At 67.9% G+C, this 57,671-nt stretch carries 45 protein-coding genes (1 of these 45 running past the window's edge); 20 read left to right on the top strand and 25 right to left on the bottom strand.

What is annotated here, in order from left to right; genetic code table 11:
- From B3Z70_RS00230 to B3Z70_RS00210, 5 genes are all read left to right on the top strand, one after another.
- Nucleotides 1-4,067, top strand: partial view of a filamentous hemagglutinin family protein gene (locus B3Z70_RS00230; RefSeq protein ID WP_292044340.1) — the final stretch only. Its footprint begins 8,521 nt before the window's first position; only the last 4,067 of its 12,588 coding nucleotides appear in the window; its start codon lies off the left edge, out of view; it ends in the stop codon at nucleotides 4,065-4,067.
- 59 nt (nucleotides 4,068-4,126) lie between these two features.
- Entirely contained in the window at nucleotides 4,127-4,930 is an 804-nt protein-coding gene (locus B3Z70_RS00225) for a SapC family protein (RefSeq protein ID WP_292020610.1), read from the top strand.
- Between the two features lie 4 nt (nucleotides 4,931-4,934).
- A complete protein-coding gene (locus B3Z70_RS00220; protein ID WP_292020612.1) occupies nucleotides 4,935-5,552 on the top strand; it encodes an OmpH family outer membrane protein in 618 nt (205 codons plus the stop codon).
- Nucleotides 5,553-5,695: 143 nt separating this feature from the next.
- A complete protein-coding gene (locus tag B3Z70_RS00215) occupies nucleotides 5,696-6,142 on the top strand; it encodes a hypothetical protein (RefSeq protein ID WP_292020614.1) in 447 nt (148 codons plus the stop codon).
- A gap of 83 nt (nucleotides 6,143-6,225) precedes the next feature.
- Complete coding sequence (locus tag B3Z70_RS00210; RefSeq protein ID WP_292020616.1) at nucleotides 6,226-6,624, top strand: hypothetical protein; 399 nt, start codon at nucleotides 6,226-6,228, stop codon at nucleotides 6,622-6,624.
- On the opposite strand, the gene B3Z70_RS00205 is transcribed toward B3Z70_RS00210, so the two are convergent.
- The 5 genes from B3Z70_RS00205 to B3Z70_RS00185 form a co-directional block, all read right to left on the bottom strand.
- Nucleotides 6,621-8,027, bottom strand: a complete 1,407-nt coding sequence (locus B3Z70_RS00205; RefSeq protein ID WP_292044338.1) for an alkaline phosphatase — start codon at nucleotides 8,025-8,027, stop codon at nucleotides 6,621-6,623. The genes B3Z70_RS00210 and B3Z70_RS00205 overlap by 4 nt on opposite strands.
- A gap of 65 nt (nucleotides 8,028-8,092) precedes the next feature.
- Nucleotides 8,093-10,978, bottom strand: coding sequence for a TonB-dependent receptor (locus B3Z70_RS00200; protein WP_292044336.1), 2,886 nt, complete (start codon nucleotides 10,976-10,978; stop codon nucleotides 8,093-8,095).
- Between the two features lie 192 nt (nucleotides 10,979-11,170).
- Nucleotides 11,171-11,902, bottom strand: coding sequence for a FecR family protein (locus tag B3Z70_RS00195; RefSeq protein WP_292019491.1), 732 nt, complete (start codon nucleotides 11,900-11,902; stop codon nucleotides 11,171-11,173).
- A 233-nt stretch (nucleotides 11,903-12,135) separates the two neighbouring features.
- Nucleotides 12,136-12,669, bottom strand: coding sequence for an RNA polymerase sigma factor (locus B3Z70_RS00190; RefSeq protein WP_292019493.1), 534 nt, complete (start codon nucleotides 12,667-12,669; stop codon nucleotides 12,136-12,138).
- 330 nt (nucleotides 12,670-12,999) lie between these two features.
- Entirely contained in the window at nucleotides 13,000-13,878 is an 879-nt protein-coding gene (locus tag B3Z70_RS00185) for an SDR family NAD(P)-dependent oxidoreductase (RefSeq protein ID WP_292019495.1), read from the bottom strand.
- Nucleotides 13,879-14,056: 178 nt separating this feature from the next.
- On the opposite strand from B3Z70_RS00185, the gene B3Z70_RS00180 reads away from it, so the two are divergent.
- From B3Z70_RS00180 to B3Z70_RS00155, 6 genes are all read left to right on the top strand, one after another.
- A complete protein-coding gene (locus tag B3Z70_RS00180) occupies nucleotides 14,057-16,231 on the top strand; it encodes a TonB-dependent receptor (RefSeq protein WP_292019497.1) in 2,175 nt (724 codons plus the stop codon).
- A 72-nt stretch (nucleotides 16,232-16,303) separates the two neighbouring features.
- Complete coding sequence (locus B3Z70_RS00175; RefSeq protein WP_292019499.1) at nucleotides 16,304-17,893, top strand: AMP-binding protein; 1,590 nt, start codon at nucleotides 16,304-16,306, stop codon at nucleotides 17,891-17,893.
- Between the two features lie 73 nt (nucleotides 17,894-17,966).
- A complete protein-coding gene (locus B3Z70_RS00170; RefSeq protein WP_292019511.1) occupies nucleotides 17,967-18,668 on the top strand; it encodes a TetR/AcrR family transcriptional regulator in 702 nt (233 codons plus the stop codon).
- Nucleotides 18,661-19,911 (top strand): serine hydrolase domain-containing protein, encoded by a 1,251-nt coding sequence (locus tag B3Z70_RS00165; protein WP_292044335.1) that lies wholly within the window; start codon nucleotides 18,661-18,663, stop codon nucleotides 19,909-19,911. The genes B3Z70_RS00170 and B3Z70_RS00165 overlap by 8 nt, the downstream gene beginning before the upstream one ends.
- Nucleotides 19,912-19,982: 71 nt before the next feature.
- On the top strand, nucleotides 19,983-21,272 hold the full coding sequence (locus B3Z70_RS00160) for a spinster family MFS transporter (RefSeq protein ID WP_292019513.1): 1,290 nt from the start codon (nucleotides 19,983-19,985) through the stop codon (nucleotides 21,270-21,272).
- A 116-nt stretch (nucleotides 21,273-21,388) separates the two neighbouring features.
- Complete coding sequence (locus tag B3Z70_RS00155; protein WP_312082937.1) at nucleotides 21,389-22,954, top strand: carboxylesterase/lipase family protein; 1,566 nt, start codon at nucleotides 21,389-21,391, stop codon at nucleotides 22,952-22,954.
- A gap of 233 nt (nucleotides 22,955-23,187) precedes the next feature.
- Here the strand turns inward: B3Z70_RS00155 and B3Z70_RS00150 are convergent, their stop codons facing one another.
- Nucleotides 23,188-23,937 carry a sulfite exporter TauE/SafE family protein gene (locus B3Z70_RS00150; protein WP_292019506.1) on the bottom strand — a complete coding sequence of 250 codons (750 nt, stop codon included), beginning with the start codon at nucleotides 23,935-23,937 and terminating at the stop codon, nucleotides 23,188-23,190.
- 98 nt (nucleotides 23,938-24,035) lie between these two features.
- Between B3Z70_RS00150 and B3Z70_RS00140 the strand changes: the two genes are divergently transcribed.
- Both B3Z70_RS00140 and B3Z70_RS00135 read left to right on the top strand, forming a co-directional pair.
- The gene (locus tag B3Z70_RS00140; RefSeq protein WP_409410520.1) at nucleotides 24,036-24,926 is read left to right on the top strand and encodes a LysR family transcriptional regulator; all 891 of its coding nucleotides are present in this window, start codon (nucleotides 24,036-24,038) and stop codon (nucleotides 24,924-24,926) included.
- Between the two features lie 314 nt (nucleotides 24,927-25,240).
- Nucleotides 25,241-28,543 carry a S8 family serine peptidase gene (locus tag B3Z70_RS00135; RefSeq protein ID WP_292044333.1) on the top strand — a complete coding sequence of 1,101 codons (3,303 nt, stop codon included), beginning with the start codon at nucleotides 25,241-25,243 and terminating at the stop codon, nucleotides 28,541-28,543.
- Nucleotides 28,544-28,615: 72 nt separating this feature from the next.
- Here the strand turns inward: B3Z70_RS00135 and B3Z70_RS00130 are convergent, their stop codons facing one another.
- The 6 genes from B3Z70_RS00130 to B3Z70_RS00105 all read right to left on the bottom strand — a co-directional run bounded on the left by B3Z70_RS00130 (nucleotide 28,616) and on the right by B3Z70_RS00105 (nucleotide 36,083).
- A complete protein-coding gene (locus B3Z70_RS00130) occupies nucleotides 28,616-29,266 on the bottom strand; it encodes a hypothetical protein (RefSeq protein ID WP_292044331.1) in 651 nt (216 codons plus the stop codon).
- 50 nt (nucleotides 29,267-29,316) lie between these two features.
- Nucleotides 29,317-31,515 carry a GumC family protein gene (locus B3Z70_RS00125; protein WP_292044329.1) on the bottom strand — a complete coding sequence of 733 codons (2,199 nt, stop codon included), beginning with the start codon at nucleotides 31,513-31,515 and terminating at the stop codon, nucleotides 29,317-29,319.
- Between the two features lie 72 nt (nucleotides 31,516-31,587).
- Nucleotides 31,588-32,856: an outer membrane beta-barrel protein gene (locus tag B3Z70_RS00120; RefSeq protein ID WP_292044328.1), complete on the bottom strand. Its 1,269-nt coding sequence runs from the start codon at nucleotides 32,854-32,856 to the stop codon at nucleotides 31,588-31,590.
- Between the two features lie 11 nt (nucleotides 32,857-32,867).
- Entirely contained in the window at nucleotides 32,868-33,842 is a 975-nt protein-coding gene (locus tag B3Z70_RS00115) for an SDR family NAD(P)-dependent oxidoreductase (protein WP_409410521.1), read from the bottom strand.
- The gene (locus tag B3Z70_RS00110; protein WP_292021548.1) at nucleotides 33,842-35,164 is read right to left on the bottom strand and encodes a UDP-glucose dehydrogenase family protein; all 1,323 of its coding nucleotides are present in this window, start codon (nucleotides 35,162-35,164) and stop codon (nucleotides 33,842-33,844) included. Before B3Z70_RS00110 ends, B3Z70_RS00115 begins: the two co-directional genes overlap by 1 nt.
- A 127-nt stretch (nucleotides 35,165-35,291) precedes the next feature.
- Entirely contained in the window at nucleotides 35,292-36,083 is a 792-nt protein-coding gene (locus B3Z70_RS00105; RefSeq protein ID WP_292021552.1) for a PhoH family protein, read from the bottom strand.
- A gap of 309 nt (nucleotides 36,084-36,392) precedes the next feature.
- Here B3Z70_RS00105 and B3Z70_RS00100 point away from each other — a divergent pair, with 309 nt between their 5' ends.
- The gene (locus B3Z70_RS00100) at nucleotides 36,393-36,920 is read left to right on the top strand and encodes a gamma carbonic anhydrase family protein (RefSeq protein WP_292021546.1); all 528 of its coding nucleotides are present in this window, start codon (nucleotides 36,393-36,395) and stop codon (nucleotides 36,918-36,920) included.
- On the opposite strand, the gene B3Z70_RS00095 is transcribed toward B3Z70_RS00100, so the two are convergent.
- From B3Z70_RS00095 to B3Z70_RS00080, 4 genes are all read right to left on the bottom strand, one after another.
- Nucleotides 36,915-37,847 (bottom strand): bifunctional riboflavin kinase/FAD synthetase, encoded by a 933-nt coding sequence (locus B3Z70_RS00095; protein WP_292021543.1) that lies wholly within the window; start codon nucleotides 37,845-37,847, stop codon nucleotides 36,915-36,917. The genes B3Z70_RS00100 and B3Z70_RS00095 overlap by 6 nt on opposite strands.
- Entirely contained in the window at nucleotides 37,847-38,308 is a 462-nt protein-coding gene (locus B3Z70_RS00090; RefSeq protein WP_292021541.1) for a MaoC family dehydratase, read from the bottom strand. The genes B3Z70_RS00095 and B3Z70_RS00090 overlap by 1 nt, the downstream gene beginning before the upstream one ends.
- Nucleotides 38,309-38,347: 39 nt before the next feature.
- Complete coding sequence (locus tag B3Z70_RS00085; protein WP_292021540.1) at nucleotides 38,348-39,217, bottom strand: TIGR01459 family HAD-type hydrolase; 870 nt, start codon at nucleotides 39,215-39,217, stop codon at nucleotides 38,348-38,350.
- 184 nt (nucleotides 39,218-39,401) lie between these two features.
- Complete coding sequence (locus tag B3Z70_RS00080) at nucleotides 39,402-40,676, bottom strand: EAL domain-containing protein (RefSeq protein ID WP_292021538.1); 1,275 nt, start codon at nucleotides 40,674-40,676, stop codon at nucleotides 39,402-39,404.
- Nucleotides 40,677-40,786: 110 nt separating this feature from the next.
- On the opposite strand from B3Z70_RS00080, the gene B3Z70_RS00075 reads away from it, so the two are divergent.
- The gene (locus B3Z70_RS00075) at nucleotides 40,787-41,557 is read left to right on the top strand and encodes an SDR family NAD(P)-dependent oxidoreductase (RefSeq protein ID WP_292021535.1); all 771 of its coding nucleotides are present in this window, start codon (nucleotides 40,787-40,789) and stop codon (nucleotides 41,555-41,557) included.
- Nucleotides 41,547-42,473 carry a lysophospholipid acyltransferase family protein gene (locus tag B3Z70_RS00070; protein WP_292021533.1) on the top strand — a complete coding sequence of 309 codons (927 nt, stop codon included), beginning with the start codon at nucleotides 41,547-41,549 and terminating at the stop codon, nucleotides 42,471-42,473. Before B3Z70_RS00075 ends, B3Z70_RS00070 begins: the two co-directional genes overlap by 11 nt.
- Here B3Z70_RS00070 and B3Z70_RS00065 read toward each other — a convergent pair.
- The 5 genes from B3Z70_RS00065 to ileS form a co-directional block, all read right to left on the bottom strand.
- Nucleotides 42,440-42,946, bottom strand: coding sequence for a response regulator (locus B3Z70_RS00065; protein ID WP_292021532.1), 507 nt, complete (start codon nucleotides 42,944-42,946; stop codon nucleotides 42,440-42,442). The two genes, B3Z70_RS00070 and B3Z70_RS00065, sit on opposite strands and share 34 nt — an antisense overlap.
- 12 nt (nucleotides 42,947-42,958) lie before the next feature.
- Nucleotides 42,959-43,822, bottom strand: coding sequence for a M23 family metallopeptidase (locus B3Z70_RS00060; RefSeq protein WP_292021530.1), 864 nt, complete (start codon nucleotides 43,820-43,822; stop codon nucleotides 42,959-42,961).
- Entirely contained in the window at nucleotides 43,819-44,031 is a 213-nt protein-coding gene (locus B3Z70_RS00055; protein WP_292021527.1) for a DUF2093 domain-containing protein, read from the bottom strand. The genes B3Z70_RS00060 and B3Z70_RS00055 overlap by 4 nt, the downstream gene beginning before the upstream one ends.
- Nucleotides 44,032-44,071: 40 nt before the next feature.
- Entirely contained in the window at nucleotides 44,072-45,325 is a 1,254-nt protein-coding gene (locus tag B3Z70_RS00050; protein ID WP_292021524.1) for a cation:proton antiporter, read from the bottom strand.
- Nucleotides 45,326-45,526: 201 nt separating this feature from the next.
- Nucleotides 45,527-48,442, bottom strand: a complete 2,916-nt coding sequence (gene ileS, locus B3Z70_RS00045; protein WP_292021521.1) for an isoleucine--tRNA ligase — start codon at nucleotides 48,440-48,442, stop codon at nucleotides 45,527-45,529.
- A gap of 315 nt (nucleotides 48,443-48,757) precedes the next feature.
- On the opposite strand from ileS, the gene B3Z70_RS00040 reads away from it, so the two are divergent.
- A complete protein-coding gene (locus B3Z70_RS00040) occupies nucleotides 48,758-49,651 on the top strand; it encodes a hypothetical protein (protein ID WP_292021520.1) in 894 nt (297 codons plus the stop codon).
- 135 nt (nucleotides 49,652-49,786) lie between these two features.
- On the opposite strand, the gene B3Z70_RS00035 is transcribed toward B3Z70_RS00040, so the two are convergent.
- On the bottom strand, nucleotides 49,787-52,666 hold the full coding sequence (locus B3Z70_RS00035) for a M16 family metallopeptidase (RefSeq protein WP_292044326.1): 2,880 nt from the start codon (nucleotides 52,664-52,666) through the stop codon (nucleotides 49,787-49,789).
- A 192-nt stretch (nucleotides 52,667-52,858) separates the two neighbouring features.
- Here B3Z70_RS00035 and B3Z70_RS00030 point away from each other — a divergent pair, with 192 nt between their 5' ends.
- Complete coding sequence (locus tag B3Z70_RS00030; protein ID WP_292021614.1) at nucleotides 52,859-53,488, top strand: DJ-1/PfpI family protein; 630 nt, start codon at nucleotides 52,859-52,861, stop codon at nucleotides 53,486-53,488.
- Here B3Z70_RS00030 and hfaD read toward each other — a convergent pair.
- From hfaD to hfaA, 3 genes are read right to left on the bottom strand one after another with little or no spacing between them, the layout of a single operon-like run.
- The gene (gene hfaD, locus B3Z70_RS00025; RefSeq protein WP_292021616.1) at nucleotides 53,485-54,744 is read right to left on the bottom strand and encodes a holdfast anchor protein HfaD; all 1,260 of its coding nucleotides are present in this window, start codon (nucleotides 54,742-54,744) and stop codon (nucleotides 53,485-53,487) included. The two genes, B3Z70_RS00030 and hfaD, sit on opposite strands and share 4 nt — an antisense overlap.
- Nucleotides 54,671-55,687 (bottom strand): holdfast anchoring protein HfaB, encoded by a 1,017-nt coding sequence (hfaB, locus tag B3Z70_RS00020; RefSeq protein WP_292021618.1) that lies wholly within the window; start codon nucleotides 55,685-55,687, stop codon nucleotides 54,671-54,673. The genes hfaD and hfaB overlap by 74 nt, the downstream gene beginning before the upstream one ends.
- Complete coding sequence (hfaA, locus tag B3Z70_RS00015) at nucleotides 55,684-56,124, bottom strand: holdfast anchoring protein HfaA (protein WP_292021619.1); 441 nt, start codon at nucleotides 56,122-56,124, stop codon at nucleotides 55,684-55,686. The genes hfaB and hfaA overlap by 4 nt, the downstream gene beginning before the upstream one ends.
- A gap of 119 nt (nucleotides 56,125-56,243) precedes the next feature.
- On the opposite strand from hfaA, the gene B3Z70_RS00010 reads away from it, so the two are divergent.
- Nucleotides 56,244-56,933: a rhomboid family intramembrane serine protease gene (locus B3Z70_RS00010; protein ID WP_292044325.1), complete on the top strand. Its 690-nt coding sequence runs from the start codon at nucleotides 56,244-56,246 to the stop codon at nucleotides 56,931-56,933.
- A gap of 108 nt (nucleotides 56,934-57,041) precedes the next feature.
- On the top strand, nucleotides 57,042-57,467 hold the full coding sequence (locus tag B3Z70_RS00005) for a CBS domain-containing protein (RefSeq protein ID WP_292021622.1): 426 nt from the start codon (nucleotides 57,042-57,044) through the stop codon (nucleotides 57,465-57,467).
- The last annotated feature ends 204 nt before the right edge of the window (nucleotides 57,468-57,671 follow it).

The following is a 57,671-nucleotide window of genomic DNA, read 5'->3' as shown; positions in this document are numbered from 1 at the left end:
TGGGCGCCGGATTCCTGCTGCGCAATGCGGTCGGCGTCGCCTCGTTCACGCTGCCCAAGGGCGTGAAACTGCCGGCCGATCTGACGACGAACCAGCCCATCGCTCTGGCGCGCGGCGCGCTTATCCCCTCCATGACCAAGGTGGAGCTGGTCGGCGATCAGCCGATCAATCTGCGTCCCGTCGATGCGGACGGACGGCAGGGCCGCAACTGGGCGCTGGCGCCGATGCTGCCTGAAGGCGCGACAAGCTGGGATATGACGCTGGTGGCCGGGGCGGATCTCGGTTCGTCGGATGTGCGGGCCCGCAATGTGCTGGGTCAAGGCGACATCGTGCTGGCGGACACGCACTATGGCTCCATCGGCAAGGTGACCATCCGCTACGAGGGCGGCAACACCGGCGGGGGGGGCTTTGCGTTGACGCCCGACGGCGCGCTGGCGGCGATCGGCGACGCCCGTTTCGCCGATCTCACCGCCGAAGAGCTGAACGCGAAGTTGATGGCCGAGTGGGGCATAACCTTCGAAGACTTCTGGGGCATGTCGCTTGCGGACTATTGCGCCGGCAATCCCGGTCAATGCGCCGTCAAGGAAACGGGCGACGGCAGAACCTGGTTCTTCAACGAACAGGGGGCGACCGACTATTTCGGCGACGCTTCGCTGGCGGGAAAGACGCAGCAGGAGATCGACATTTGGATGCAGGACAATTGGGGCATGTCCTGGGACTATGTGTTCAGCGGTCAATCGCTGGCGGACGTCTGCAAGTCGAGCGGCAACGAAGCCTATTGCACCGGCAAGCTGGACAATCCGGCGCTCAACGTCGAGGGCGCATTGAACTGGATCGGCGAGGAGCGTTTCGCCGGTCTGGCGGCGGATGCGCTGGATGCCGCATTGAAGGACGCCTATGGCGCAACCTTCGCGGAGATGTTCGGAAGTTCTCTGCCGGATTTCTGCGACGTCAACACAACCTTGTGCCAGCCCGCCGGATTTGAACCGCCGCGCGAGGTGCGTGAATATACATACGCCTTCGGTTCGCCGGCCTTCAGCGTACTGCGCACGGGCGTCGGCGACCTGAACCTTGTCGCCGGGCGCGACGTCAGCATGATGTCGCTGTACGGCATCTATACCGCCGGGGCGCAGACCAGCGTCTCAGGCATCGATAACAGCCGGTTCAACCTGGCGCGCACGGGCGAGAACGGCGCGGTGTTGGGCGATCTTCAGGGCAGCGGCGATTACGACGCCGCGCTGGCGTCATGGCGGGCCTGGTATCCTGACCATGGCGGCGATCTCAGAATTTCCGCCGGGCGCAACATCCTGGGCGACAGCATGGGCGCCGTCGCCGGTTCGGCCAACCCGGATGACCGCTATACCGCGCTGGTCTCCAGCGTCGGTGTAGGCAACTGGCTGTGGCGTCAGGGCACAGGCGACACGAAGGGCGTGGACGCCGTCGATACCAGCTGGTGGATCAACTTCGGCGCCTATGTGGCGGCCTCCACCACAGACAAATCGGCTCGAATGGTCGGCTTCACCGGCTTTGGCGCGCTGGGCGGCGGAAACGTCAAGATTTCGGCCGGCGGCGACGCCGGGATCGTGTCGGGACGTGGCGAAGGCATGCGCCGCACCACCCAGAGGGCCGAACGCTCGCAAGGGCTGGTGGCCGCGGTTGGGGCTACAGGCCGCGTCATCGGCGATGATCTGGTGCTGACCGGCGGCGGCGATCTCGACATTCGGATCGGGGGGCGGCTCAACCCCGACGCCGCCGCCAGCCAGCAGGCCGAGTCCAGCAGCGTCGGGGGGCGGACGAAGGACAACCTGGACCTGAACGGCGTGTTCACCAGCCTGCGCGGCGCCTTCACGATGGCGAGCGGCGGCATGGGCGGCATGACCCCCACCTTCGGCGACGGCGCTGGTCTGAGGCCCGGCAATCCCTTTGCGATGGGTGGGGCCTATACGATCGCCGGGCCGGTTCTGATGCTGGGCGATTCTACAGCCTGGCTCGATACGCGCGGCGATCTGGTGCTGTCCGGGGCGGGCGATCCCGGGCTGGCGGGCCAGTATGGCTCCGCCGCCTACACCAATGGCGGCGCGGCGCTGGACGGACAGGGACAGGCGAACTTCTCGCTCTGGACAAACTCCACCGCGATCAACCTGTTCTCCGCGGGCGGCGATCTGGCTCCGGCGTCCTTCGGCGAAGGCAATGTGCTTGGCAGCAATCTGATTGCGCCTCAACTGGCGTCACGGACCGGCACGCGCACGTATCATTATTATCCGTCGATCCTGAAGGCCGCCGCGCCGGGGGGCGATATCCGCATCGCCAGCACCCCGCTGGTGTATGGGCAGCGTTACGACGCCACCCTGTTGCTGGCCCCTTCGCCCAACGGCGCGCTTGAGCTGCTGGCGGGCGGATCCGTCTATGGCAGCCCCGAGGCTATCCGGATCAGCATGTCGGGCGCTTCGCCTGAAGTGATGGCGACGCCGTTCAGGCCGAGCTTCACCTTCAGCAACTGGAGAGGAGAGATCGGCTTCACCAATCAGGCGAATAACGGCATCGACGGCCTGTTCGCCTTTGGCCCGGGCATGGTGACGACCGCGCTGCACGGCGCGGATGCCGATCCGATCCGGATCTATGCCGTAAAGGGCGACATCAGCGATCTGCGCATTGGCGATGTGTTGAAAGACTTCGTCGGCATGGGAACGGACGGCAAGAACCGTCAGCCTGACGGCGTCTGGTACGAAATGGCCAAGGCCGTAAAGCTGCGCGCCGGCACGGATATCCTGGCCGTGGACGTAAAGGCCATGAACTCCAGCGGCGATGATGTGTCCCTGGTGCAGGCCGGCCGCGATATCGTCCATGCCTCGGTCATCCTCGCGGGGCCGGGCAATCTGGAGATGCTCGCAGGCGGCCAGATCCGCCAGGAAGACGCCGCCAGCGTCCAGTCCATCGGCAGCGTCGTGCCCGGCGACAGCCGCCCGGGCGCCAGCATCGCCCTGATGGCGGGCATGACCGACGTGAACTGGGATGCGGTTCGCGCGCGGTATCTCGACAAGGCCAATCTCGCCGATCCGGGCCGTCCGCTGGTCGACCCGGAGAACGCGGGCAAGGTGGTGAAGGTCTATGACGAGGAACTGGCCGAATGGCTGGATCGACGTTTCGGCTTCACCGGCACAGGCGAGCAGGCGCTGGCCTATTTCGACGCGCTGGCGCCGGAACAGCAGCGCATCTTCCTGCGGCAGGTCTATTACGCCGAAACCCGCGAGGGGGGCCGCGAATACAACGACGCGAACAGCAGCCGTTTCGGCTCCTATCTGCGCGGCCGCCAGATGATCGCAACCCTGTTCCCGGACAAGGCTGCGGACGGCAAGGACATTGTCCGTGCTGGCGATATCCTGATGTATGGCGGCTCGGGGGTTCGCACGGACTTCGGCGGCGACATCGAAATGATGGCGCCGGGCGGCCAGATCGTGGTCGGCGTTCAGGGGATCGTTCCGCCCGCCACGGCCGGGATCGTGACCCAGGGAGCGGGCGACATCCGTCTGTTCAGCGAGGGCAGCCTGCTGATGGGTCTGTCGCGGATCATGACAACCTTCGGCGGCGACATCTTCGCCTGGTCGGAGCAGGGCGACATCAACGCCGGACGCGGGTCCAAGTCGACCATTCTCTACACCCCGCCGCGCCGCATCTACGACAACTACGGCAATGTGCGTCTGGCGCCTCAGGTGCCGTCCTCGGGGGCGGGCATCGCCACTCTGGACCCCATCCCCGAGGTTCCAGCCGGCGACATCGATCTGATCGCGCCGCTGGGCACGATCGATGCGGGCGAAGCGGGCATCCGGGTGTCGGGCAATGTCAACCTGGCCGCGCTTCAGGTGCTGAACGCCGCAAACATCCAGGTGAAGGGCGAGAGCAAGGGGATCCCCTTGCCGCCGGTGGTCAATACCGGCGCTCTGACTGCGGCGTCGTCGGCGACAAACGCTGTGGTCGCCGAGGCTGCGCGCGTCGCCGAACGAGCACGCCCGACGCGCGTCGAAACCCCGGCCATCATCACCAGCCGCTTCCTCGGCTTCGGGGAGTGAGTCTGATCCGGAGGCGGTGCGTGTCGCGGCCTCTCGTCCTTCTTCAAGTGGAGTAGCCCATGTCTTCCGACCCATCGCCGGTTCCGGCCCTGCCTCTGTTCTACCGCGACCCCCAGCCGCTCAACGCCGCAGACCATGCTTCCTGGCGTCTTCTGGCCGGGAACGCCGGCTTCACCGCCGAAACTCCCTTCGTTCCTCTGGTGATCGGGGAGATGGCGGCGGCGGCGCGGACCTATCCGGTGGTGTTCGCGGGCGGCGACGCCCAGCCCCTGGCCATTCTCGGCCTGGAGCGCCGCAACCTGTTCGTCGAAGACGACGTCTGGGCCACGGACGCCTATGTCCCGGCCTATGTCCGCCGCTATCCCTTCGGCTTCATCGCCACGGTCAATCCCGAGGGTTTCGCCCTGGCCATAGACGCCGCCTCCGAGCGGATCGCGTGCGATGGGCAGGAGGGCGCCCCCCTGTTCGAGGACGGCAAGCCGTCCGAGGCGACCCGACAGGCCATGACATTCTGCAACGCCTTCCAGTCCGAAGCCGCCGCGACGCGAGCCTTCGCCGAGGGCCTGGCCGCCGAGGGTCTGCTGATCGACCGTCGCGCCGACGCCACCCTGCCAGACGGCCGCACCCTGGGGCTGGACGGTTTCCAGATCGTCGACGCCGAGAAGTTCGCCGCCCTGCCGGACGCCGTCGTGGTCGACTGGCACCGCAAGGGCTGGCTCGCTCTGGTCCAGACGCACCTGACCTCGCTTGAGCGGTTCTCGGTTTTGCTGGATCGACAGCAGCGCGTCGCCGCAGCGTCGCAGGCGAATGATTCAGAGGCGCCCGAAGCCTCGCCCCAAACTCGTAAGACCAAGAAGGCCTGATCCAATGATGATCCGCACCCTGACATTCGCCGCCCTGGTCGCGGCGACGGCCCTGCCGGCCGCGGCCCAGACCATCGGCGGTTCCGGCCAGTCTCAGTCGCAACAGTCCCAGCCTCAATCCCAGTCTCTGGGAGGGCCGTTGATCCCCGGCGTCTGCCTGCTGTCACGCGAAGCGGTGTTCGCCAACGCCGCCGTCGGCCGCGCCGCCTCGGCCCGGCTGCAGGAGCTGACCCAAGCCGCTCAAACCGAGGTCGACAGCCAGCGCGCGCCGATAGAGGCGGACGCTCAGGCGTTCGAGCGCGAAGCCGCCGGTCTGTCCGAGGCCCGTCGCGACGAACGTCGTCAGGCCCTGGCTCAACGCATCCAGGTCCTGCAACAGCAGGCCGCTCACAATAGTCGTGAGATCGAGGCCACGCGCGCCAAGGTTCTGGAGCAGATCGCCAATGCGGCCCAGCCGGTGATCGCCCAGGTCTATGCGTCGAAAGCCTGTGGGCTGCTGTTCGACCGCGCCACGGCGCTGGGCGGCAATTTCGGCAACGATCTGACGGCCGAGGTGGTCGCCGCTCTTGACGCCCGCATGTCCACGATCGCCTTCGACCGCGAACGCCTGCCGCAATCGTGACGATCGCTCTATAACCGCCGTCGCCCGAGCTTCGGTTCCCGGTCCGTGCGTTGCGGCGGACGGACAGGGACCATGGCCCGGACGGCTCGTGCGGCGGCCTGACCTTATTTTCACGGCGGTTCGGTCGTGCGGAGTGCAAGAAAATGACCAAGTCGCTGATGAAGTCTCGCGGGCGCCGGACGGGGCTGGGCGGATGGGCGGTCGCTCTGGCGGGGATGCTGGGTCTGTCCTTTGGTCCCGCCCAGGCGCAAAGCGTCGCGCCGAACCCGGCGCCGGCCGAGTGGATGGACTACGCCCACAAGGTTTCGGACGCGGTCTCGATCTGGTTGGAGGAAGAGGATGGCCCGGCTCTGGTCGTGCGCCGTTATCTGGGCACGGCCCGGACCGAGGCGCTCGCCGAGCCTGAACCGCTGACGCTCAAGGTCTGGATCGACGCGCGGGGTCGTGTCGAACGGCTCGACTTCGCACCTTTCGCCGATGCGGAGGTCAATCAGGCCGTGCGCGACGCCCTGCTGGGCCGCACCCTCGCCGCCGCCCCGCCCAAGGACATGATCCAGCCGCTCAGGATCGCGGTGCAGCCGGGGGAATGATCGCTGCTTGGAACACCAATACTGTCCCGCCGCCCGGACCAGGGCGGAGACAAGTCGGCCCTAGACTGACGGCGCCCAAGCCGTTGCCGCGCGGCGAACAGGTCGGACAGGAGAATGCCGTTGCCGATGGAATACAGCGAACAGTCGGCGAGCTTGGTTATGAATGCGTCGCAGATCGGGATCTGAATGAAACAGTGTCCGTCGCGCCGCACCGCGAAACAGTCGTTATCGGCTGCGGACGTTTAGATGCGGTTGAACAGTTGCGGATTGTCGAAGGTCGCCCGGGAATAGCCGAAGCGGTTGTGCAGCCTGTCGCTGAAATCCTGCGTCGAGGCGCCATTGACCCGCCTGATCTCCCGCTCGAACCCGGCCTGAAGACGCTGGACGAACGGCCCCTTCGCCGCACGGGCGGCGAAGGGGCAGGAAATTCACGTCTTGGAGCGCTTAAGCTGGCCGCGTCGTCGTCACGCAGACCGGCCTAGAGCGACAGCGCCCGCCGGATCAGTTGAAAGACGTAGGTCGGTTCGATCACGCCGCGCACCAGATAGGCCTGGGGGCCGTCGGCGTAAACCGGGACATCCTCCCCGGCGTGTCCCGCGCTGGATAAGGGCACGGCGACCGAGCGCAGAGCGTCGGCGTCTGAAGATCCGTCTGCGCGGGCGACGGCTTGCGGTCGCGTCGGCGACGGGCCGGTGCCGTAGATCAGGGTCGGATAGGGCGCGTCGTCCAGCGCCTTGTTCGGCGCGCCGTCCGCGCCGGCCAAGCCCAGCAGCGGCGCCTTGCGATCCGACCCGGCGGTGAGGACCAGGCTGTGGCTATGGTCCGCCGTGACGATGATCAACGTATCGGCTGGATCGGTCAGTCGACGCGCGGCGTCCACGGCCTGGGAGAACTCGGCCACGGCGGCCAGAGCGCGACGCGGATCATTGGCGTGGTGATAGCTGTCGATCTGGGCGCCCTCGACCACCAGCAGATAGCCCTCGGGGTTCTGCGACAGGGCGCGGATCGCCGCCGCCGTCATGTCCGGCAGTCGCGCCGTGGCGCTGTCGGGCGCCCGATCGGCGTCCGCCGGCAGGGCGCCGTTGGAGAAGAGGCCCATCAGGCGCGGCGTGGTGCTGGCCGTCAGTTCCGGAAGGTCGCTGACCACGGTCGAGGCGCCGCCGCGTCGACGCCAGGCCTCGACCAGATCTCGACCGTCCTTGCGGCGTCCTCCGTCCGCCTCGGGTTTCAGATAGGCCAGGCCGGCGCCCAGAACGACCTCGGGCGTGGCTTCGCCTTCGACCAGTTGTCGCGCGATGTCGATACAGCCCTGGGCCACAGCCTGGGCCGGCATGTCGATGTCGCTCTGCCACCCGCGGAAGGGGGTGTGGGCATAGGTGGCCGCCGGGGTCGCGTCCGTGATCGGCGCGGTCGTTACGACCCCGATCGCCAGTCCCTTGGCCCGCGCCAGTTCCGACAGCGTCGGCACGCGAGCCGCCGTGGCGGAGGCGCAATCACGAGCCCGCACCTGATCGTCGACGCCGATGGCGCCGTTGATGGTCTTGTATCCGGTCATCAAGGCCGAGGCGCCGTTCGCGGAATCCGTGACGAAACGATCGGCCGAATAGGTTCGCGACAGGGCCGTGTAGGGAAAACGATCGAAGGACAGCCGATGGCTGGCGCCGTCCTCGCCCAGGGCTTGGCCCTCGTAGATGCGACCGGCGGTGACGCTGTTGATCCCCATGCCGTCGCCGATCATCAGGATGACGTTCTTCGGCCGCCCCGTGTCGGGCCTCAACGCCGTCGCCGCATCGAGTGCGGCGATGTCGGCCTGAACCTGGGCCTGAGCCTGGATCGGCGGGAAAGACAGAGCGGCGCCGAGCAGAATGGGCAGGAAGGGTTTCATGACGATCTCCTAAAGACGGAAAACCCCGCGCGTCGCCGGCGACGCGCGGGGTTGGCAGGTAGGGATTAGAAGCGGGCGCTCATTCCGACGGAGATGGTGCGTCCATAGTCGGTGTAGCCGACGAACCGGTTGTCAGCGACGAACTGCTCTTGCGGCTGGTCGGTCAGATTGATGGCCTCCACGGAGACCGTCAGTCGATCGGTGAGCTTGTAGCTCAGGCTGCCGTCCAGCGAGCCGAAGGCCCGATCATTCGCCGATTCCAGACCGTTGGTTCCGACCTCCTGCAGCACGTCGCCCCGCCAGGAATAGCTGAGACGCGCCGCCAGCGGCCCCTTCTCGTAGAAGCCGGTCAGGTTGATGCTCTGCTTGGCGACGTTTTCGAGGTCGTCCTTGAACTCGCGCGTGCCGTCGTAATAGGTCGCGTCAGTCGTGGTCAGGGTCAGGTTGGCCGTCATCCCCAGACCGTCGAACGGCGCCGGCAGGAACGGGAACAGCTGCTGGTAGGCCAGTTCGATTCCCGCGATCGAAGCCGTGCCGCCGTTGACCGGCGCGGTCAGTTCATAGGTCACGTCGTCGATGACGATATTGGACCGGCGACGGGTCGAGAAGGTGGTGATGTCCTTGTAGAAGGCCCCGCCGATCAGGGCGCTGGACGGCGAGAAATACCATTCCGCCACCGCATCGTATTGCCAGGCCTCGAACGGCCTAAGCTCGGGGTTCCCGCCGACGGCGGTGAAGAGTGCGCCCGATGAGTTCAGCGTCAGTCTGGGGGCCAGGTCCGACAGGGACGGGCGGGTGATCACCTTGGCCGCCGCAATGCGGAACTGGAAGTCGTCGCGCGCTTCCCACACCAGGTTCAGAGAGGGCAGGACGTCATTGTAGGTCTTGTCGAACGACACGGGCAGGGCGGCCCGGCCGTTGTCGGCGTGACCCGAAGACGTCTGCTCGGTCTGGGCCACCCGCAGGCCGAAATTGCCGCGCAAGGGCGCCCCGAACAGCATGGTCTCGACGTCGGCCATGCCGTAACCGGCCAGAATGGTCTCGTCGATCTGGTAGGAGTTGCGCAGATCGCCCCGCGACAGCGGCGCGTCCAGATCGGCCTGGGTGATCTGGCGCAGGAACCGCGTCGGGTTCGGCACGACCCAGCTGCGCGGCAGTTCGGCCCCGACCTTGGACAGGAAATCCTTCTGCGAGAAGGGCTGGAAGAAGTCCTGAGCCAGGGTCAGGCCCGAAATGCCGCGCGTGATGTTGAAATCGCGACGATTGTAGTCGCGCGCACGATCGCGATATTTGGCGCCGAAGGCGATCTTGGCGATGGGCCCGAAGGAGAGGGGACGGACGAAGTCCAGCTGGATGGCGGTCTCCTCGTCCAGGGTGTCGTTGACCCGGTATTCCAGACGCCGGCCCGGCAGCGTCGAGATATTGTTCATGTCCACGTCGAGAAAGCGGATCGAAGGGACGCCGCCGCCCGACTTGGGCATGTCGATCTGAATCCGCCCGACCGACCCCTGCACCCGCGACCGTGTGATCGGGTCGGGGGTGTCGCTTGCGGCGCGGGCATAGGCCACGTCTCCCGACACGGTCCAGGCGCCGATCTGCTGACGCAGGTTCAGACCGACCGACAGGTTGTCGTGATGCAGGCGCGAGACTTCGTGACCGATCTGGCTGGTGCCGCCGCCGAAGGTTCCCCCCGCCAAGGCGCCGTTCTCGACCCGCGCGGAGCCGCGCACCGCATTCGCGACATTGGCGTCGGCCGAATAGGTCAGTTCGTCGTAATCGACCATCAGATCGGTGTAGGTGATGTCCAGATTGACGTCGGTCGTCGAGGTGGGCCGCCATTGCAGGGCGGCGTTCAGGCCGTAGCGCTCGCGATCCTCCATCTCCAGCGTAGGGCGCAGCGCCTGCGGATAGATGATGGGGCCGCTGTCGGACACGCCGTCGCCGTTCGTGTCAACGCCCGCCGCATAGGTGCCCCAGGTGACGCCGGTGATGCGGTCCTGTCGCAGGGAGCGCTGGTCGTAGACGGCGGCCAGCAGGGCGCCGAAGGTGCGGTCTTCGTTGACCCAGGACCCCAGGGCGGACAGGCGCGGGTTCAGATCCCCGGCGTTCTCGGCGTAGTTGACGTCGCCGGACAGGGCCAGGCGCGAAGTCTTCAGGTCCAGCGGACGGAAGGTGCGTACATTGACCACGCCCCCGATCGCCCCTTCGTCCAGCGAAGCGAGCGGGCTCTTGATCACATCCACCCCGGCGACCAGTTCGGACGGCAGGGTGTCGAAACGGAACTGACGCCCGCTCTGACCGCTGTCGCGGACATTCTCGTTCACGGCGGCGCTGCGGCCGTTCAGGGTCGTGATCTGGAAGTTGGCGCCCAGGCCCCGTACGCGCACGAACAAGCCCTCGCCCCGGTCGCGGACGATGGAGACGCCTGGCACACGCTGCAGCGCTTCGGCGATGTTCTGGCTGGGAAAGTCGCCGATGTCCTCGGCGGTGATGACGTCCACGACATTGTCGGCGCGGCGCTTGACGTCCAGGGCCTGGGTCAGGCTGGAGGAGAAGCTGCCGGTGACCACGACCTCTTCAAGCTCGGCGAAGGTTTCAGCCCGATCCTCGGTCGAAAGCACGCGCGCCGCCGCCGGCGCCGGCGCGGCAGGCCGGGCTTGCGCGGCGCGGGTGATGACGACAGCGTCTCCGTTCAGACGCCAGACCAGTCCCGTGCCGCTCAAAAGACGATCCAGCGCCTGGGCGGTCGTCAGGGTCCCCGACACCCCCTGAGTGCGCCGACCGCGCAACAGGGCCGGATCGGCGATGACCTGAAGTCCCGAAGCCCGCGAATATTGCGCCAATGCGGCCGACAGGTCGCCGGCGGACGCGGACACCGCGACCGGCGCACGCCCTCGGGCGGACGTCTGAGCCGAGACGGAGCCGGCCGCCGCCAGTATGGCGAAGGCCATGACGGATGTCGTCGCCTTGAGGCGAGTAAGAGTTTTTGAGGTGCCCATCGAGCCTTGATCCCTTGAACCCGCCAGCCCCCTGCGGGCGGTCAGAAGGCTAGGACGCAGGCAGGCCGAATACCGGACAGGGATTTTTGCAAATCTTTCGCAACCGTCGCATGGCGGACTCGCTAAGATTCATCCTCGTCCTGATCAGGATTTCGCGGCTGAAACGACGATCGAGTCCGGGCCGGACCTCACCTGGAAACCATGCACCACGGCGAGGTTCCGCAACTGCCCCTCGGCGTCGTCGAGACGGAAACGCCCCGCCGCCTCAAGGCTTTTCAGCTTCTCGTCCTGAATGATTATGGGCCGCGTCGAACGCCGCGACAGGCGCTGGACCAACTCTGCCAGGGTGATGGCGTCGGTCTCGATCCACCCGTCGCTCCAGACGGTTTCGTCCGGCGCGAACACCGCCCCGGCCCTGACATGGCCGTCCCGCGCCGAGGCTCGCTGCCCCACGCCCACTTCTCTGCGCGCCCCGGCGTCGGTCGAGACCGCGACGCGACCGCGATAGACGTCCACGTCCAGTCGTCCATTGGTCAGGCTCATCGTGAACCGCGTGCCGAGAACGCGAACCTGGCCTTGGTCCGTACGGACCTCGAAGACGCGGGAGGGATCGTGCGCCACGTCGAACATGGCCTCGCCGCCGGTCAGCGACACTTCTCGTTTTCGCCCGGCCATCCTCACTTTCAGATGGGTGTCGCCTGTCATCAGCACATGGGAGCCGTCTTCAAGCACAAGCCGCCGGGTCTGGCCGCGCGACGTGTCGTAGGCCGTCTCCGTCGCGGTGGCCACGGCGACGAGATCGGCGAGATGGGGACCGGCCAGAACGCCACCCAGCACCAGGGCCAAGGCCGTCGGCGCCCAAACCACGGGCCGCATCAACCTTGCGGTCCGACCCGCCCGCTTCGTTCGGACGGTCCTGCGAACAGCGTAGGGCGCGGCCCCCCGCAAGGCCTCCGACAGCGCCGGGTCGTCGAACGTCTGTCGCATGGCCTCGACCAGCGAGGGATCCGGGGCCGGCGCGCCTGCGCTCGGGAGGCCGTCGAGCAGAACTTGGCGCGCCGCCCGCCGATGCGCTGCGCGGCGCGTCGTCCAGTAAGAGAAGAAGCGGTTCACCGCGTCCCTCCTTCCATGGCCGAGGCCGACCTCGAGGCAGGGCGCGGTCGTTCGGCTCTGCCGACTTCGCGATGAAGCTGTTCCAGCGCGCGGGTCAGGTGTTTCTCCACGGCCGCCTCGCTCAGGTTCAGCGCGGCGGAGATTTCCCTCGGCGTCTCGCCGTGCAGACGCAATCGGGTGAAGACCTCCCGACGCAGCGGCGGCATGGTTTCCAGCACCTGTCCGAAGGCCCGTACGCGCTCGCGGTGCATGACGATCTCCTCGGCGTTCGCGGCGGACGTAGGCACTTCCTCTGACAGGTTGTCCGTGGGGTGTCGTATCCGGTCGCGGAAATGGTCGGTGATCAGGTTCATGGCGATCCGCCGCGCGAGAGCGGCGGCGTCCTTGACCTCGTGAAGACGGCTGTAGGCCAGCAGGCGTGCAAGGGTCTCCTGCACCATGTCTTCACGCAGCGCACGGTCGCTCAGTCGCCGGCCGACGAACCGCGACAATGAGGCGGCGATGTCGTCGATCGAGGAGGTTAGAGGCATGATCTCGCACACATGAGCCGGAGCGCTACCGTGGAACCACGACACCGCGATGACGACGAACGCACGACGGTGGGCGCGAAGGGTTCGAACCGTCCGCCGCGAGTTCATGCCGTCCGGCTGACGGGGAGCGAGGGCCTGAGCAATAAGAGCCCGCTAGACGTTGTCCCCCCGGGGTAAGGACCTGCTGATTTGCTCGCACGATCGGCGGCGCTCTGAATTCCAGGTTGGGATCAGGGGGCGTTGATTGGCGATCTCTGGCGCTTGTCGGATAGGAGTCTGGCGTCGATCAAGCCGTTCTCGCCTTTGGCGCACGGGGTGCGACCTCGTGTGTCAAACCGTGCGGTCAGGGTGATTGACCTCATGATTGTATTGCACGGCGCCAGAGGCGGGGACGTGTTCGTCGGTGCGGTCGGTGATGCGGGGCCAGGAGGCCTGGATCCGTTCGGCGGCGTCGGGGGCTGCGCCGATGTGCACGCCGCGGGTCATGGTGATATTGGCCTGTTCGAAGGCGCCGGCGCCGGCCAGAAGGATCATGCGTGTGGGGGCGTCGGCGGCGGCCAGCGCGACTACGCCCGGGCTGACCAGGTCGGACGACAGGCCCTTGAGGTCCTCGGCCGAATAGAGGTTTTCGGTCATCTGGGTCGCGGCGCTGGGCGCCAGGCAGTTGACGCGGATGCCGTGACGCTCGCCCTCCAGCGCCAGGGTCTGCATCAGCCCGACCAGCGCCATCTTGGCCGCCCCGTAGTTGGCCTGGCCGAAGTTGCCGTACAGACCTGAAGACGAGGTGGTGAAGATCACCCGGCCGTAGTTCCGCTCGCGCATGTGGGGCCACGCCGCCTTGGTGACGTTGACCGATCCCATCAGGTGGACGTCGACGACGGCGGCGAAGTCGTCCAGGTCCATCTTGGCGAAGGTCTTGTCGCGCAGGATGCCGGCGTTGTTCACCAGAATATCGACCGCGCCCCAGTGATCGACGGTCGAGGCGATCATCGACTGGACGGCGGTGCGATCGGTCACGCTGCAAACGTGGGGCAGGGCCTCGCCGCCAAGCCGAATGATCTCCTCGACCACGGCGTGAGCGCCATCCGGCGACAGATCGTTGACCACCACCTTGGCGCCGTAGCGGGCCAGGGCCAGGGCGTGGCTGCGACCCAGGCCGCCGCCGGCGCCGGTGACGATGGCCGTGCCGCCGCTCAGGTCGATAGTCATGGTCTTCCTCCAGAGACGATCACCGGACGAGCGCCGATGTTGATCGCATCCTGACCCGGCATTGGGCGAAAGGTCAATATTCACCCGCCGACTAGTGAAGTTGACAAGCCGCGCGATCGGTGTGAACGTCGGGGCATGGCGACGAAGAGCGCCGAGGAAACATCGGGAAGGATCGATCATGGGCCGCAGGCTCTGGATTACGGCGTCCGCCGTCGCGCTGCTGTGGAACGGAGCGGCGCAGGCCCAAGAGGCCGACCCTGCTGAAACCAAGGCGGACAAGGATCAGGCCGCCGTCCTGGGCGACGTGGTCGTCACCGCCGAACGCCGCACCAGCAATCTTCAGACGACGGCCGTCGCCGCCACGGTGCTGAGCGGGGAAGACCTGGCCGCCAAGGGCGTGCTGTCCCTGGATCAACTGCAGTTCGCGGCGCCCTCCACCACGGTCCAGAACTTCGGCCAGGGCAATTTCTTCAATGTGCGCGGCATCGGCAAGTCCGAGGCGACGACCGCCGTAGGCGTGGGCGTCATCACCTATCGCGACGGCGTGGCGGCGTTTCCGGCCTATTTCCAGACCGAACCCTATTACGACATCGGCAGCCTGGAGCTGCTGCGGGGGCCGCAGGGCACCTTTGCGGGGGCCAATGCGACCGGCGGCGCCGTCTTCATCACCGCGCGCAATCCCGACTTCTCGGGCATCAACGGCTATGTCTTCGGCCAGGCCGGAAACTATAACGACATCAAGCTGCAAGGCGCGATCAACCTGCCGCTCACCGAGACCCTGGCGGCGCGCCTGGCCTTCAATCACGAGACGCGCGACAGCTTCTACACCATCGCCGGACCCTATCGCGGGCATCCCGGCGTGGTGGATTCCAACAGCGTGCGCGCCAGCCTGTTGTGGCAGCCGACCGACGCGCTGAAGGTGTTGTGGAAGACCGATTACAACAACATCGATCTTGGCGGCTATCCGGCCGATCCGGCGCTAGCGACCAACGATCCGTTCCACATCACCTCGAACGGTCCGAACGAGGCGCATGACGAGTTCGTGCGCTCGTCGCTGAACGTCAGCTATGTGTTCGACAGCGGCATGACGTTGAAGTCGATCACCGGCTATCAGGCTGGCCGCTCGCGCTTCGCCACCGATCTGGACGGCACATCGGCGTTGAACAACACTTTCGTCGATCAGCTGGACGAGGAGGTCTGGTCGCAAGAGTTCAACCTGATCTCGCCGGATCAGCAGCGCCTGACATGGCTGCTGGGCCTCTATTATCAGTACGATATGGCCCGTTTCCCGGCCAAGGCCTTCCCCACCGCCGAATACCGGATCGGTTTCCCGGAAAACGTCCTGGACATCTATCTGTGGGGCGACACGCCCAAGGAAACCGCCGCCGTCTTCGGTCAGGTCAGCTATGACATCACCGACCGGCTGCAGTTGCAGGTGGGCGCGCGCTACGCCCATTCCGTATCGACCAACGACGACGTCTATACGACCTATCCGCAGTTCGGGATCGTTCTGTTCCAGGACGACAAGGTCAAGGACGACAAGGTGACCGGCAAGGTCACGCTGAACTGGAAGCTGGACGACGCCAACTTCGTTTATGGCTTCGTGGCGACGGGCCACAAGATGGGCGGTCTGAACGCGCCGAACCTGTACCGTCCGGCCCAGACCTTCGGCGCCGAAGACCTGGTCGATTACGAGCTGGGGTGGAAGTCGACGATGCTGGACGGCCGGTTGCGCAGCCAGATCGGCGCCTATTACACCGTCTATCAGGACTACCAGGTCAACATCGGCGACCCGCAGTATCCCCAGATCAGCCGTATCCAGAACGTCCAGGGCGACACCAAGATCATGGGGCTGGAAGCCTCTGCTCAAGGACGGTTCGGCCCGCTGTCGTTCGACGTCGCCGGATCGGTGTCCAACTCGGAAATGGGCGACTTCTTCGGGGCCGATCCGCGCCTGGGACGCACGGGCCTGTGCGATCCGTCGACGGGGCCGGCCAGCGCCAACTGCGTCAACATCGCGGGCAACACCAAGAGCTATGCGCCGGAGTTCACCTTCAACGCGGGGATCGAATACGCCTTCCCGCTGGGGTCGAACATGACGCTGACGCCGCGAGTGGACTACGCCCATATCGGCGAAAGCTGGACCACGATCTTCAACAATGCGGCGCTGGGCGACCGGCTGGGCGCGCGCGATATCGTCAACGCCTCGGTTCGGCTGAACACCGGCCCCTGGACGTGGGCGGTCTATGCGCTGAACGCCACGGACGAGACCTGTATCGCCGCCATCAACTCCGGGCTCCGCTACGCCGGGCCGCCCCGGCAGTACGGGATCAACCTGACCCGCACCTTCTGATCCCTGCGCCGAGGCGGGCGGCGCACGTCGTCGTCCCGCCGCCCTGCCTGACCTCTCGGAATCCCGTCGCGTATGCCGCCTGCCGCCTTCCAACCCATGCAAGACTACGCCCTGACCGTGGATCGTTTTCTGGATCACGGCGCGAAATGGCATGGGCGCAAGACGGTCGTGACGGCTGGCGGGGCGGGGGACGCGGTGATCGGCTATGCCGACCTGCGTCGGCGCGCCAACCGCCTTTCGGGCGCGCTGCTGGACCTGGGCCTTAGGCCCGGCGATCGGATCGCGACCCTGGCCTGGAACACCCAGCATCATCTGGAGGTCTGGTACGGAGCCATGGGCGTGGGCCTGACGTGCCACACCCTCAATCCGCGCCTGACCGTCGCGCATCTGGCCGCCATGATCACCGAGGTCGGCGACCGGGTGCTGGCGGTCGGCGCGGGTCTGTCCGACCTGGCGTGGGATCTGGCGGCGGCGTGCCCGTCGCTGGAACGGCTGATCCTGCTGGATGGCGATACGGAAGAGGGTGAAGGCGGTCTGCCCGTCGATGCGCTGGAGACGCTGTTGGTCGAGCGCGGCCGGACAGTCACATGGGGCGCGTTCGACGAGCGCACGCTGGCGGGCCTGTGCTTCACCTCGGGCACGACGGGTGCGCCCAAGGGCGTCGGATACACCCACCGTTCCAACTATCTACATACCTTGCGCGCGCTTCAGGCGGACGCCATGGCGCTGACGGCGCGCGACCGGGTGCTGGTGGCCGTGCCGATGTTCCACGCCAACGCCTGGGGCCTGCCGTTCGCCGCGCCGGCGGTGGGGGCGGGGCTGATCCTGCCGGGCAGGGCGACGGATGGGGCGTCCCTGGCGCGGCTGATCCAGCAACACGAAGCGACCGTCGCCGTGGGGGTGCCGACGGTATGGCTGGGTCTGCTTGATCATCTGGATGCGGTCGGCGACGAAACCCCGAGCCTGAAACGGATCATCATCGGCGGCTCCAGCTGTCCCGACGCTCTGCTGCGGCGGATGGAGAGCCGGCTGGGCGTGGTGGTTCAGACCAGCTGGGGCATGACCGAACTGTCGCCGCTGGGCGCCATCTCGCCGCCCGTAGCCGATATCGGCGGGCCGCATGGATCGGGGCGGCCGGCGATGGGGCTGGACCTGCTGTTGACCGACGAGGAGGGCGCGCCGCTGGCGGAGCAGCGCAACAGGGTCGGGCGGCTGAAGGTGCGGGGCGACAGCGTCACGCGCCGCTATTTCGGGGCGGCCGCCGATGCCGTGGACGCCCAGGGCTGGTTCGACACCGGCGATCTGGCCAGTCTGGACGACGAGGGCAATCTGATCCTGGCGGGACGGTCCAAGGACCTGATCAAGTCGGGCGGTGAGTGGATCAACCCGGTCGAGATCGAGGACATCGTCGGCGCCCTGCCGGCGGTGGGTCTGGTGGCGGTGATCGGCCGGGTGGACGGCAAATGGGGCGAGCGCCCCCTGATGGTGGTCGAACCGGCGCAGGGCGAGGCGCTGGACGACCATGCGCTGACGGCCAGTCTGAAGGGGCGGGTGGCCGATTGGTGGATCCCCGACCGGATCGTGCGGGTCGAGGCCATGCCCCTGGCCGCGACCGGAAAGATCGACAAGACGCAGCTTCGCGCCATCTACGGAGGCGCATAGGATGGGCGACGTTTCCGTCATGGAGCCGGTGCGTCGTCCAGGGACCGCGCCGGACCGTCTTGAGGTTCTGGTCATGTCCAAGTCGCCCCGCAAGCCGCGCAGCAAGGCCGAGCAACGCGCCGAAACCCTGGAGCAACTGCTGGACGCGGCCGAGGCCCTGTTTTCGCAGAACGGGTTTTCCGCCGTCACCATCAAGGACATCGCCGACAAGGTCGGGGTCCATAAGTCGCTGGTCCACTACTATTTCACCGACAAGCAGGACGTGTTCGACAAGGTTCTGGCGCGCCGGGCGCCGGTGACCAGCGGCCGCCGCATGGAGGCGCTGGACGCCTATGAACGGTCGGTGGACGGCAGGCCGACGGTGGAGGGCGCGCTGCGGGCGTTCCTGGACACCGACCTGGACACCTATTCGACCGGCGGGGAGGGGTGGCGCAACTTCGGTTCGCTCAGCGCCCAGATCAACAACACGCCGGCCTGGGGCGCCGAGATCATGGACCGGCTGTACGACCCGGTGGTGCTTCGCCTGATCGGCCTGCTCAAGAAGGCCATGCCCGACGCATCGGACGAGGACGTCTTCTGGGGCTATCATTTCGTTTCGGGCGCCCTGACCCTGACCCTGGCGCGCACCGGGCGGATCGACCGGCTGTCGGACGGCCTGTGCCGATCCGACGACTTCGAGGCGGTCAAGGCGCGCATGGCCGAGTTCATGGCGCACGGCTTCATCGGCATCTGCCGCAGCCGGGCGGACGCGAGAGAAGGACCGGGGCATGGCTGACGCAGGCGGCCTGGCCTTCGCCTCCAGCCCGGAGGCGGTCGGCTTCGATCCCGAACGGCTGGGGCGTCTGGACGCCTATACGGCCGGAATGGTCGAGGCAGGTCATGTGGCGGGCGCCGCCACCCTGTTGATGCGGCACGGCCAGATCGTGGCCTTCGACACCCATGGCAAGGCCGATCTGACAGCTGAGGCGCCGTTGGGGCGCGACGCCGTCTTTCGCATCTACTCCATGACCAAGCCGGTCGCGGGCGTGGCCTTGATGATCCTGTTCGAGGAGGGGCGCTGGAGCCTGGACGATCCGGTGACGCGCTTCCTGCCCGAACTGGCCGATCTGAAGGTCTTCGCCGGGCGCGACGCCAGCGGCGCGATCCAGACGACGCCCGTCCACCGCCCGCCCACCATGCGCGAACTGCTCAGCCATACGGCGGGCTTCGGCTACGGACTGTTCGACATCCACCCGGTGGAGCGCGCCTATCGCGAGGCGGGCGTACTGCGCGCCGACAGTCTGGAGCAGATGGTCCAGCGCGTCGCCGACCTGCCCCTGATGTTCCAGCCGGGGACCGAGTGGTTCTATTCCATCGCCGCCGACCTGCAGGGGCTGATCGTCCAGCGGCTGTCGGGCCAGAGTTTCGGCGGTTTTCTGCAGAACCGCATCTTCGGCCCGCTTGGCATGGCGGACACCGGGTTCCAGACGCGGCCGGACAATGCGCATCGGCTGGCGGCCATGTACTGCGACGACGGGGCAGGGGGGCTGAAGCCTGCGACCGAAGCCTTCGACATGCCGATCAACGACTTCACCCGGGCTCCACGGTTCGAGGGCGGGGGCGGGGGGCTGGTGTCCACCGCCGCGGACTACGCCCGCTTCTGCCAGATGATCCTGAACGGCGGCGAACTGGACGGGGTGCGCGTGCTGTCGCCCGTGTCCGTCGCCCTGATGTCGACCAACGTCGTGCCGGATGCGGTTCTGGCCGTCTCCAATCCGCTGCGGCTGCTGCCCTTCAATCCCGCCTTCGGATTCGGCCTGGATTTCGCCGTGGCCCTGGATCCGCGCCGGATCGGCATGGTCGAGGGGCGCGGCACGCTGAGCTGGGGCGGCGGCGGCGGGACCTGGTTCTGGATCGACCCGGAGAACGACATCGTCTTCGTCGGCATGATCCAGCGCATGGCGGACCCCGTCAGCAGCGAGTTCCGAAACCGGGCGCGCACCTTCGTCTACCAGGCGCTGACCCACCCCGAAAAATAGACGGGCCATCAGGTCCGCATCACGAGGAAACGACTATGAGCCAGCCCGAAGCGATCGTTCCCGATGGGCCGATGACGGCCGCGCCGCCGGGACAGGGCGTCGGCGCCCGGGCCTGGGTCGCCTTGGGCGCGCTGTGGTTCATCTATGTGCTGAACTTCCTGGACCGGCAGCTGCTGTCCATCCTGGCCAAGCCGATTCAGGACAGTCTGCAGATCACCGACAGTCAGCTGGGCCTGCTCGGCGGGCTCTATTTCGCGATGTTCTACTGCTTCATCGCCATTCCGGTCGGATGGCTGGCCGACCGGACCAACCGCGTGCGGGTGCTGGCCATCGCCTGCGGCATCTGGAGCGCGGCGACGGTGGCGTGCGGCCTGTCGCGAACCTATACCCAGCTGGCCCTGGCGCGCATGACCGTGGGGTTCGGCGAGGCGGGCGGCGTGCCGCCGTCCTACGCCATCATCGCCGACTATTTCCCGCCGCATCGGCGCGGGATGGCGCTGGGTCTCTATAATCTGGGGCCGCCCATCGGCGCGGCCTTGGGCATCGCTTTCGGCGCCTCGATCGCCGCCGCCTTCAGCTGGCGCGACGCCTTCCTGGCGGTGGGCGCGGTCGGGATCGTGGCGGCGATCGCGGTGGTCTTCGTGGTGCGCGAACCCCGACGCGGCGGGCTGGACGGTGTGGCCGTGGGCGCCGTGCAGCAGAAGGCCGGTTTCCTGCAGACGCTGAAGATGTTCTTCACCAGCCCGGCCCTGCTCCTGGCCTCCTTCGGCAGCGGCGCGACCCAGTTCATCACCTATGGGCTGGGCAACTTCGCCACCCTGTTCCTGATGCGGGAAAAGGGCATGGCGCTGGCCGACGTGGCCGTCTGGTACGCCCTGGTCGTGGGCGTGGGGATGAGCGCGGGCATCTTCTGTTCGGGCTGGGCCATCGATCGGTTCACCCGCCGGTCAAAGCGCGCCTACGGGCTCGTGCCGGCCCTGTCGCTGGTCCTGGCCATTCCCTTCTATTGCGCCTTCGTCTGGGCGCCGACCTGGCCCCTGGCCCTGGTCTTCCTGACCGGACCGACCTTCCTGAACTATTTCTACCTGTCGTCGTCCGTCGCCCTGGTCCAGGCCGAGGTCCGGCCCAATCAGCGCGTGATGTCGGGCGCCCTTCTGCTGCTGGTGATGAACTTCATCGGCCTGGGCCTGGGGCCCACCTATGTCGGGGCGGCCAGCGACTTTTTCCGCGCCAGCCACCCGGACCATTCGTTGCAGATGGCGCTCTATACGCTGGTGCCCTTCTATCTTCTGGCTATCGGCCTGTTCCTCTGGCTCGCGCGTGTGCTGGGCCGCCGCACCCACACGGAGGTTTCCCAATGAGCCGCAGGATCGCAACGCTGGCGCGACGCGCCGCCCTCGGCCTGGCAGCCGCGCTCGGTCTTTACGCGCCTTGCGCGTTCGCATCGCCGCTCGCCGCAAGCCCGCCAGAGCGCGCGGTGGTGCAATCCCCGGCCGGCGACCTGTCCGGCGTCACGGCGGACGGAATTCGCGCCTTCAAGGGCGTGCCCTACGCCGTGCCGCCGGTCGGGCAGGGACGATGGCGGCCGCCCGTCGCCCCGCCGCGCTGGAACGGCGTGCGCGACGCCAGCGACTTCGGCCCGGCCTGCGTCCAGCCGACGCCGCGCGTGCAGACGATCTATTCCTCGGACCTGGGCCGAACCAACGAGGACTGCCTGACGCTGAACATCTGGGCGCCGGCCGATGCGCAAAAGGCGCCGGTCATCGTCTGGATCCACGGCGGCGCCCTGGTCGCAGGGTCCAGTCGAGAGACCCTGTATGACGGCGCGCGCCTGGCGTCAGAAGGCGTGGTGGTGGTGTCGATCAACTATCGGCTCGGCGTGCTGGGCTATCTGGCCCATCCGGCGCTCAGCGCGGAATCGCCCGAGGGGTTGTCCGGCAACTATGGGCTGATGGACCAGATCGAGGCCCTGCGGTGGGTCCGGCGCAACATCGCGGCCTTTGGCGGCGACCCGCAGAACGTCACCATCGCCGGTGAATCCGCCGGCGGCCTCAGCGTCGTCTATCTGATGGCGTCACCGCCCGCGCGCGGCCTCTTCGCCAAGGCCATCGCCCAGAGCGCCTATATGATCTCGACGCCCGAGCTGAAGACGGCCCGATATGGCGCGCCGTCGGCCGAGGACGCGGGCGCGCGTCTGGCCCGAACCCTTCAGGCCCCCAGCGCCCGCGTGTTGCGGTCCATGGACGCCCAGACCCTGACCGACGCCGCCGCGCTCGCGGGCTTCTCGCCCTTCGCCGTCGTGGACGGCCAGATTCTGCCGCGTCAGCTTGTCGATGTCTTCGATCACGGCGAACAGGCGCCGGTCCCGATCCTGGCCGGGTTCAACAGCGGCGAAATCCGCTCGCTGAAGATGCTGGCCCCGCCGACGCCGTCCTGGCCTGCCGAGTACGAACGGATCATACGCGACCGTTACGGCGATCTGGCCGAGGCCTTCCTGGCCCTCTATCCCGCGTCCGACATGGCCGAGAGCATTCTGGCGACGACCCGCGACGCCCTCTACGGCTGGACATCGGAACGACTTGTCCGGTCGCAGACCGCGCTCGGCCGCCCCTCCTTCCTCTACTACTTCGACCACGGCTATCCGGCGGCCGATGCGGCGGGCCTGCATGGGTTCCACGCCAGCGAACTGCCCTACATGTTCGGACGACTGAACCGCACGCCGCCGCTGTGGCCCAAGATTCCCGACACGGCCCAGGAGACGGCCCTCTCCGACGCCATGGTCGCCTACTGGACCACGTTCGCCCGCTCGGGCGCGCCGGGGCAGGCCGCCGGCGTGACCTGGCCATCCTATGGCGAAGGTCGAAGATTTATGACGTTCGAGACGACGCCGAGCGCATCCGAACGGCTCCTTCCGGGCATGTTCGAACTGCATGAACAAGCGATGTGCCGACGACGGGAGGGCGGAGCTGCGCCCTGGAACTGGAATGCGGGTTTGGCGTCGCCGGTGCTTGGCAGCGTCCAATGCCGACGGCTGCCAGGGTGAGCGAAGCGCAAGCGGCCGGGGCGGGGCGGCTGACGTGCGCTTGCCTCGATCGAGCAGACAACACAGTCGAGACGCCAGGGTGGAGAAGGGGAGGGCGCAGTCTCCTCGGCCGCCGGGCGATCTGCGCTCGAACGTGATCGTTCAGCAGCGGTGGTCTTCAACCGACCTCGACGCAGACGCCGTCGCGAGAGATGGGCCACGCGAACAGGCGAATGCGCGAGAAGCGAGGCGGATCACAGCAGGGGCCGGCTCGCCATTTCGCCTCCGAGCAGAAGCAGGCAGACCAGAAATCCCCGGCGGAAGGCGACCGGACTGATCCGGTCACGAACGCTGCGCCCCGCCCACATTCCGGCGAGCGACGGAATCACGGCGAACACCGACAGTTGGAAGTAATCGTTCTGGAACGCGCCGTGCGCCCCAAGCCCGATCGCCAAAGCCGCCGTCGACACCGTGAAGGACAGGCCGAGGGCTTGCACAAGATCGTCCTTCGACAACCCGAGCGCCTGAAGATAGGGCACGGCCGGTATCACAAAGACCCCGGTCGCGCCGGTAAGGGCGCCCGTGATCGCGCCGACAAGCGGCGACAGCCACGTCTCGGCGCGTCCTGGAACGCTGAGTTGTCCCGCAAAGAGCGTGTAGGCGGAATAGATGATGAGCAGGACGCCGAGCATTGTCGTCGTCACCCCCGTATCGCCCCTGGAGATCCATCTCGACCCGAGCAGGGCGCCGACAAAGACGGCCGACATCATGGGCCAGAGCCTACGCAGCAGCGAGCCGAAGTGCGGACCCGCAAAGAGTTGCCAGACATTGGTGACAAGGGACGGCACGATCAGCAGGCTCGCGGCCGCCAGCGGAGAGATGGCCGCGCCGAGCACGCCCATCGCGACGGTGGGAAGACCCATGCCGGTGACGCCCTTGACCAGGCCAGCGGCGAAAAAGGTCGTGAAGGCGAGGACGAGCATCGCAATCGAAAGATCAATCATTCTTGGATGACTATACCCGCGCCCGTCACGGACAATGCGGAAGAGCCGATGTCCGCCTTCGGCTATGCCGAAGTCGCATTGGCGACTAATCGTGCCTCATGCGCTTTGATCTCACCGACCTTCGCCTCTTTGTCGCAGTTGTCGACGCGGGCAGCATCACCCATGGCGCCGTCGAGGTCGGTCTTTCGCTGCCCGCCGCCAGTGAAAGACTCCGGGCCATGGAGGCTGCGGGCGAAGTCGTGTTGCTCCATCGCGGCGGACGCGGCGTGGCGCTCACAGAGGCCGGCGAGGCGCTTGCCCATCATGCCCGCACGATCCTTCACCAGATGGCCCAGATGCGTGGCGAGCTTGGGCGCCATGCGAAAGGGTTGCGGGCGAATGTGCGTATTCTCGCCAATACGGCGGCCATCTCCGAGTTCCTGCCCGCGCGGCTTTCATCGTGGATGACGGCCCATCCCCAGGTCGATGTCGAACTCAAGGAAAGGCAGAGCAGCGACATTGCACGAAGCATTCTCGCGGGCTTCGCCGAGATCGGCGTCCTGTCGAACGCCGGCGGGGCCGAGGGGCTGACTTTGGGGGCGTTCGCCGTTGATCGGCTTGTGGTCGTGGTTCCGGCCGATCACGATCTGGCGGGACAGCGGCTGCTTCGCTTCGCCGATCTGCTGGACTATCATTTCGTCGGACTGATGGACGGCGCCCTGCAGAAGCATATCGAGATGCAGGCGGCGCGACTGGGCGGTAGAATCAAGCTGCGCGTGGCGGTTCGCGATTTTGAAGGCGTGTGCCGTATGGCGGGCGAAGGTGTCGGCATCGGGATCGTGCCGGAAACCGCAGCGCGCCGGGCGAAGCGAACAGCGCGGGTGGAGTTCGCACGGATTTCGGAGACCTGGGCGACACGCCAGTTGTCGGTCTGCGCCCGCAGCGACGCCGAGTTGACGCCCGCCGCGCAAAGCCTGTTCGATCATCTCACGTCCAGCCGCCGCGCCTGAAGCCAGACATCGGCCTTCAGACGACGCCTGACGTGCTGCGCGCTGAACGGCCGGGCGGGCCTGTCCGGTCGTCATCAACCACGCTCAGTTGGACAAGCCTGCTCCCATGACCAAGCCGATGCGCCGTCTAAGGGCGGATCGGCGCATTGGGCGTGTGATCCCAACCCGAAATCATCCCCGTAAGGATGATTTGTCGGCAGGTTTTATGGCTGAAATGTGTTGACGGCGCTCGTTGCATGGCCCCGAATGGGCGCTGGAATTGCGCCGTGGGGTTGCAAGCTTAAGCGTTCGTCGAAACGCAGTGGGGGAATAAAGTGGCTTTTAGTTTCAAGCTCGGCCTGTTGGCCGCGACGGCCGGCGTGGCGATGTTGGCGGGCACGGCGGCCAGCGCCCAGACGACGACGGCGCCGACGCCGCCTTCGGGCGGTTTCTACATGGCCAATGGGACGCGCACGACCAACTATCAGACGGCGTTGGCCTCGTGGCGGACGGACGCGCAGTTCTCGGTCGACTATTCCAAGGGTTTCCTGGGGCTGGAACACGCCTACGCCATGGGCTTGTCGGGACGGGGACAGACGGTCGGGGTCAATGACGCCGGCGTCTATGTCGATCACCCGCTGTTCGGATCGGCCGGCAAGGTGACGGGCCTGCGCAGCCAGGCGACCGCCGGCTATGGCAACGACGGCATGATCAATCCGCGCCGCCGCTGGGAAGGCCACGGCACCCACGTCTCGGGCACCATCGCGGGCGACCGGGTGGCGGGCCAGCCGATGTTCGGCAACGCCTTCAACGCCAAGCTTTACGCCGCTACCGCCAACTTCTCGGCCGGCGACTTCCTTTGGTACAAGGACGCGATCATCGACGGAAAGATCGTCGCCACCCAGACCCAGAACATCGTCGATCTGGCCAATACCGGCCAGGTGCGGATCAGCAACAACAGCTGGGGCAGCAGCACGTCGCTGCCGTTCAACGCCTCGCTGCCCACGGTGCTGGCGTCGTTCAATCGCAACTATGGCGACTTCTACAAGCCGGTGCTCGACAAGGACGTGCTCGTCGTGTTCTCGGCCGGCAACGGCTATGGCGTCCATGCCGGGATCGATGCGGCCGCGCCGCTGAACGATCCGCGCCTACGCTCCAACTGGCTGTCGGTCGCCAACTATTCCAGCTTCACCGCCGCCGACCCCTCGACCAGCTTCTGCGGTCAGACGGCGACCTGGTGCGTCGCCGGACCGGGGTCGCAGGTGGTTTCGTCGGTGCCGGCCTACACCATGGACCGCGCCGGCATCCTGGCGCTGTATCCTCGCGCCAACTATGCCAGCCTGTATTCCGCCGCCACCGTTCCCGCTCTGGAAACGGCGTCCGTCAATCAGTTCCTGGGCGTACTGAACGCCTATCTGGATGCGCGCAGAATTGGCGGCCCCAACTACAATGAAGATGCGTGGCGTCGTGAGGTCGCGCGTCAGGCGGCGGCCATCACCCTGGTTTCTGGCGCGCGTATGGGCGATCCTGACGGCTTCACCGCGCGTCTGGCTGGGCTTCTGGTCTCGACCAGCAATATTGCGATCCTCACGCCGGCCTTCTCTAGCGCCGTGCTGCAATACGCCAACGACGAGCTTCAGCGCGTCCTGAACCAGTATATCAAATACACGGGCGCGGGCTATGCGGCCTACACCGGCACCTCGATGGCGGCGCCGAACATCTCGGGCTTCGCGGCCCTGCTGATGGAGAACTTCCCGGAGTATTCGACGGCCCTGATCTCGGACATTCTGGTGTCCAGCTCCAAGGACCTGGACACGCCGGGCGTCGATCTGCGCTCGGGTTGGGGCGCGCCGCAGATGGACGTGGCGTTGCGGGGGCCGACGGCGCTTCGCGACACCCGCGACGTCACGGTCGCCGTGGGCACCGTCGACATCTGGAGCAACAACATCGGCGACGCGCGCGACCGCTATTCGGCCGAGGTCAAGGCCAACTTCGGCAACGACATCGGCGGACTGGTCAAGAAGGGCGGCGGCCAGCTGATCCTGACCGGCGCCAACGACTACAGCGGCCCGACGCGCGTCGAGGGCGGTCTGTTGACCGTCAACGGCAGCCTGCTGCGCTCCAGCGCCACGGTCGGCGGCGTCGGCATGATCGGCGGCACGGGCCGCCTGCTGAACCTGACGGCGGAAAGCGGCGGGGTGGTCTCGCCCGGCGACGGCGTCAATCCGTTCGGAACCCTGACGGTCGCGGGCAATCTGAACTTCAAGCCCGGCTCCTTCCTGTGGATCCGGTCCAGCGTGAACGGCGCGGCCTATTCGCGCCTGAACGTGGGCGGCACGACCAGGATCGACGGCGGCCAGGTCATCCTGAAGGCCGACAACGGCGAGTGGAACCTGCGCACGCAGATGAACATCATCAACTCGACCGGGGCCGTGACCGGAACGTTCAGTGGGGCGCAGAGCGATCTGGCCTTCCTGGCGCCGGTGCTGACCTATTCGACCAACGGGGTGGTGCTGACGGTGCGGCGCAACGACGTGACCGTGGCCTCGCTGGGCCTGACCGACAATCAGAAGTCGGTCGGCGGCGCGCTGGACGTCATGATCAACAACACCGCGACCGGCGCCAACCGCGACCTGTCGCTGGAGAACGCCCTGCTAGACGCCAGCGTGCCGGCGGTTCAGGGCGCGTTGAGCGGCCTGACGGGCGAGGTTCACGCCTCGCTGGGCGGCCTGGCCGTGTCCGACACCCGTTCGATCCGCGAGGCCATGTCCGAGCGCGGCCGCAGCCAGGGCGGCGCGGCGACCTACGCCGGCAACGGCGTCTCGGTCTGGGGCAGCGGCGTCTATGGCGACGGCCGTGGTTCGGCGCATGACGGCATCGCCGGCTTCCGCAGCGAGGGATCGGGCTATCTGGTCGGGGCCGAAAAGGCGCTGGCCGACGACATGCACATCGGCGTGGCCCTGGGCGAGACGCGCTCGGAACTGCGGTCGTCGCGCCTGCGCTCGACCGGCCGGGTCAACAGCGAACAGATCGGCGTCTATGGCGGCGCCGGCGTGGGCGACTTCCAGATCCGCGTCGGCGGGTCGTGGGCGAACGCCGACGTCCGCACTGATCGCACGGCGCAGCTGAACCAGTTCACCAACGCCCTGGTCGGCAACTATGACGGCAACGTCTGGCAGGCTTACGGCGAAGTGGCCTGGAGCCGCGCGGTCGGCGCCACCACGTTCGAACCCTACGGCGCCTACAGCCACGTCGAATACGACGCCGACGTCTCCGAAACGGGCGGGGACGCCGCCCTGTCGGGCAAGGTGAAGCAGAAGGCCGATCTGCTGACGGCCGGCTTCCGCACCCGCACCGTCCTGGCGGGCGGCCAGGGTCGTCCGCGTCTGTCGGCGGTGACGCACCTGGCCTACACTCACGATCTGAACGGGGACGGTCCGGTGTTCGACGCGGCCTTCGCCGATGGTCCGCGCTTCCTGATCGACGGCGCCAATCCGGGCGACGACGTCGTCTCGGGCGGCCTGGCCTTCAACATCCAGGCGACCGAACGCACGGCCGTCGAGATGGGCTACAGCGGCCTCTACAAGGACGAATACCGTGACAACCGCATCTACGGCCGGTTCAGCGTCAGGTTCTGATCGGGGCTGAAAACGCGCAAGACTGTCGCGCCCCCGGTTCCTGACCGGGGGCGCGATTGCGTTTGGCGGGGATCAGTTGGTCTGGGCGGACAGGGCGTCGTCGTCCTGGGTGAACGGGCGGTCGCGGTTCGCCAGCTGCTGCTCGATCCAGACGCCTTGAACGCGGGTCAGGCGTTCGACCGCTTGCACCGCGCCGCGCATGAAGGCGGCCGGCGTCTGCCCCGTCGCGGGCGGGACGACGGCGCCCTGATCGCCGTGGAGCAGGGTCGTGGCGTAGAGGTCCAGATGATGGCCCTGGCACCGGCCGTCGCGATAGGGGAACAGGCACAGGGTGTAGCGCTGCTCGACCCGGCCGGGGCGGCGCGGGGCGATGTCGGCGCGCCAGCTGGCGCCGTCGCAGACCGCCGCCCGAACCGGCCGCAGCCAGCCGGCCGGCGCGCGGGTCGTGGGACCTTGCAGGCCGGAACCGCCGGGCGCGGCCGGATCGATCAGGGTGAAACGGCCCGGCGTGCGGGGGATTTGCGCGAGGGGCTGGTTTCGGGCGACGACCGCGACGTCGGGGCTGGCCAGATGACGTTCCAGGGTTCGGGCGATCTCGCGCCCCGAGCGGGCGCTCTGGAAGTCGACGATGGCGTAGGCCTCGTCCAGGGTCTGGATCTGCGGTCCGGCGCTCGCGGCGCCCAGCGCGATCAGACCGACGAACGCCATCAGGGGTTTGTGCATCGTCATGCGCCATCAAGGTCACGACCGCCGCCCCTGTCAACGCCGCACCCTCAGGCGGCGTAGTATCTGCGATAGGCGTCGTGAGGATAGAGGCCATAGCCGTGGCCCTGCCTGGCCTGAACGCGGGCGTCGACCTGGGTCAGGCAGACGCCCAGCAGACGCGCGCCGGCGGGGTGCAGCAGGCGGGCGGCCGAGGCGACGGCGCGCGCGGGCGTGCGCCGCCAGCGCGCCACCAGCAGGACGGCGTCGGCCTTGGCGGCCAGCACGCGGGCGTCGGTCAGGACCAGCACGGGGGCGGTGTCGATCAGGATCAGGTCGAAGGCCTGACGAAGCTCGGCCAGCAGGGCGTCCATGGCCGGCGTCGCGAAGGCGTCGTCGGCCGACAGGCCCGAGGCGGCCAATGGCAGCACCTGCAGGCCTGACGCAGGGTCCAGCACCACGAGATTACGCCAGGCGGCGGCGCCATGCAGCACCTCGGCCAGACCGGCCGGGGGATTCAGGCCCAGCATCCGCGTGGCGCCGCGTCGGCGCGGGTCGCCGTCGATCAGCAGAACGCGCGCGCCCGACCGCGCCGCGACCCGGCCCAGGCACAGGGCGGCGGTGGTCTTGCCTTCGCCGGGCAGGGCGGAGGTTATGGCCACGATCCGGGCGCCGGGCGTCGCCAGCGGAACGACGGCGGAGGGCGTCGGCGACAGGCTGGCGCGAAGGGCGCGCACAGCCTCGGCGAAGACCGAGGTCGGGCGCTGGACGACCAGATCGATGGGGTGAAGGTCGTGCTCGTCCCCGGCGGCGACCGTGGCGGCCAGGGGCAGGGCGCCCAGCGGGGCCAGGTCCAGCCGCCGCTCCACGTCCTGGGGCGTGGACAGGCCCTGCTGCAGGGCGTTGGCAACCAGCACGGCGGCGACGGCGGCGCCCAGGCCCAGCACGACCGCCAGGGCCAGGCTGATGGTCAGGTTGGGCGCGCTGGGGGCGGTGGGCGGGGTCGCGCGCGAGACGATGCGGGCGTCGGCCTGTTCGACGCCGGTCTGGGCCCCGGTCTCGCGGTAACGGTCCAGGAAGGCGCGGTAGATGGCGCGCGCCGCCTCCGCCTCGCCCTCCAGTTCGCGCAGGCGGACGGAGGCGGCGTTGTTGTCGGCCAGGGCGTCGCGCGCCGTCTCCAAGCTGGACTGGACCGAGGCGGTGCGTTGGCGCGCCACCTGGGCCTGGGCGTCCAGGTTGGACACGACGCGGCGGATCTCGGCCTGGATCTGGGCGTCGATGTCGGCCAGTTCGCTGCGGGCGCGGACCATGTCGGGATGCAGCGGGCCATAGCGGACCGACAGGTCGGCGACGCGGGTGCTGATGGCGGCGCGCTGGCCGCGCAGGTTCTGCACCACGGGCGAGGTCAGGGCCTCGGCCACGTCGTCGCCGTTCGATCCGGCCGCCATCTGGGAACGGGCGGTGCGAAGGCGCGCGTCCTGCTCGGCCTGATGGGCGCGGGCGGCGGCCAACTGCTGATTATAGACCGAGATTTCCTGTTCGGTGAGGGTCGCGCCCTGGGCGCTGAGCAGGCCGTGGTCGATGCGATAGGCCGAGACGGCGGCGTCGGCGGCCTCGACCTGACCGCGCAGATCCTCCAGCCGGTCGCCAAGGAAGGCGTTGGCCTGGGCGTTGGCGTCGAATTTGGCGGTCAGCTGGGCGCGCAGATAGTGGTCGGCGAAGGCGTTGGCGATGCGGGCGGCCTTGGCCGGGTCGTCGGCGGTGAAGCCGACCGCCATGGAATAGGTCAGGCCGACGCGACGCACGGTCAGGCGGCGGCCCACGGCCTCGATCACCCGTTGGCGCGCCACGGCCGGGTCGGGCGCGGGCGGACCGCGGCCGGTCAGGCGGGCCAGCAGCGTGGGCCGAAGGACGGGGTTGAAGGCGGGGTCGCGGGTCAGGCCCAGGTCGTCCACGACGGCGGCGGCCAGTTGCGGCGAGCGCAGCACCTCGACCTCGGTGTCCACGATGGCGGCCTCGGCGTCCAGGGCGGACAGGACGGCGGGGCCGGCCACCACCTGGGCCTTGCGCGTATTGATCTTCAGGCTGGCGGCGGCGGTGTAGGCGGGCGGGCGGCCCAGCAGGACAGCCAGGACGATCAGGGCGACCACGGCCGCGACCCCGGCGAACAGGCCCGCGCGACGGCGAAAGCCGGCGATCAAGGCGTCGATGTCGATTTCGTCGGCTGCGGCGCGGTCGGCGGGAGCGGACGAGGGGTCGGTCAAGGTCATCGCGCCGCCGAACAGAAGTCGTCCGCATCAGTGGTGCGGTGTCGCGCGCAGGTTGTCAACGATCTCCGGGCGTTAGAAGCGCGCCGCCGCCGCCACGGTCAGCCGCAGGGCGCGATAGCGGGGACCGGGCGCGGCCCCGTTCGACACCTGGTCGATCCAGTTCAGATCGGCGGTCAGGCCCTGTCGGCGGTTCAGGCGATAGTCGGCGGCCAGGCCGACGCTGAACCGTTGATCGGTGCGGTCGCGCCCGACGTAGGCGTCATCGACATGGGCCGCCCGCGCCGACAGGATCAGGTTGCGCAGCAGTTCGTGGTCCAGGCTCAGAGACAGGTCGGTGCGCCGGGCGCCGGCCGCGCCGACCACTCCTGCATCGGCGACCGCGCGTTCGGCGGCCACGGAGACGGTTGTCAGGGCGGTGGGAAACCACGTCAGGCGCCCCCGGCCGCCGAAGCCGTCCAGATCGCCGAACCTCGGGTCGTCGAAGATCTGGCGCCGATGGCCCAGCGCGATGTCGCCGCGGATCAGTCCGCCCAATTCGAAGTCCACGCCCGCCAGGGTCTCGCGCCCGGTGGATGTGCGGTCGGGCCGGCCGGGAACGCGGCGATAGTCGCGGTCGTCGCCGGCGATTTGCAGATAGACCGCCGTCGCCGGCGACAGGGCGTAGGCCGCGCGGCCGGTCAGGGTCAGGGTCGTGCGGTCGCGGTCGTCCTGTTCGACCAGGGCGCCGGCCGCATCGGCGCCGTCGCGATAGTCGCGACGCTGCACCTCGGCGCTGGCGTCCAGGCGCAGGCGGCCGCGCGTCCTCTGGCCCGACAGCCGGGCCGAGACGCCGTCGAAGGCGACGGGGCGGACGGTCAGGGGATCGGCTCCAAAAGCGGTCCGGGCCTCATGCCCATGCTGCAGAGCAAGGCCCAGGGCCATGTGGGCGCCCTGAGTCACATCCAGGCGGCCGGCCCCGCCCAGGCGCCAGTTGGTCGTGTTCTCGCTTGAGACGTTCAGGTTCCGGTCCAGATCGAGCCGGGCATACCCCTGGACCTGGTGACGTCCCCAGTTCGAGCGGGCGGTGACGTCGGGCGTCAGGCGCAGGGTCGCGGCGGCCTGGACGTCGTTCTGGGCCGCGAAGATATTGTCGTCGAACACGGCCGCCGACTGCAGACGCGGCCACAGGGTGAAGCCTCCGACCCGCAGCCCCACGGCGTCATAGGCCGGCTGGGGCCGGTCGCGCACGGCCTGGCCACGCTGACGATAGAAGGGATCGGCTACAGCCGTCTGGGCGGCGGCCTGATCCGCAGCGAACAGGCCCAGGGATGCGGCGACGGCGGGACGGACGGCGCGTCGCATCACCCGGCGCGTCAGCCGTTCTGATACTGCCGCCACCAGGCCACGAACTTCTCCAGCCCGGCCTTGAGCGGCACTTGGGGCTGGTAGCCGCACAGGGCGTTCAGCTTGGAGACGTCGGCATAGGTGGCGGTGACGTCGCCGGGCTGCATCGGACGCATGACCTTTTTGGCCTCGACGCCCAGGGCCGTCTCCAGCGTCGAGATCATCTCCATCAGGCCGACCGGCTGACTGTCGCCGATGTTGTAGATCTCATGGGCGCCGGCGGCCGGCGGGCGGTCCAGCACGCCCACGATCCCGTCCACGATGTCGTCGATATAGGTGAAGTCGCGCGCCATCCGCCCCTCGCCATAGACCTCGATGGGCTCGCCGCGCACGATCTTCTGGGTGAAGCCGAAATAGGCCATGTCCGGCCGGCCCCACGGCCCATAGACGGTGAAGAAGCGCAGGCCCGACTGCGGAAAGCCGTAAAGCCTGGCGTAGCTCTGGCTCATCAGTTCGCACGAGCGTTTGGTCGCGGCGTAGAGCGAGACGGGATTGACGGTCGGATCGTCCTCTCGAAAGCCGGAACCCTCCAGCGGCCGGTCGCCATAGACCGAACTGGACGAGGCATAGACCAGATGGGTCACGTCATTGTGCCGCGCGGCCTCCAGCATCGACAGATGGCCGGCCAGGTTGGACCGCTCATAGGCGAAGGGATTCTCCAGCGAATACCGCACCCCCGCCTGGGCGGCCAGATGCACGATCCGCCGCACGCCCGCGTCCGCGACCAGGGCGCGCATTTGCTCGTGGTCGGCGATGTCGGCGCGCACCATGCGAAAGCCGTCGCGCCCCTCGAGCCGCGCGGCGCGGGCCGCCTTCAGGCGCGGGTCGTAATAGTCGTTGAAGACATCGACGCCGATCACCGGCTCGCCCCGATCCAGCAGGCGTTCGGCGACGTGCATGCCGATGAAGCCGGCCGCGCCGGTGACCAGGATCGGCGACCCCATCAGCCGCGCCCGACGCCCATATAGCGGAAGCCCCGGCTCTTCATGTCGTCGGGCCGATAGATGTTGCGCAGATCGACCAGCACCGGCTGTTTCATCAAAAGCTTGATCCGGTCCAGATCCAGGGCGCGGAACTGGTCCCATTCGGTGACCAGCACCACGGCGTCGGCGCCGATCACGGCGTCATAGGCGTTGTCCTTCATCTCCACGCCGGGCAGCAGTTTGGCGGCCTCGTGCATCCCCTCGGGATCGAAGGCCTGGACGTGGGCGCCGGCGGCGATTAGGGCGGGGGCGATGTCCAGCGAAGGGGCGTCGCGCATGTCGTCGGTGTTCGGCTTGAAGGTCAGGCCCAGCAGGGCGACGGTCTTGCCCGCCACGCTGTCGCCCAGGGTGGTCTCGACCCGGCCGGCCATGGCCTTCTTGCGGGCGTCGTTGACCTCGACCGTCGCCTCGATCAGGCGGGTCGGGGCGCCGTACTGCTGGGCGGTGCGGACCAGGGCGATGGTGTCCTTGGGGAAGCACGATCCACCATAGCCGGGGCCGGCGTGCAGGAATTTGGAGCCGATCCGCTTGTCCAGGCCGATGCCGCGCGCGACCTGCTGAACGTCGGCGCCGACCGCTTCGCACAGGTCCGCCATCTCGTTGATGAAGGTGATCTTCATGGCCAGGAAGGCGTTGGCGGCGTATTTGATCAGTTCGGACGTGCGGCGGCCCACGAACAGCAGCGGGCTCTCGTTCAGGTTCAGCGGGCGATACAGTTCGCTCATGACCTTCTGGGCGCGCAGCCCCACCTCGCCCTCCATGTCGTTGACGCCGATCACCACCCGGTCGGGGCGTTTGAAGTCGCCGATGGCGGCGCCCTCGCGCAGGAACTCGGGGTTGGAGACGACGGCGAAATCGGCGTCGGGATTGGCCTTTCGGATGATGGCCTCGACCTCGTCGCCCGTGCCGACCGGAACGGTGGACTTGGTCACGACCACGGTGAAACCGTCGATCAGTCCGGCGATCTCCTCGGCCGCCGCATGGACGTAGGACAGGTCGGCATGGCCGTCGCCGCGCCGCGTCGGGGTCCCGACGGCGATGAAGACCGCATCGGCGTTGCGAATGGCCTCGGCCCCGTCCAGGGTGAAGAACAGCCGCCCTTCGCGCACGTTCGCGGCGACCAGATCGTCCAGACCCGGCTCGTAGATCGGGATTTCGCCCCGCTCCAGCCGTTCGATCTTGGACGGGTCCTTGTCGATGCAGGTGACGACATGGCCGAAGTCGGCGAAACAGGCGCCGGACACCAGGCCCACATAACCCGTCCCAATCATCGCTACGCGCATCGAAATCCCTCATCAGCGGCGACCCGACCTTTAGCGGGGCGGCGCGCTTGGGGACAATGGCTTTTGGTTTCCAGGTGCAACGGGCCTGTAGCCGACGCGCCTCGTCGCCGGCTACAGGCGGAGAGGTTCAGAGCACGCCGATCATGGAGGCGACCAGCGGGTGGCGCACGATGTCCTGCTCGGCCAGGCGCACAACGGCGATGTCTGGCACGGCCTCCAGACGCGCCGAGATGTCCGACAGACCCGATATGCCGGGCAAGAGGTCCGACTGCTGCGGATCGCCCGTCACCACCATGGTCGAGTGCCAGCCCAGCCGCGTCAGCAGCATCTTCAGCTGGACGTAGGTGCAGTTCTGCGCCTCGTCCACGACGATGAAGGCGTTGTTCAGGGTGCGGCCGCGCATATAGCCGATGGGCGCGATCTCGATCAGACCCTCGGCCATCAGCGCCTTGACCCGCTTCATCGACAGCCGGTCCGACAGGGCGTCGTAGAGGGGGCGCAGATAGGGCGCCAGCTTGTCCTCCATGTCGCCGGGCAGGAAGCCGATGGATTCGCCGGCCTCGACCGCCGGACGCGACAGGACGATGCGCCCGACCTTGCCGGCCTCCAGCGCCTCGACCGCCTTGGCCACGGCCAGATAGGTCTTGCCCGTGCCTGCCGGCCCCAGCGCCATGACCAGATTGTGTTGGTCGATGGCCGCCATCAGCTCGCCCTGGCCTTCGGACTTGGGCTTCAGCGTCTTCAGATAGCCCTGGTCGCGGTCGTCGTTGGACGGATGGGGCGACCAGCCCGAGCGCGAGGTGTTGGGCGTATGGAGCCGGCGAACCTTCGACTCCTCGATGAAGTCACGCGAATCCAGGATGCCGTTTTCACGGGACTGACGCTTCGTAGCCGCACGCTTGGTCATGGACGCCTCCAGGGCATGAAAAAAGGCGGACCCGAACGGGCGCCGCCTTGGATGGGCTTGGGGAGGAAAGGGTCGCGGCCGCAACGCAGGCCGCCCGGATCGAGTGCAGGGCCGTCCGCAACGGGATCGACCCGCCGCCGAACAACCGAACCCGGATCCCAACGCGCCACGCACAAGCCCCGACGACTGACCGGACCGAACTTGATCCGGTTTCGGATTCGAGGCCGAAATGGCGACCCGCGAATCGCATCAACAGAATGATGCTATCGTGGTTAGCGTTCCGTTAAAGCCCTCGTTTTTCAAAGATTAGGTGGTGTTCTGATGACTGTTTACGCATTGGGCGACAGCAAACCTCAGCTTCCGCCGCAGGGCGAATACTGGGTGGCGCCAAGCGCATCGGTGATAGGGAATGTGATTCTGCACACGAACGCCAGCGTCTGGTTCGGCGCGACCCTGCGCGGCGACAACGATCCGATCACGGTGGGTCCCGACAGCAACATCCAGGACGGCAGCGTCCTGCATACCGACTTCGGCTCGCCGCTGACGCTCGGGCGCGGGGTGACGGTGGGCCACAACGCCATGCTGCACGGCTGCGAAGTGGGGGATTACAGCCTGATCGGGATCGGGGCGGTGGTGCTGAACGGCGTCAGGATCGGCCGCAACTGCATCATCGGCGCCAACGCCCTGATCACCGAGGGCAAGGTCATTCCCGACAACAGCCTGGTCATGGGCCAGCCGGGAAAGGTGGTGCGCGAACGCGACCCCGAACACATCGCCGTGCTGCAGATGTCGGCCGACCACTATGTGCAGAACTGGAAGCGGTTTGCGGCGGAGTTGCGCGCCTTATGACCCGCTGAGAACCGCCCGCGCCGCCGCCGCGTCGGCGTCGATCTGGGTTTTCAGGGCGTCCAGGCCGTCGAACGTCTCCTCGCCGCGCAGCCAGGCGATCAGCTGGGTGTCCAGCGTCTGGCCATAGAGGTCGCCGTCGAAGTCGAACAGCCACACCTCCAGCAGCGGCGTCTCCAGCGCATACATGGGCCGCACGCCCAGGCTGGCCACGCCGTCGACCACGCGCCCGTCCGCCAGCCGGCTGCGCGTCGCATAGACGCCGTAGGCCGGCCGCATATAGTCGCCCAAAGGCACATTGGCGGTCGGCACGCCGATGGTGCGGCCGCGCTTGTCGCCGTGGATCACCTCGCCCTGGATGGCGAAGGGGCGGCCCAGGATGGCGGCCGCGCGGGCCATGTCCCCGGCCTTCAGCGCCTCGCGAACGGCGCTGGACGACAGTTTCAGCCCATCGGCGTCGTCCAGACGCGGCGCCGTCGAAACGCCGAAGCCCAGCCGTTCGCCATAGGCGCGCAAGGCCTCGGGCGAGCCTGACCGCCCCTTGCCGAAGGTGAAGTCGAAACCGACGGCGGCGTGGCGGATGCCCAGGCCCTGGGCCAGCACCCGCTCGGCGAACTCGGCGTCGCTCATGCCCGCCATCTCGGCGTCGAAGGGCAGCAGATACAGGATGTCCACGCCCAGCGGCGCCAGGGCCTGGGCCATCTGGTCGGCGGTCATCAGGCGGAACGGCGCGGCGTCCTTCTGGAACCAGCGGCGGGGATGGGGATCGAAGCTGACCACGCCCAGCGGCGCGCCCAGCCGGTCGGCCGCCGCCTTCGCATCGGCGATCACGGCCTGATGGCCCCGATGCACCCCGTCGAAGGCCCCGACGGCGACGGCGGCGCCCTTTGCGGCGTCCGGCAGGTCGCGCCAGTCGCGAACGACCTGCATCAGCGCTGGGACGGTTTGCGCCGGCGCGGAACGCGGACCACGGCGACGCCGTCCATGATCATGGTCTCGCCCACGAAGCCCTCGCAGCTCAGCTTGACCCGCGCGCTTTCGGCCTCGACCTCGATCACCGTGATGACGATGCGCACGACGTCGTCGATCCGCACCGGCTGGTGGAAGGCCAGGGTCTGGGAGATGTAGATCGAGCCGGCGCCCGGCAGGATTGTGCCCACCACCGCCGAACCGAACGAGGCGCTGAGCAGGCCATGGGCGATCCGGCCGCGATAGGCGGTCTTTGAGGCGAAGGCCTCGTCCAGATGCACCGGGTTGAAATCGTCGGACGCCTCGGCGAACAGGCGGATGCGATCCTCCGTCGCCACGACGATTTTCTCGGCCGCCATGCCGACGTGAAGTTCGTCCAGGATGTAACCACCGGACGGATGCTGCTGAACCAATTCGACCATGATTGTGGCTTTAGCCGCCGTGCGACAAAATGGCGAGCCTTACCAGGCCAGTTCCAGCGCCGCGTAGCGCGCATAGGCGGTTTCGGCCTTCAGCAGGGCGCCGGCGCGGGCGGGGTCCAGCGATCCGTCCTCGCCCTTGGCCTGGTCGCCGTGGATGCCCTGGGCGATGAACAGACAGTCCAGTGCTTGCGCATTGGCGCCCATGACGTCGGTCACGACCCCGTCGCCGATGCACAGCACGCGCGAGCGGTCGACCGGGCGGCCCAGCAGGACCTCCGCCTCCTTGATCGCCAGGTCGTAGATGGGGGCGAACGGCTTGCCCGCCATGACCACGCGCCCGCCCTGCGAGGCGTAGAGGTCGGCCAGCGCCCCGCCGCAATAGATCAGCTGATCGCCGCGCTGCACCACCCGGTCCGGGTTGGCGCAGATCAGTTCGATGTCGCGCCCGGCGCCCACGGCGAACCGCGCGCGATAGTCTTCGGGCGTCTCGGTCGTGTCGTCCACCGGGCCGGTGACGGAGATGAAGGCGGCGTCCTCGGGCGAAGCGGCCCGCTCCAGCCCCAGGCCGGCGTAGAGGGGGGCGTCGCGTTCGGGCCCGACGATCCAGGCCGGGCCGGGCGCGCGCTTGGCCAGTTCCGCCCGCGTCGCGTCGCCCGAGGTGACGAAGGCCTTCCAGCTTTCACGCGGCACCCCCAGCCCGTCCAGCTGCGCGATCACGTCCGAAGCCGGACGCGGCGAGTTGGAGATCAGCACCACATGGCCGCCCTCGCGATTGAACCGCGCCAGCGCCTCGCACGGCGCCTTCCAGCTTTCGCGCCCATTATGGATCACGCCCCACACGTCGCAGAGCAGAATGTCGTAATCGCCGGCGACGGCGCCGAGGTGGGGCAGGGCGTGGGGGAGGGTCATGGGGCGTTGGTAGCCGCTGGGACGCGGAGGCGAAAGTCTCCTCCCCATGAAATGGGGAGGGACCGCGAAGCGTTGGAGGGGGTCTTGAAACGGGCTCGGCGCCTGTGATGCGGGATAAGCGCCTCCGTCACGGCGCGAAGGCGCGCCGCGCCACCTCCCCACGGAGTGGGAGGCACGGACTGTTTTAGCTAAACCGACGGCGCTGTTCGGCGCTGCGCAGGGTGGAGCGGAGGAACTCGGCTGGGGGGTCGGTTTCGGCCAGGACCTGTTCCTTGATGGCGCGGGGTTCGCCGAACAGGTGGCCCTGGCCCATCGCGACATCGAGTTCGAGGATATCGACGACCTGGCGTTCGTTCTCAACCTTTTCGGCGATGACCTCCACGCCGTAACGGCGGGTCAGGGCGGCGAAATCGGCGGCCTGGATGTCGGGCATGGAGCGCAGGGGGGCGCCGCCGTCCAGGTCCAGAAGTTGTTCGATCATCAGGTCGGCGGCGACCTTGATGAATTTGACGTCCGAGCGTTGCAGGTCGGCGAAGTCCAGGTCCAGCGTCTGGACCTTGTCCAGCGAGAAGCGGAAGCCCAGGTCGGCCAGCTTGGCCATGTTGCGCGCCTCGACCGCCCCGCGCGCGTCGAAGGTGGCCTGGCCCAGTTCGAAGATCAGGGCCTGGTTCAGGTCGCGGTTCTCGGACAGAAAATCCAGGAACTGCGGGAAGAAGGTCTCGTCGCCCAGCGAGGTCAGGGCCACGTTGCAGAAGACGCCAACCTTGCGGTCCTGGCGCGCCAGCCGTCGCACGATCTGGGCGCAGCGGAACAGCAGCAGATTGTCGATCGCCGGCACCAGCCCCTCGCCCTCGGCCAGCGACAGGTATTCCGCCGGCATCATCACCCGGTCGGTGGCGTCGCGCAGGCGGGTGAAGCTTTCGTAGAAGATGGTCCGGCGCTGCGGCAGGGAGACGACCGGCTGAAGATACAGGTCCACGCGCCCTTCGCTGAGCGCCTCGTGGATGGTGCGCAACAGGACGGAGGACTGGGCCTGGCGGCGGCCCTCGAAGGTCTCGACGCCGATGTGGGGCGCAGCAGACAGGCGTTCGTCGATGCTCTCGCTCATCTGCTGGACCAGGGATTCCAGCATCCGCACCTCGCCGGTCAGGGCGTCGGTGTCGGACAGGACGCCGCTCTCGATGGCGTGGGCCAGTTCGGTCAGGGCGCCCTGGGTCGATTCCATCGCATCGGCCAGCAGGCGGTGCGCCTCGCGGACCTGGGCGATCTCCTTCTTCAGGGCGCGACGGTCGGCGATGCCGGTGACGATGCCGTGGAAGGCGCCCAGCAGACCCAGCGCGCCCAGCGTCCCGGCCACGCCCGCGCCGATCCCCAGACCGGCGCGCCACAGGAAGGCGCCCACGGTCATGCCGAGGAACAGATAGGCGAAATACAGAAAGCCCGTGGTTACGTTGCGCATCGGCTGGCGGTCGGCCACTCCCGGATGGAATCGCCCGAGTATCAGGCTATCAATGTCATTCGGCTAGAGCGGGGCGATAAATATCCCCGCAGAAACATACGGGAAACGCAATGGAACTGTTCGATCTGACCGGCAAGGTCGCCATCATCACCGGCTCGTCGCGCGGAATCGGCAAGGCCATCGCCGAACGGCTGGCCGAACACGGCGCCAAGGTCGTCATTTCCTCGCGCAAGGCCGGGCCGTGCGAAGAGGTCGCCTCCGAGATCAACGGCAAATACGGTGAAGGCCGCGCCATCGCGGTTCCCGCCAATATCGCCTCCAAGGAAGACCTGCAGCGGCTGGTCGATGAGACCAACAGCGCCTTCGGCAAGATCGACATTCTGGTCTGCAACGCCGCGACCAATCCCTACGCCGGGCCGATGGCGGGCATCGCCGACGATCAGTTCGAGAAGATTCTTCAGAACAATGTCATCTCCAACCACTGGCTGATCCAGATGGTCGCGCCGCAGATGGTGGAGCGAAAGGACGGGGCGATCCTGGTGATTTCGTCCATCGGGGGCCTGCGCGGCAACGCCCTGATCGGCGCCTACAACATCTCCAAGGCCGCGGACATGCAGCTGGTGCGCAATCTGGCGGTGGAGTGGGGGCCGTCGAACGTGCGGGTCAACTGCATCGCGCCGGGCCTGGTGCAGACCGACTTCGCCAAATATCTTTGGGAGAATCCGGAGCTGCTGAAACAGGTCACCGAACCCGCCCCGCTTAAAAGGATCGGCCAGCCGGATGAAATCGCGGGCACGGCGGTCTATCTGTGCAGCCCTGCCTCGGCCTATGTGACCGGACAGACCCTTGTGGTGGACGGTGGATTGACGATTGCCTGGTAAGCGTAGCGATTGGCGACAGGATTTCGCCTGGCGCCTGGAAGCCTTCGGCTTTCAGGCGCTGTTCGGGTTTCTGCGGCTGTTGGGCGTGGAGCGGGCGTCCGCCCTGGGCGGCTGGCTGCTGCGCACCCTGGGGCCGCTGACGGGCACGCAGAAGACGGTGATCCGCAATCTGCGCATCGCCTTTCCCGACATGGATGAGGCCGAGCGCAACGCCCTGGCCCTGGCCCAGTGGGACCAGACCGGGCGCACCTTCGCGGAACTGGCGGTGATGGACCAGTTGACCCCCGAGGGTGGGCGGGTCGAGGTGGTGGGGCTGGAGCGGCTGCACGCCTTGCGCGATAGCGGCAAGCCGGCGGTGCTGATTTCCGGCCACCTGGCCAACTTCGAAGTGATGGCGGCGGTCATCATGGCGGCGGGCGTGCCGTGCCAGGTCACCTATCGGGCCGCCAACAACCCCTATGTCGACGCCCTGATCCGCAAGAGCCGCGAACGGTATGGCATCCGCCTGTTCGCGCCCAAGGGCGACGGGACGCGCGATCTGATGGCGGGGATGAAGCGGGGCGACTCCATCGCCCTGCTGGTCGATCAGAAATACAATCAGGGGCCGGAGGTGCAGTTCTTCGGCCAGCCGGTGAACGCATCCCCCGGCGCGGCGCGGCTGGCGGCGCGGTTCGACACGGTGATGCAGCCCCTTTCGGTGGTGCGCCTGCCCAACGCCCGGTTCCGGGTCACGGCGCATGAGCCGATCAGCGTCAGCCACAGCGAGGACAAGGCCGCCGACGTCCTGGCCGGGATCCAGGCCGCCAACCGCTTCGTCGAGGATCGGGTGCGCGCGCATCCGGTCGACTGGTTCTGGGTCCACAAGCGCTGGCCGGACAAGGTCTATGCGGCGCTGGATCGCCCCGCGTCCGTATAGCGCCGGAACGGCCCTTCGTAGTCCGCCAGGTCGCGGCGGCGGCGGCACGGGCCGACATAGTGTTCGGCCTTGATGAAGGCGCGGGGCCGCAGGATGACGGCGTTGATCCGGTCCAGCACGGCCTTGGCGGTGATCGGCTTGACGACGAATTCGTTCACCCCGGCGTCGCGCGCCTCATAGACGCGGGCGCGCTCGGAATGGCCGGTCATCATGATGATCGGCAGATAGGCGTTGGGGCTGTCGGGGCTGGTGCGGACCAGGCGGGTGAACGCGACCCCGTCCAGCGGGAACATGTTGAAGTCCACGATGGCCAGGTCGATCGGATGGCGACGCAGCAGGTCGAAGGCGGCCGCTCCCTCCTCCGCCTCCTTGACGTTGCGGATGTCGGCCGAGTGCAGGACGGCGGCGGCGATGGCGCGCATGTTCTGATTGTCGTCCACCAAAAGGACGTTCAGCGATTTCAGGGAAGACATCCGGCCCCTTCGTCAGGCGAGCGTTTTCGGCGCCTGGGCGCCCACCATCAGCGACGGGTCCAGATTGCGGTCGCGCCATTTCATGCGCCAGCACAGGTGCGGCCCCGTCGCGCGGCCGGTCATGCCGACGCGGCCCAGCGGATCGCCGCGCCGCACGCGCTGGCCCTGCCGCACGTCCAGCCGCGACTGGTGCAGATAGCAGGTGATCAGCCCCTGGCCGTGGTCGATCAGGGTCAGGCCGCCCTCGAAATGCATGTCGGGGCGCACGAAGGCGATGCGGCCGTCGGCGGGGGCGCGGATCACGCTGCCCTGGGGCGCCGCCAGGTCGATCCCGTAGTGGGGCCGGGCGGGCGTGCCGTTCAGGATGCGCTGGGCGCCCCAGGCGCTGGAGACGCGATAGCTGTCCAGCGGCCAGACGAAGCCGTCCTTGAAGTCGTCGGCGTCGATCCGGCTGGCGAAGCCCTCGGTCTTCAGGGCGATCTCGCGCTGGATGCGGGCCAGGAGCGCCGGGTCGCTGGGTTCGACGGTCGAGGGCGGCAGGCCGTTCACGCTGGTCGAGGGAAAGGCGTAGGCGGCGATGTCCAGCGCGCGCCGCGCCGAGCGGGCGCCGTCGGCCGACCGGACCTCGATCCGTGCGCCGGGGCCGGCGTCGCGGTCGAAGCCGATCACGAACAGGCCGGCGGCCGAGGCGGTGGTCAGGGCCTCGCCGTCCACGAAGACCAGGGCGCCCGGCGCGGTGAGGCCCAGCGCATAGCCCCCCTGACGCCAGGCCCCGTTCAGCGCCAACGGCAGGGCGTTGCGATCCTGCGCCCTCAGCGGCCCGGCGATCAGCCCGGCGCCGGCTCCCGCCAGAACGGCGCGGCGCGTGGCGATCATTTCGCCGCCGACTGAACGGTGATCTGGGCGGCGATGAATTCGGCGGGGCCGTAATAGGGCTGCTGGCGCGAGGGGCTCCAGTAGCGCAGGATTTCCAGCGGGATCGGCCGGTCCGTCACCGCGCAGCGCACGAAACGGCCCGGCTTCAGCACCGCGAACTCGCCGTCGCCATAGTGAAGAACGGCCTGGTCTGCAGCGGTCATGTCCATGCCCCGACGATAGCCCCGGCCCGCCCCGACGAAAAGAGCTTCAGGCCGAAGCCACCGCATCCGTGATCGGCCCGTCCGCGGCGGCGGGCCGCGTGGCGCCAGGCGGCGGGGGCTTGGGCCGTCCGCCCATCCGGTCGGTGAACAGGAAGACGAACGGGTTCAACGAGATCGACAGCAGGGCGGCGGCCAGGATCAGGTCGTGGGTCTCGCGACTCATGGCCCCCAGCGACACGCCCAGCGCCGCCAGGATGAAGGAGAATTCGCCGATCTGGGCCAGGGAGGCCGCCACCGTCAGGCCCGTGGGCCGGTCCAGCTTGAACGCCTTGGCGATGACCAGGGCGGCGACCGACTTGCCCACGATGACGATGCCCAGGACGCCCAGCACCGCCCAGGGCTGGCGCACCAGGATCATCGGGTCGAACAGCATCCCCACCGACACGAAGAACAAGACGGCGAAGGCGTCGCGCAGCGGCAGCGACCGCTCGGCCGCATTGTGACCCAGGGGCGAGGCGTTCATCACCAGCCCGGCCAGGAAGGCGCCGAGCGCAAACGAGTGGAACAGGAAATAGGCCAGCCAGGCGATGCCCAGCGCGATGGCCAGAACGCCCAGGGTGAACAGTTCGCGCGACTTGGTGTGGGCGATGCGGATCAGAAGCCAGGGAATGACCTTGCCGCCCACGACCAGCATCCCGACGACGAACAGCACGACCTTCACCAGCGTCAGGCCGACGTTGGTTCCCAGGGCGGCCAGGTCCGCCTGGGCGCCCGCCGGCGCCAGGATCATCGGCAGCATGACCAGGGCGATGACGATGACCAGATCCTCGACGATCAGCCAGCCCACGGCGATGCGGCCGATCTCGCCCTTGACCTGTTTGCGTTCCTCCAGCGCCCGCAGCAGGACGACGGTGGAGGCGACCGACAAGGCGAAGCCCATCAACAGAGCCTCGACATCGCCCAGCCCCAGCACGAACCGCCCCAGCCCCCAACCCAGGCCGGTGGCCGCCGCGATCTGAACCAGGGCGCCGGGAATGGCGACCTTGCGCACCTGCATCAGATCCTTAGGCGAGAAATGCAGCCCGACCCCGAACATCAGCAGGATGACGCCGATCTCGGCCAGTTGCGGCGCCAGTTCGGTGTCGGCGACGAAGCCCGCCGTATAGGGACCGACCACGATGCCCGCGACCAGATATCCCACCAGGGGCGACAGTCTGAGCCGATGCGCCAACATGCCGAACACGAAGGCCAGGACAAAGCCCCCGACCAGGGTGAGAATCAGGCTGTCGGCATGCGGCATCAGGGCTCCTGTCGCGGGCGGGGTCTCGGTTTTGGATTAGGCTTTGCAGTTGGGGCGCGAACGCGCGTTTGACAAGATGACGCAGTGTCGCGCGGCGGCGCTTTCGCGCAATGGAAGCGGAGGTGGTGGAGGGCTGGAGCCTCTCCACCACGCTCCGCGCGGTCCTCCTCCCACCGAAGCGGCGAGGGGGCGTCGCTGCGGTCAGGCGTGGGTCTGGTCCCAATGCCGAACCGCGTCGGCGTCGCGGGCCGAGAGGTCGGGGTAGGCGGGGTCGGAGCCGACGTCGGGGACGCGGCGCCAGGAGCGGGCGCATTTGGGGTGGTCGGCCAGGTTGACCGCGACCGTGATCGCTTCACCCCCCTCGACCAGTTCGGCGCCCGAGGTGCGGAAGATTTCCGCGGCGTCCAGACCTTCGAACGGCGCGAAGGCCGAGGCGGGTCCGGTGACGGCGGGCCAGGCGTCCAGGGCGCCGCCGATTAGCTTCTCCCGGCGGGCCGCTTCCAGCGATTCATTGACCACTTCGAGGACGGTGTTGATCGCGGACCAACGCTCGGCCTCGGCCGGGTTGCTCCACTCGGCCGGAGTCTCGGGGATCAACCGCGCGCAGTTCGTGCCGGCGTCGGGGAACCGGGTCGTCCACGCCTCTTCCATGGTGAAGGGCGTCAGCGGGGCCAGCCAGGCGGTCAGGCGGGCGAAGACCTCGTCCATCACGGTGCGGGCGGCGCGACGGCGGATGCTGTCGGGACGGTCGCAGTAGAGGGCGTCCTTCCTGATGTCGAAATACAGCGCCGACAGGTCGTTGGAGCAGAATTCCAGCACCGGGCGGACCACATCCTGGAAGCGGTATTCGGCGTAGGCCCGACGCACATGGGCGTCCAGTTCGTGCAGGCGGTGAAGAATGAATTTCTCCAGCGGCGGGAACTGGTCGTAGTCGGTCAGCCGCTCGGCCTCGTCGAAGCCGGCCAGGGCGCCCAGTAGATAGCGGACGGTGTTGCGCAGCTTGCGATAGGCGTCGACCGTGGTCTGCAGGATCTGTTTGCCGATCCGCTGGTCCTCGGAATAGTCGACCAGGGCCACCCACAGACGCAGGATGTCGGCGCCGGATTCCTTGATGACCACCAGGGGATCGGTGGTGTTGCCCCTGGATTTCGACTGTTTCTCGCCGTTCTCGTCCAGGGTGAAGCCGTGGGTCAGGATCGCCTTGTAGGGGGCGCGGCCGCGCGTGCCGCAGCCTTCCAGCAGGGACGACTGGAACCAGCCGCGGTGCTGGTCCGATCCTTCCAGATAGAGGTCGGCGGGCCAGTGTGCGGGACGATCGCCGACATAGCCGTTCTCGGGCAGGCGCGGGTCGAGCGTAAAGGCGTGAGTCGAGCCGGAATCGAACCAGACGTCCAGAATGTCTTCGATCTTCTCGTAGCGGGCCGGGTCATGGGCGCCCAGGAAGTCGCTGTCCGGCGCGGTGAACCAGATGTCGGCGCCGTGTTCGGCGATGGCGGCGACGATGCGGGCGTCGACCTCGGCGTCATGCAGGGGCTGGCCGGTCTGCTTGTCCATATACATGGCCAGCGGCGTGCCCCAGGCGCGCTGGCGGCTGACCAGCCAGTCGGGACGGCCCTCGACCATCGAGCGGATGCGGTTCTTGCCCGATGCGGGGTGGAAGGCGGTGTCGTCGATGGCTTGAAGCGCCGTTTCGCGCAGGGTGTCGCCGGACTTCAGCGGCTCGTCCATGCGGATGAACCACTGGGGGGTGTTCCTGAAGATGATCGGGGCCTTGGAGCGCCACGAGTGCGGATAGGAATGCTCCATCCGGCCGCGCGCCAACAGGTTGCCCGCCTCGATCAGCTTTTCCATCACCGCGCCGTTGGCGGGGCCGAACTTGCCGGTCTTCTTGCCTTCGGTTTCGAGGACTTTCAGGCCCGCGAACAGGGGGACATGGTCGTAATAGGCGCCGTCGGGATCGACGGTGTCGGGCACCTCGTGATGACCGTGGGCCTTCCAGACCTCGAAGTCGTCGGCGCCATGGCCCGGCGCGGTGTGGACGAAGCCGGTGCCGGCGTCGTCGGTGACGTGATCGCCCGCCAGCAGGGGCACGGAGAAGCCATAGCCGCTGTCCAGCGCCGCCAGCGGGTGGGCGGTCTCGAGGCCGGACGGATTGATGTCGTAGACGCGGGTCCAGGCGGCGATCTTGGCGGCCTTGAACACGTCCTCGGCCAGTTTGTCGGCCAGGATCAGGCGGTCGCCGGGCTTGGCCCAGGGGGCGAACTCAAGCCCTTCCTCCATGGCTGTGACCTCATACAGGCCATAGGCGATCTCGGGGCCATAGCTGATGGCGCGGTTGGCCGGGATGGTCCACGGCGTGGTCGTCCAGATGACGATGGATGGCGTGCTGGAGCGGAAGGCCAAGAGGTCGTCGGGATGGTCGTCGGACATGGCCGTGACCGGGAACTTGACCCAGATCGTGGGAGAAACATGGTCGTGGTATTCGATCTCGGCGTCGGCAAGCGCCGTGCGTTCGACCGGCGACCACATGACGGGCTTGGAGCCGCGATACAGCTGGCCAGAGTTCTTGAACTTGTGGAATTCGGCGACGATGGCCGCCTCGGACTTGAAGTCCATGGTGGCGTAGCGGTTGGCGAAGTCTCCGACGACACCCAGGCGGTGAAATTGATCGCGCTGCAGGTCGATGTATTTGCCGGCGTAGTCGCGGCAGGCGCGGCGGAACTCGTCCTTGGACACCTCGTCCTTGCGGCGGCCCTTGGCGCGGAACTGTTCCTCGATCTTCCACTCGATCGGCAGGCCATGGCAGTCCCAGCCGGGAACGTAGTCGACGTCGTAGCCCAGCAGGAACCGGCTGCGGACCACGAAATCCTTCAGCGTCTTGTTCAGCGCGTGGCCGATGTGGATGTCGCCATTGGCATAGGGCGGGCCGTCGTGCAGCACATAGAGGGGCGCGTTCTGCTTCTGACGCTCGGCGCGCAGGGTTCCGTAAAGGTCGCCCCACTGTTCCAGGATCAGGGGCTCCTTCTGCGGCAGGCCGCCGCGCATGGGGAAGGGCGTCTCGGGCAGGAAGACGGTGTCGCGATAGTCGCGGGCGGTGGATTCGGGGGCGTCGGCCATGGGTCGTCTCGGCGTATAGGTTGTCGTTCGCTGGTCTGTTCGCCCTGTCGCGCGTATCGCGGCTGTGGGGCTGTCGATCCCGGCGTGCACGGGGCCAGATGGCCCGGAAGCGCTACGCCGGGCGGCTAATCGAAATCAGGCGAAGAAGGACGCGGACGGTCATTGTGCGGGCGGTCTAGCAGACCGATGCGGCATTGCGCCATCCCGAAGCGCCGCCGCCATCAACGGAAACGAAAGGCTTTTGCCGTTTTGTGACGGCAGGATCGGCCGACATCTCGTTCAGCCGACACGATATTCGCTTGGGAGTTCCCGCCGATGCGGCTGCGGATCACGAAATGGATGCTGGGCCTGGCGGCCGGTCTGGCCGTGTCGGCCGGCGCCGGCGCGGCCCTGGCGCAATGCGGGTCGGGGTGCGAGCCGCCGCCCTGCACCTCATGCCAACCGCCCCCTCCGCCCGAGCCGCCCTGCGGCGGCGGCGGATGCGTTCCCGGCGGGAACCAGTGGAACAACAACGTCAACACCAACGTCAATGTGAACGTGAACGTCGGCGCGAACGCCAATGCGAACGCCGGCGCCAACGGCTACGCCAACGCCGGCGCGCGGTCGTATCTGAACGCGCGGGCGGGCGGTTTCGCGGGCGCCTATGGCGGGGGCGGAGGCGCGGCCTACATCAGCGTGGATCAGCCCTATCCGACCACGATCCAGGGGCTGGCGGTCGAGGGCATGGTCGCCCAGACCGTGCGCACCCCCTACAGCGCCTTCCGCAGCATGATGAAGCGCGTCGTGATCCAGGCCGTCTGCATCGACGACCGTCAGGTGCCGCACCCCGCATCGCAGGTGCGGCCGGACCGCGAGATCGCCGACGGATTCGAAGGCGAAATCTATCGCTGCCTGGCCGGAACCTGGCTGCAGGCGACGCTGGCGGACTATGAGGGGAATGTGAACTTCGACCACGGCACGACCCTGACCTGCCGCAAGCACGAGGCCCTGTGGTTCGGCAACGGCGGCAAGCTGGAATGCCGGCCCGAGAAGCCCGAGCGGGACTGCAACGAGCGTTCGCTGCTGCGTCGCTACGGCGCTGGGATCAAGATCCTGACGATGTATCGCGAAGAGGAATACACCGAATACCGCGAGGAACAGGTCGAGAGCGCGACCGTCCTGACCGGCGCCATCACCCTGGACGGCGGCGTCGGCGGCCGGGTGTTCTGAACGGCGGGTTGACGATCCCGTTCAGCCGCCGCTCAGGCGACGGATGACAGGATCGGATGCGTCGGCTCTTCGTCGACGATCCTGAAACGACTGGCCCCGGCCCGCGCGATGCGAGCCGGGGCCTTTTTGTTCGACCTACTGAGCGCCCTGGGCCGTGACGGTGGCGCGCCAGGCGGCGTCGGGCTTCAGATACTGGCGCGCCAGGGCCTGAAGATCGGCGGCGGTGACGGCTTCGAGGGTCGAGAGCTGGTTGCGCGTCTGATCCAGGCCCGCCGGATCGGACTGGGCCTGGGACAGTTGCGTCAGCCAATAGCCGTTGTCGGCCATGTTGCGGCGGATGCGCTCGACCGCCGGGCGACGGGCGCGGTTCAGTTCGTCCTCGCCGACCGGGTTGTCGCGCAGGTCGGCGGCGATGGCGTCCACCGTCTCGAACAGTTTGGGCAGGGCCGCCGGCGGCGTCTCGGCCGTCACGGCGATATAGCCATAGCCGGGGAAGACGTTCGACGAGGTGGAGCCGGCGCTGGGCGAATAGGCCAGCCCCTGCTTCTCGCGGATCTCGTCGTTCAGCCGCAGTTGCAGCACGTCGGACAGGATCGACAGCTGACGCGCGGTCTTGCGGTCGTGGACCTGGTCGGTGGTCGGCCAGGCGACGAAGCCCAGCGCCTGTTCGGCCGGGCCGGTGTGGTGCAGCTGGACCGGCGTGGTCGTGGGGGCGGGGAACTTGCGCTGGGCCGAACCGGCGGACGGCGTGGGAGCCGCGCCGCGCGCGGGCAGGGCGCCGAAGGTGGCGCCGACCGCGGCGATGACCGCGTCGATGTCCACGTCCCCGACCACGGTGATCTCCACCGGACCCTGGGCCAGGGCCGAACGGACCCCGTTTCGCACGTCGTCGATCTGGATGGCGGCGACCTGATCGGCGGTCGGAGTGGTTTCACGCGCGTCGCCGCCGGCCAGGAGGCCCGAGGCGTCACGCTGGAAGACGCCGCGCGGGGTGGCGCCCAGCTGGGCCAGGATTTGCGGGAACAGGGCCTTGGTCTGTTCGAACGGCGCGGCGCGCAGGCCCGGATCGGTCAGATAGGCGGCCAGAACCTGAAGCTCCAGCTGCAGGTCGGCGGGCTTGGTGGCGCCGGAGAAAACATAGGCGTCGGTCGCCTGATTGACCGAGGCGCTGTAGGTGCGGCCGCTGAGGACGCGGTTCATCTCGTCCAGGCTGAGCTTGCCCAGGCCGCCGGCGGTCAGGATGGTGCTGGCCATCGACACGGGCGACAGCTGGTCGGCGGGCAGACCCAGTTCGCCCAGGCCCGTCCGGGCGCTGACCAGAACCTGATCGGCGCGGAAGTCGGTCTTCTTGATGTTCAGCAGCGTGCCGTTCGGGAAGCGGACCAGGGTGGCGCCCAGATCGGCGATCTCGCTGCGGGCGGCCGGCTGGGCCGGGGCGCCGAAGCTGTCATAGGGCCATTTCAGCTCGGCCTCGGCGGCGCGGGCCTGGACCGGGGTGTTGCGCGACGCCTCCAGCGCGGCGGTGACGGCGGCCTCGCCGCCCTCGACCGGAACCGGAGAGCTGAACAGGACCAGCGGACCCTGACCCTCGAACACCGCGCGGGCGGCCTGGTCGACCTGGGCGACGGTCAGGCCGTCGACGGCCTTGTTGAACAGGTCCAGATTGGTCTGGGGCGCGCTGAAGACCTGATCGTCGTTCACCGCGCTGAGCAGGGCCGAGGCCAGGGTCGAGGTGGAGCGGGTGGCGGCCGACGCCACGGCGTTCTGAAGCGCGGTGCGGGTGTTGACGATCTCGCGCTGCAACTCGGCCTCGGTCACGCCGTATTGGGCCAGACGGCGGCTTTCCTGTTCGACCGTTTCCAGCGCGCGTTTCCAGCCGCCGGGATTGAAGGCGACCGAGAGAGTGCCGGCGTCCAGACTGTCGAACAGCGACTGATAGCCGGCGCCGGCCCCGATGAAGGGCGGGTTGTCGGCGCGGGCGATCTCGCCCAAACGGCGGTTCAGCACCGCCATGCCCAGGCCGCGACGGATGTCGGCCTCGCGCTCGGCCACCGTGTCGGGGTTCAGGTCGGGGGCCTTGATCCAGTTGATCTGGATGGAGGACTGGATGCCGGGTTCGACGATGATGCTGGTCTGGGGCTGGCGGGGCGCCACGACGCCCAGATCGGGCTCGGGGCCGTCCGGGGCCTTGGGCGTCCAGTCGGCGAAGGCGGCGCGCACCTTGGCCTCCATCGCGTCCACGTCGAAGTCGCCCACGGCGATGAAGGTCGCGCGCGAGGGGCGGTAGTAGGCGTCGTAGAAGTCGACGAACCGTTGACGCGGCGCGGTGCGGATGACGTCCAGGTCGCCGATGGGCAGGCGCTGGGACAGGCGCTGGCCGGGCGCCAGCAGGCCCAGCTGGGTCTTCAGCACGCGGAACTGCGGCGTGTCGCGGGTGCGTTCCTCGCCGACGATGACGCCGCGCTCGGAATCGATGGCGTCCGGCGCCATCAGGGCCGCCGACATCATCTCGCGCAGGATGTGCAGGCTGGGGTCGACGGTCTCGTCCTTGGTGTTCGGCAGCTCCAGCATATAGGCGGTCTGGTCGAAGCTGGTGAAGGCGTTGGTGTCGGCGCCGAAGGCCAGACCCAGCCGCTCCAGAATCCGCATCATCTCGTTCTCGGGCACGTCCTTGGTGCCGTTGAAGGCCATGTGCTCCATGAAGTGGGCCAGACCCTTCTGGTCGTCGCGCTCCATCAGCGAGCCCGCGTCGATGCGCAGGCGGAACGACGCCTGACCGGGCGGGGTCGCATTCTTCAGCAGGGCGTAGCGCATCCCGTTCGGCAGCAGGCCGTAGCGGACGGCGGGGTCGGCCGGGATGTCGCTGGCCGCCTGGGCCCAAGGGTTCGAAGGCGCGACCTGGGCGGTCGAGCCGGCGACGGGCGCCGCGCTTTGCGCATTGGCGATGGAGACGAGGCCGGCCGACAGGGCCAGGCCGGAAGCCGCGACGAGCAGCAGGCGACGCGCAGAACGCATGGAATCACTCCGAAACCGCAACCCCCGATGGCGCGACGATATCTGGAGTAGGGGAGGGCGCGGCAGGCGGCAAGCGCCTTCGGGGGGATGGTTGCCGCAGGCTGAAAACCGGCTGCGAAACGTCGATGTATCGGCTAGGCTGACGGTCTTACTCGCCAAACGACGCCGGGGCGCCGCTATCGGGACGTAGGGATGAAGATTGCGATTCTGACCTTCGACGGATTCAACGAACTCGATTCCTTCATTGCGGCCGGGATTCTCAACCGGATGAGGGCTAGGGGTTGGTCCGCCCAAATCACCTCGCCGACGGACGAAGTGACCTCCATGAACGGCGTGACGATCCGGCGCCAGCAGCCGATGCGTTTTGCTGAGACCGCCGACGCCGTGCTGATCGGCAGCGGGATCAAGACGCGCGAGATTGCGGAAGACGCGGACTTGTTGGCGTCGATCCGGCTGAATCCCAAGCGTCAGTTGGTGGGCGCCCAATGTTCGGGCACGCTTTTGCTGGCGCGGTTGGGGCTGATCGGCGACCTGCCCGCCTGCACCGACCTGACGACCAAGCCCTGGGTCGTGGAGGCGGGCGTGACGGTGATCGACGCGCCCTTCATGGCGCACGGCAATGTCGCTACGGCGGGCGGATGTCTGGCGTCGCAGTATCTGGCCGCATGGATCATTGCGCGGCTGGCCGGCGAGCAGGATGCGCGCGAAGCGATCCACTATGTCGCGCCCGTCGGCGAAAAGGCGCTGTATGTCGATCAGGGGATGGCGGTTGTCAGGCCGTTCGTCGGCAGCGCGGCCGGCGACAGGACGGCGGCAGCCTAGCCGCCCGGACGGCTGATGTAGAAGGTGGCGGTGTTGCCCACGGCGTTGGCGCCGACGACGGCTGTGCGGCCGGAGGCGACCGTGGCGTTGGCGTTGGCGGTCACATTGCCGCTGTTGGTCTGGGTGTTGGTGATGTTGACGTCGCCGCCGCATTGCGAGCAGGCGTAGCCCGTCACCGCATTGCCGACGGCATCGGCGCCGACATAGGCGTCATAGCCGTTGACGCCGACATAGGTGGCGGTCGCCTCGACCCCGCCGGTGTTCAGCTGGGTGTTGTCCAGCTTCAGATAGATGTCGTTGTTGCCGGCGACCGTCTCGTTGGCGACGCTGTGGGCCCCCAACACGGTCTGGCCCTGCAGGTTGGTCTGGACGCGCGCGTCCGAGCGAACCCGCCCCGCGTTGGACTGATCCACGTTAGCCAGCATGGAGCCGCCGGCGTTGGTCATGATCGCCTGATTGGCGCCGGCGTTGGCGCTGGTCGTCAGATCCCAGGCGTTGTCGACATAGACGTCGGTGCGGGCCTCGACGGTAGAAGGGGCGTTGGACTGGCGCACCGCCAGATCCTGGTGCGAGGCGCCGGTGGTGTTGGTCTGGACGACATTGGCCGCCGACTGGGCGGCGAAGACCGCGGGGGCGGGGATGTACTGCACATCCGCGACCGTCTCGGAAAAGACGGTGGTCTGGGCGCGCTGGTCGATGACGCCGGTCAGGGACGAGGAGGGGCCGCCCATGGCCACGGTGTTGGCGGTCGCGGCGCTGGAGGCGAAGCCGCCTTGCAGCATTCGGCCGGTCGGAGCGCGCACGACGGTCTGGGCGCGAACCTCGGCGCCCGTGGTCGATTGAGCGGCGTCCACGGCGAAGGTCGCGCCGTTGGTCGTGACGCCCAGATAGTTGCCGCGCGCCTGTGTGGTCACGCTGACCTGGCCGTCCGCTGCGCCATTCAGAGCGACATTGCCGCCAGCCCGCGCCGAGCCCGTCATGGTCTGGCGCGACACCAAGCCGGCGGACGCAGCCGTCACCCCGCCCGCGAGGGAATTGCCCTGGGCGCTGGTGGTGACGGTCAGCTGATCGACCGTCAGGTTCAGATCGACCTGGCCCGTGACGTCGCCGGACTGGGTCTGGCGGCTGAAACAGGCCTCGCCCAGAGCGGGATCGCAGGCCGGGGTCTGCTGTGCGCTCGCCTCAGTGGCGAGTGCGGCGAACGTCGCCGTCGCGGCCATCATGCCAGCGAGACGGATCGGCGCGGGTCTGGCCATTGTTCGTCTCCTGTGTGGGATAGGCCGGGTAATAGCCGCCGGTAGGACCGACGGTTGAGCCGCCGAGGGGATCGTTGGCGGGGTTGAGGCAGATTTCGGGGCCGGGCGCCCCATAGAGGTTGGCCATGAATTCGACCGTGGCGCGTTCGACCAGGGCGCGGACGGCCAGTTGCACCGGCTCCATCCCGCCGGTCCCGGCCGAGATGTCGAAGACGTTTCCGTTCAGGAAGTCGAAGACGCCGGCCGAAATCTCGCGGCCGATGATCTGCTTCTGATAGGAGACGACATCCACCACCTCCAGCGTGGTGGTCTGCACCAGGCGCAGGTCCATGGCGATGTTCATCACATAGACGCGGTGGTTCAGCATGGTCGAGCCGGGACGGGCGGAATCCACCTCGCCCTGGCCGATGTCGATGCCGCCGGAGCGGATGTTGTAGTTCACCTCGGTGATGCCGCCGACCACGTAGAAGTCCGAGCCCGGCACCTGACCGGCCAGGATGCGGCGGTACTGGGTGTCTTCCGGGCCCTGGGCGTCCGGCGCATTGTCGCCGATCAGCTTGTTGTTGGCGTAGCGCAGCTCAAGCTCGGAAACCGAGGTGTCGTAGCGTTCGACGATGCGCGCGCCGGCCTTGGCGAGGGCCGAGTTGGCCATCAGCGAGGCGCCGCCGGTGATCTGGCGCCCGCCGTCGGCCGAGACGGTGCCGGTGTAGTCGCTGATGCGACCCACGGCCATGCGCGGCGAGGGCAGGTTGTAGCGACGGGCGTAGTCGGCCAGGCAATAGAGGGCGGCCGAATAGGGCGTCGGATTGGCCGTCACCGGCGCATTGCCGATGGGGGTGGCGTACTGGCCCGACGGCCCGGCGACCGGGCTGACGCAGCCGGCCAGCAGAAGGGCGGCGGCGGAGGCTGCGGCCCCTCCCTTGATCAGATGGCGACGGCTCATGGCAGGTTGATGTTCCCGTTCAGGGCCGTGCCGGCGTTGACGGCGCCGGTGTTGGTCTGGTTCGAATTGACGATCACGGTGTTGCGGTTGCCCTGAACCACCACGTTCAACTGGTTGCCGATGGCGGTGGAGCCGCCGATGGCCGTGCCGCCGTGGTTGGACGAGCCCGCGCCCGCATAGGCCGAGGCGACCCCGCCGGACTGGCTGGAATAGGAAGAGGCGCCGGACTGGATGATGCCGTTGACGATCAGGCGATTGCCGTTGGCGTCGCGGGTCGAGCCCGTCGTGGCGTTGGTGGCCGCCGAACGGGCGCCGCCATAGCCTTGCTGAAAGCGGGATGCGCCGCCCGAGCCGTTCGATTGCGCGACGGCCGGAACGCTGGCCAGGGCCGCGACGGCCATGACGGCGGTGGTTAGGGAGAGCCTCTTGACGGGCACTGGTCGGTTCCTCGCGCAGACAGACGACGGACCCCCGTTCGGCGATCCGCATCGGACCCTTGCATTAAGGTTATTAAGAAGCGCTTGATGTCGCGAAATCCCTTGCGCATCTGTGGCTCATGTCAGACGCGCCCGGTCGATTCGAAGCTCCCCCGCCCGTAAGGCCGCCGCGCGAGCCCCTGTTCAATGTGCCGCTGGTCGCGCTGCTGATCGCCGCTTCGATCCCCTTGCTCTATCTCTTTCAGCGCGACCTGCCCGACATGGGCATGAGCATGGCCTTCGCCCCCGTCGATCTGGAAGAGGGGAGGTGGAGCGGGCTGCTGACCGCCATGTTGCTGCACGGCGGGTGGGCCCACGCCTGGATGAACGCCGTCGGCGCCCTGGCCTTTGGCGCGCCGGTCGCCCGACTGTTGGGGGATCGGATCGGGCCGATGGTGTTCCTGCTCTTCTATGTGGCGTGCGGCGTGCTGGCGACGCTGGGTTATGGGCTGATCCACTGGGGATCTGGCGCGCCTATGGTCGGGGCGTCGGGGGCGGTGTTCGGCCTGATCGGGGCGGCGACGCGGCTGATGGGCGTGCCGCCCGGCGGCGGCGTGCTGGCGCTGACCGATAGACGAGTGGTCACCGCCTCTCTGGCCTGGATGGGCGTCAACGCTCTGACCGGACTGATCGGCTTTGCGCCCGGCGCGGACGGGGCGGGCATCGCTTGGGAGGCCCATGCGGTCGGTTTCGTCGTCGGCATTCTGGCCATAGGCCCCTTGGCGCGTGCGTTCGGCCGCGGGGTGGAGCGCCGGCCCGCTCACGGCTGATCCCCGGTTTGCCTCTGCCGCCGGGTTGAGCGATCATCCGGCGCAGATGCGGCCCTGTCGCCATCCCGGCCCTGCGGTCGCTTCTCTATCGCCAGAGAAGGAGCCGCGATGTTCGTCGCCGAAATCCTCAAGACCAAGGGAAACGCCGTCTTCTCCATCGCGCCGGAGCGGACCGTGGCCGACGCCTGCGCAGCGCTGGAGGAGAGACGGGTCGGCGCCCTGGTCGTCTGTGACGGCGACCGGGTCGCGGGCGTCTTCTCCGAACGGGACGTGGTGCGCGCCCTGGCGGCGGACGGGGCCGCCGCTCTCAACCGGCCGGTCGCCGAATATATGACGGCCAAGGTGATCTTCGCCGAACCCAAGGAAGAGATGTCGGCCCTGATGAGCCGGATGACCGACCGGCGCATCCGGCATCTGCCGGTGCTGGAGGGCGAACGCCTGGTCGGCGTCATCTCCATCGGCGACGTGGTGAAGTGTCAGATCGCCGAACACGCCCAGGAGGCCGACAGCCTGCGTTCCTATATCGCCGGCTGAAGCGGGGGCGGCTGCCGGCGTGTGACGGTTTGACGACCGTTGTGTTGCCAGTTTTTTCGAGAATCCCGACGATTCTTCTTGCTGCGAAAAAGGGCTGCCCGTATAGGGCTGCCTCGCTCGGAAACGGGCCGGCCTGCGGGGCCTTGGGGACTGGGTTTCCGGGGTTTTCGAGGGGAAGAAAGAGTTGAAAAACTTCTTGCTTTC

This window comes from Brevundimonas sp. UBA6550 (assembly GCF_002434505.1).
GTDB lineage: Bacteria > Pseudomonadota > Alphaproteobacteria > Caulobacterales > Caulobacteraceae > Brevundimonas.
This window is presented reverse-complemented; position numbering and strand designations above follow the sequence as displayed.

Bases quoted from the DNA above. Each gene is read 5' to 3' on its own strand.
- B3Z70_RS00065 (WP_292021532.1), bottom strand. From the start codon at position 42,946: ATGTCTTCCCTGAAATCGCTGAACGTCCTTTTGGTGGACGACAATCAG.
- B3Z70_RS00195 (WP_292019491.1), bottom strand. From the start codon at position 11,902: ATGCGGCCCGTGGTTTGGGCGCCGACGGCCTTGGCCCTGGTGCTGGGT.
- B3Z70_RS00150 (WP_292019506.1), bottom strand. From the start codon at position 23,937: ATGATTGATCTTTCGATTGCGATGCTCGTCCTCGCCTTCACGACCTTT.
- B3Z70_RS00040 (WP_292021520.1), top strand. From the start codon at position 48,758: ATGCGGCTGCGGATCACGAAATGGATGCTGGGCCTGGCGGCCGGTCTG.
- B3Z70_RS00110 (WP_292021548.1), bottom strand. From the start codon at position 35,164: ATGCGCGTAGCGATGATTGGGACGGGTTATGTGGGCCTGGTGTCCGGC.
- B3Z70_RS00180 (WP_292019497.1), top strand. From the start codon at position 14,057: ATGGGCCGCAGGCTCTGGATTACGGCGTCCGCCGTCGCGCTGCTGTGG.
- hfaD (WP_292021616.1), bottom strand. From the start codon at position 54,744: ATGGCCAGACCCGCGCCGATCCGTCTCGCTGGCATGATGGCCGCGACG.
- B3Z70_RS00030 (WP_292021614.1), top strand. From the start codon at position 52,859: ATGAAGATTGCGATTCTGACCTTCGACGGATTCAACGAACTCGATTCC.
- B3Z70_RS00005 (WP_292021622.1), top strand. From the start codon at position 57,042: ATGTTCGTCGCCGAAATCCTCAAGACCAAGGGAAACGCCGTCTTCTCC.
- B3Z70_RS00130 (WP_292044331.1), bottom strand. From the start codon at position 29,266: ATGCACAAACCCCTGATGGCGTTCGTCGGTCTGATCGCGCTGGGCGCC.
- B3Z70_RS00175 (WP_292019499.1), top strand. From the start codon at position 16,304: ATGCCGCCTGCCGCCTTCCAACCCATGCAAGACTACGCCCTGACCGTG.
- B3Z70_RS00220 (WP_292020612.1), top strand. From the start codon at position 4,935: ATGATGATCCGCACCCTGACATTCGCCGCCCTGGTCGCGGCGACGGCC.
- B3Z70_RS00060 (WP_292021530.1), bottom strand. From the start codon at position 43,822: ATGATCGCCACGCGCCGCGCCGTTCTGGCGGGAGCCGGCGCCGGGCTG.
- B3Z70_RS00085 (WP_292021540.1), bottom strand. From the start codon at position 39,217: ATGACCCTCCCCCACGCCCTGCCCCACCTCGGCGCCGTCGCCGGCGAT.
- B3Z70_RS00080 (WP_292021538.1), bottom strand. From the start codon at position 40,676: ATGCGCAACGTAACCACGGGCTTTCTGTATTTCGCCTATCTGTTCCTC.
- B3Z70_RS00050 (WP_292021524.1), bottom strand. From the start codon at position 45,325: ATGCCGCATGCCGACAGCCTGATTCTCACCCTGGTCGGGGGCTTTGTC.
- B3Z70_RS00100 (WP_292021546.1), top strand. From the start codon at position 36,393: ATGACTGTTTACGCATTGGGCGACAGCAAACCTCAGCTTCCGCCGCAG.
- B3Z70_RS00160 (WP_292019513.1), top strand. From the start codon at position 19,983: ATGACGGCCGCGCCGCCGGGACAGGGCGTCGGCGCCCGGGCCTGGGTC.
- B3Z70_RS00010 (WP_292044325.1), top strand. From the start codon at position 56,244: ATGTCAGACGCGCCCGGTCGATTCGAAGCTCCCCCGCCCGTAAGGCCG.
- hfaB (WP_292021618.1), bottom strand. From the start codon at position 55,687: ATGAGCCGTCGCCATCTGATCAAGGGAGGGGCCGCAGCCTCCGCCGCC.
- B3Z70_RS00165 (WP_292044335.1), top strand. From the start codon at position 18,661: ATGGCTGACGCAGGCGGCCTGGCCTTCGCCTCCAGCCCGGAGGCGGTC.
- B3Z70_RS00185 (WP_292019495.1), bottom strand. From the start codon at position 13,878: ATGACTATCGACCTGAGCGGCGGCACGGCCATCGTCACCGGCGCCGGC.
- B3Z70_RS00200 (WP_292044336.1), bottom strand. From the start codon at position 10,978: ATGGCCTTCGCCATACTGGCGGCGGCCGGCTCCGTCTCGGCTCAGACG.
- B3Z70_RS00120 (WP_292044328.1), bottom strand. From the start codon at position 32,856: ATGCGACGCGCCGTCCGTCCCGCCGTCGCCGCATCCCTGGGCCTGTTC.
- B3Z70_RS00075 (WP_292021535.1), top strand. From the start codon at position 40,787: ATGGAACTGTTCGATCTGACCGGCAAGGTCGCCATCATCACCGGCTCG.
- B3Z70_RS00215 (WP_292020614.1), top strand. From the start codon at position 5,696: ATGACCAAGTCGCTGATGAAGTCTCGCGGGCGCCGGACGGGGCTGGGC.
- ileS (WP_292021521.1), bottom strand. From the start codon at position 48,442: ATGGCCGACGCCCCCGAATCCACCGCCCGCGACTATCGCGACACCGTC.
- B3Z70_RS00205 (WP_292044338.1), bottom strand. From the start codon at position 8,027: ATGAAACCCTTCCTGCCCATTCTGCTCGGCGCCGCTCTGTCTTTCCCG.
- B3Z70_RS00095 (WP_292021543.1), bottom strand. From the start codon at position 37,847: ATGCAGGTCGTTCGCGACTGGCGCGACCTGCCGGACGCCGCAAAGGGC.
- B3Z70_RS00225 (WP_292020610.1), top strand. From the start codon at position 4,127: ATGTCTTCCGACCCATCGCCGGTTCCGGCCCTGCCTCTGTTCTACCGC.
- B3Z70_RS00140 (WP_409410520.1), top strand. From the start codon at position 24,036: ATGCGCTTTGATCTCACCGACCTTCGCCTCTTTGTCGCAGTTGTCGAC.
- B3Z70_RS00170 (WP_292019511.1), top strand. From the start codon at position 17,967: ATGTCCAAGTCGCCCCGCAAGCCGCGCAGCAAGGCCGAGCAACGCGCC.
- B3Z70_RS00055 (WP_292021527.1), bottom strand. From the start codon at position 44,031: ATGGACATGACCGCTGCAGACCAGGCCGTTCTTCACTATGGCGACGGC.
- B3Z70_RS00125 (WP_292044329.1), bottom strand. From the start codon at position 31,515: ATGACCTTGACCGACCCCTCGTCCGCTCCCGCCGACCGCGCCGCAGCC.
- B3Z70_RS00090 (WP_292021541.1), bottom strand. From the start codon at position 38,308: ATGGTCGAATTGGTTCAGCAGCATCCGTCCGGTGGTTACATCCTGGAC.
- B3Z70_RS00035 (WP_292044326.1), bottom strand. From the start codon at position 52,666: ATGCGTTCTGCGCGTCGCCTGCTGCTCGTCGCGGCTTCCGGCCTGGCC.
- B3Z70_RS00115 (WP_409410521.1), bottom strand. From the start codon at position 33,842: ATGGGGTCGCCGATCCTGGTCACCGGCGCGGCCGGCTTCATCGGCATG.
- B3Z70_RS00190 (WP_292019493.1), bottom strand. From the start codon at position 12,669: ATGCCTCTAACCTCCTCGATCGACGACATCGCCGCCTCATTGTCGCGG.